Source organism: Lederbergia ruris, assembly GCF_018332955.1.
Classification (GTDB): domain Bacteria; phylum Bacillota; class Bacilli; order Bacillales; family Bacillaceae_C; genus Lederbergia; species Lederbergia ruris.
In genome coordinates, this window is sequence record NZ_BORB01000035.1 from 1 (window position 1) to 48,501 (window position 48,501).

At 37.2% G+C, this 48,501-nt stretch carries 33 protein-coding genes and 2 pseudogenes; 29 read left to right on the forward strand and 6 right to left on the reverse strand.

From position 1 onward, the window contains the following. Positions 1-260 precede the first annotated feature (260 nt). Both KI363_RS16675 and KI363_RS16680 read left to right on the forward strand, forming a co-directional pair. Positions 261-1,431 (forward strand): annotated as a pseudogene (locus tag KI363_RS16675) (MFS transporter). A gap of 78 nt (positions 1,432-1,509) precedes the next feature. Continuing rightward, positions 1,510-1,749 carry a YkuS family protein gene (locus KI363_RS16680; protein WP_057987072.1) on the forward strand — a complete coding sequence of 80 codons (240 nt, stop codon included), beginning with the start codon at positions 1,510-1,512 and terminating at the stop codon, positions 1,747-1,749. A 41-nt stretch (positions 1,750-1,790) separates the two neighbouring features. Here KI363_RS16680 and KI363_RS16685 read toward each other — a convergent pair whose 3' ends face one another. After that, entirely contained in the window at positions 1,791-3,281 is a 1,491-nt protein-coding gene (locus KI363_RS16685) for an FAD-dependent oxidoreductase (RefSeq protein ID WP_209974616.1), read from the reverse strand. Positions 3,282-3,716: 435 nt separating this feature from the next. Here KI363_RS16685 and KI363_RS16690 point away from each other — a divergent pair, with 435 nt between their 5' ends. The 24 genes from KI363_RS16690 to cysC all read left to right on the forward strand — a co-directional run bounded on the left by KI363_RS16690 (position 3,717) and on the right by cysC (position 37,601). After that, a complete protein-coding gene (locus KI363_RS16690) occupies positions 3,717-4,658 on the forward strand; it encodes an ABC transporter permease (protein WP_057987347.1) in 942 nt (313 codons plus the stop codon). Between the two features lie 15 nt (positions 4,659-4,673). Next, complete coding sequence (locus tag KI363_RS16695; protein WP_057987076.1) at positions 4,674-5,570, forward strand: carbohydrate ABC transporter permease; 897 nt, start codon at positions 4,674-4,676, stop codon at positions 5,568-5,570. A gap of 87 nt (positions 5,571-5,657) precedes the next feature. Continuing rightward, the gene (locus tag KI363_RS16700; RefSeq protein WP_057987078.1) at positions 5,658-7,235 is read left to right on the forward strand and encodes an extracellular solute-binding protein; all 1,578 of its coding nucleotides are present in this window, start codon (positions 5,658-5,660) and stop codon (positions 7,233-7,235) included. A gap of 119 nt (positions 7,236-7,354) precedes the next feature. After that, on the forward strand, positions 7,355-10,492 hold the full coding sequence (locus KI363_RS16705) for a glycosyl hydrolase (protein ID WP_057987080.1): 3,138 nt from the start codon (positions 7,355-7,357) through the stop codon (positions 10,490-10,492). Positions 10,493-10,740: 248 nt separating this feature from the next. Then, positions 10,741-11,871, forward strand: a complete 1,131-nt coding sequence (locus tag KI363_RS16710; protein ID WP_057987350.1) for a GntR family transcriptional regulator — start codon at positions 10,741-10,743, stop codon at positions 11,869-11,871. A 231-nt stretch (positions 11,872-12,102) separates the two neighbouring features. Continuing rightward, positions 12,103-14,229, forward strand: coding sequence for an alpha-L-rhamnosidase C-terminal domain-containing protein (locus KI363_RS16715; RefSeq protein WP_082881260.1), 2,127 nt, complete (start codon positions 12,103-12,105; stop codon positions 14,227-14,229). A gap of 78 nt (positions 14,230-14,307) precedes the next feature. Then, positions 14,308-15,909, forward strand: coding sequence for an extracellular solute-binding protein (locus tag KI363_RS16720; RefSeq protein WP_057987084.1), 1,602 nt, complete (start codon positions 14,308-14,310; stop codon positions 15,907-15,909). Between the two features lie 34 nt (positions 15,910-15,943). Then, the gene (locus tag KI363_RS16725; RefSeq protein ID WP_212967029.1) at positions 15,944-19,588 is read left to right on the forward strand and encodes a DUF5722 domain-containing protein; all 3,645 of its coding nucleotides are present in this window, start codon (positions 15,944-15,946) and stop codon (positions 19,586-19,588) included. A 554-nt stretch (positions 19,589-20,142) separates the two neighbouring features. Continuing rightward, positions 20,143-21,522: a sulfatase family protein gene (locus KI363_RS16730; protein WP_212967030.1), complete on the forward strand. Its 1,380-nt coding sequence runs from the start codon at positions 20,143-20,145 to the stop codon at positions 21,520-21,522. Between the two features lie 154 nt (positions 21,523-21,676). Next, on the forward strand, positions 21,677-23,617 hold the full coding sequence (locus KI363_RS16735; protein ID WP_057987090.1) for an ABC transporter substrate-binding protein: 1,941 nt from the start codon (positions 21,677-21,679) through the stop codon (positions 23,615-23,617). Between the two features lie 147 nt (positions 23,618-23,764). Next, positions 23,765-24,763: an ABC transporter permease gene (locus KI363_RS16740; protein ID WP_057987092.1), complete on the forward strand. Its 999-nt coding sequence runs from the start codon at positions 23,765-23,767 to the stop codon at positions 24,761-24,763. Next, positions 24,760-25,908, forward strand: a complete 1,149-nt coding sequence (locus tag KI363_RS16745; protein WP_238456108.1) for an ABC transporter permease — start codon at positions 24,760-24,762, stop codon at positions 25,906-25,908. Before KI363_RS16740 ends, KI363_RS16745 begins: the two co-directional genes overlap by 4 nt. A gap of 15 nt (positions 25,909-25,923) precedes the next feature. Continuing rightward, positions 25,924-27,015 (forward strand): ABC transporter ATP-binding protein, encoded by a 1,092-nt coding sequence (locus KI363_RS16750; protein WP_082881262.1) that lies wholly within the window; start codon positions 25,924-25,926, stop codon positions 27,013-27,015. After that, on the forward strand, positions 27,005-28,018 hold the full coding sequence (locus tag KI363_RS16755) for an ABC transporter ATP-binding protein (RefSeq protein WP_212967031.1): 1,014 nt from the start codon (positions 27,005-27,007) through the stop codon (positions 28,016-28,018). The genes KI363_RS16750 and KI363_RS16755 overlap by 11 nt, the downstream gene beginning before the upstream one ends. A 71-nt stretch (positions 28,019-28,089) precedes the next feature. Continuing rightward, positions 28,090-28,398 carry a hypothetical protein gene (locus KI363_RS16760; RefSeq protein ID WP_128738502.1) on the forward strand — a complete coding sequence of 103 codons (309 nt, stop codon included), beginning with the start codon at positions 28,090-28,092 and terminating at the stop codon, positions 28,396-28,398. After that, positions 28,388-28,852: a hypothetical protein gene (locus tag KI363_RS16765; RefSeq protein ID WP_057987099.1), complete on the forward strand. Its 465-nt coding sequence runs from the start codon at positions 28,388-28,390 to the stop codon at positions 28,850-28,852. The genes KI363_RS16760 and KI363_RS16765 overlap by 11 nt, the downstream gene beginning before the upstream one ends. Positions 28,853-28,865: 13 nt before the next feature. Further along, positions 28,866-29,699 carry a sugar phosphate isomerase/epimerase family protein gene (locus KI363_RS16770; protein ID WP_057987101.1) on the forward strand — a complete coding sequence of 278 codons (834 nt, stop codon included), beginning with the start codon at positions 28,866-28,868 and terminating at the stop codon, positions 29,697-29,699. A gap of 401 nt (positions 29,700-30,100) precedes the next feature. Then, a complete protein-coding gene (locus KI363_RS16775) occupies positions 30,101-31,126 on the forward strand; it encodes a Gfo/Idh/MocA family protein (protein ID WP_212967032.1) in 1,026 nt (341 codons plus the stop codon). Next, positions 31,123-31,941 (forward strand): sugar phosphate isomerase/epimerase family protein, encoded by an 819-nt coding sequence (locus tag KI363_RS16780; RefSeq protein ID WP_191967571.1) that lies wholly within the window; start codon positions 31,123-31,125, stop codon positions 31,939-31,941. Before KI363_RS16775 ends, KI363_RS16780 begins: the two co-directional genes overlap by 4 nt. Before the next feature lie 30 nt (positions 31,942-31,971). Next, positions 31,972-33,387: a sulfatase family protein gene (locus KI363_RS16785; protein ID WP_212967033.1), complete on the forward strand. Its 1,416-nt coding sequence runs from the start codon at positions 31,972-31,974 to the stop codon at positions 33,385-33,387. A 138-nt stretch (positions 33,388-33,525) separates the two neighbouring features. Continuing rightward, positions 33,526-34,536: a Gfo/Idh/MocA family protein gene (locus tag KI363_RS16790; protein ID WP_212967034.1), complete on the forward strand. Its 1,011-nt coding sequence runs from the start codon at positions 33,526-33,528 to the stop codon at positions 34,534-34,536. Between the two features lie 342 nt (positions 34,537-34,878). After that, a complete protein-coding gene (locus KI363_RS16795) occupies positions 34,879-35,799 on the forward strand; it encodes an AraC family transcriptional regulator (RefSeq protein ID WP_158323940.1) in 921 nt (306 codons plus the stop codon). 12 nt (positions 35,800-35,811) lie between these two features. After that, positions 35,812-36,999, forward strand: coding sequence for a sulfate adenylyltransferase (gene sat, locus KI363_RS16800; RefSeq protein WP_212967035.1), 1,188 nt, complete (start codon positions 35,812-35,814; stop codon positions 36,997-36,999). Next, positions 36,996-37,601 carry an adenylyl-sulfate kinase gene (gene cysC / locus KI363_RS16805; protein WP_212967036.1) on the forward strand — a complete coding sequence of 202 codons (606 nt, stop codon included), beginning with the start codon at positions 36,996-36,998 and terminating at the stop codon, positions 37,599-37,601. The genes sat and cysC overlap by 4 nt, the downstream gene beginning before the upstream one ends. Before the next feature lie 98 nt (positions 37,602-37,699). On the opposite strand, the gene KI363_RS16810 is transcribed toward cysC, so the two are convergent. Both KI363_RS16810 and KI363_RS16815 read right to left on the reverse strand, forming a co-directional pair. After that, on the reverse strand, positions 37,700-38,515 hold the full coding sequence (locus KI363_RS16810; protein WP_212967037.1) for a hypothetical protein: 816 nt from the start codon (positions 38,513-38,515) through the stop codon (positions 37,700-37,702). Between the two features lie 153 nt (positions 38,516-38,668). Further along, the gene (locus KI363_RS16815; protein WP_212967038.1) at positions 38,669-39,790 is read right to left on the reverse strand and encodes a 5-methyltetrahydropteroyltriglutamate--homocysteine S-methyltransferase; all 1,122 of its coding nucleotides are present in this window, start codon (positions 39,788-39,790) and stop codon (positions 38,669-38,671) included. Between the two features lie 541 nt (positions 39,791-40,331). On the opposite strand from KI363_RS16815, the gene KI363_RS16820 reads away from it, so the two are divergent. The 3 genes from KI363_RS16820 to KI363_RS16830 all read left to right on the forward strand — a co-directional run bounded on the left by KI363_RS16820 (position 40,332) and on the right by KI363_RS16830 (position 43,367). Beyond that, entirely contained in the window at positions 40,332-41,831 is a 1,500-nt protein-coding gene (locus tag KI363_RS16820; protein ID WP_246516920.1) for an extracellular solute-binding protein, read from the forward strand. 199 nt (positions 41,832-42,030) lie between these two features. Next, complete coding sequence (locus KI363_RS16825) at positions 42,031-42,627, forward strand: DeoR family transcriptional regulator (RefSeq protein ID WP_212967039.1); 597 nt, start codon at positions 42,031-42,033, stop codon at positions 42,625-42,627. After that, positions 42,624-43,367 carry a FixH family protein gene (locus KI363_RS16830; RefSeq protein WP_212967040.1) on the forward strand — a complete coding sequence of 248 codons (744 nt, stop codon included), beginning with the start codon at positions 42,624-42,626 and terminating at the stop codon, positions 43,365-43,367. The genes KI363_RS16825 and KI363_RS16830 overlap by 4 nt, the downstream gene beginning before the upstream one ends. A 249-nt stretch (positions 43,368-43,616) precedes the next feature. Here the strand turns inward: KI363_RS16830 and KI363_RS16835 are convergent, their stop codons facing one another. The 3 genes and pseudogenes from KI363_RS16835 to KI363_RS22105 form a co-directional block, all read right to left on the reverse strand. After that, positions 43,617-45,248 carry an extracellular solute-binding protein gene (locus KI363_RS16835; protein WP_212967041.1) on the reverse strand — a complete coding sequence of 544 codons (1,632 nt, stop codon included), beginning with the start codon at positions 45,246-45,248 and terminating at the stop codon, positions 43,617-43,619. Between the two features lie 420 nt (positions 45,249-45,668). Beyond that, positions 45,669-47,960: a helix-turn-helix domain-containing protein gene (locus tag KI363_RS16840; protein WP_212967042.1), complete on the reverse strand. Its 2,292-nt coding sequence runs from the start codon at positions 47,958-47,960 to the stop codon at positions 45,669-45,671. 413 nt (positions 47,961-48,373) lie between these two features. Further along, positions 48,374-48,501 (reverse strand): annotated as a pseudogene (locus KI363_RS22105) (carbohydrate ABC transporter permease); the annotation flags it as partial.

Sequence of the window (48,501 nt, forward strand, 5' to 3'; positions counted from 1 at the left end):
CAATCATTTTTCGGAAATCATCGTTATACCGTTTCCCATTATTTTTCTTACTCATCGGACACATCCTCCTTAAAAGTCATTGTATAAATTTAACTTAGATGTGTCCATGAAACTATACTAGCATCAACGTTGTTGTAATGAAGTTAGTTCAACTAAAGAGAATTTTCTTTAAAAACAAGGAAAATCTAAACTTAAAAATTGACTCTATTTGCGCTTCGAGGTAGTATTTTTAGGAAGTTAATCATGAGGGAGAAAGAACGATGAAAAAGAGAAAATTTACATTACCACTTTTGTTAATAAATTTATTTATTGCTTTTTTGGGAATTGGACTAGTAATCCCTGTAATGCCAACACTTATGAATGAACTTGGGATTTCTGGGTCTGTTGTCGGATATATGGTAGCCGCTTTTGCCATTTCACAGCTGATAATGTCTCCGTTTGCAGGACGATGGGTGGATCAATTCGGTCGGAAGAAAATGATCGTGATCGGATTACTATTTTTTAGTATTTCTGAATTATTATTCGGACTTGGACAGGACCTGTTGTTATTATTCACTTCGCGAATTTTAGGTGGAGTTAGTGCCGCTTTTATTATGCCTGCTGTAACAGCATTTATAGCGGATATTACGACACTAGAAACTAGATCAAAGGCGCTCGGTTATATGTCTGCGGCTATTTCTACCGGCTTTATTGTCGGACCAGGGATTGGTGGTTTTTCTTGCCGAAATTGGTACTCGAGTTCCATTCTTTTCGGCCGCTGTACTCGCATTTATAGCTGCAGTTTTTTCCGTATTAATGCTTAGGGAACCTGTGCGTAATCAAACTGAATTAAAGCAGGAATACAAGCCAGGGTTTAAACGTGTTTTTGCCCCAATCTATTTTATCCCTTTTATGATCATTATGATTTTTTCTTTTGGTTTAGCTTCGTTTGAATCGATTTTTAGTTTATTTGTCGATCATAAATTTAGCTTTACTCCTAAAGATATAGCCATCGTCATTACAGGAGGAGCGATCTTAGGGGCAGTAGCCCAAGTGATCTTATTTGATCGCCTAACGAAATATATTGGAGAAATACGTCTCATTTTGTTTAGTTTAATTTTTTCCGCTTTCCTAGTTTTTATGATCACAGTGGTGGAAACATATATGAGCATTTTGTTCGTCACCATTATTCTCTTCGTTGGTTTTGATTTAATGCGTCCAGCTGTTACCTCTTATCTATCAAAAGTTGCTGGTGAAGAACAAGGATTTGCCGGGGGAATGAATTCAATGTTTACAAGTATTGGCAATATTTTTGGACCAATTATCGGTGGTATGCTCTTTGATATTAATTTAGATTATCCTTTCTACTTTTCAACGATCATTTTAGTAATCGGTGTGGCTTTAGCATTGGCTTGGAAAAAACCAGCTAGCATTAACGAACCACAGTTTTAAATTATATGAGTGATTTTCTTTTATATGGGCAAGCTATACCTCCCGACAATTTTTTAATAAAAAGGGAGGATAATTAATTTGGCAAAAATTGCTGTAGAAACGCCATTAGAAGATGTGAAGCAAGCTTTGGAAGAAAAAGGACATGATGTCTTTATGTTTACAAATGAGGAAGAGGCAAAAGGTGCTAACCTTGCCGTTGTTCGAACTCTAAATGAGATTGATGCAGATGCAGAACAATTTGATTTTCCGTTCGTAAGTATGGAAGGTGCGTCTGTTGATGAAATTGTTGCAGATGTTGAACAAAGATTAACCCGCTAAGTAGATGAATCCGACCTCTTTTTAGAGGTCGGATCTATTCATTAGAGATCTTGCGGATTTACTGAATCTAAGTCTTTTAGTGCTGGACCAGCTACAACCTTGCCTGTGGGACTGAAGATGGAGCCATGACAAGGACAATCCCATGTTTGATCACCATCGTTCCAGTGTACTCCACATCCCAAATGGGTACAAGTAAGGTCTAAATAATGGATATCTCCCTTTTGATCCTTAAATAGACCGATTTGTTGGTCACCAATTTCAATCGTTGTGGCCTGATTATTTTTTAAATGTACTGCTTTGGATTGTAAAGAGGAAGCTTGTTTCTGCCTTTCCTTATCAGCCTTTTTTTGCACTCGGTTTGGCGCAAAGACATCTTCGTAACGATTTTCCTGTTTCGTAATTAAGTCACAAATTAAATTTGCCCCAACTGCTGCATTCGTCAATCCCCATTTATTTAATCCTGTAATCGTGTAAATATTTTCTTCCTCTGAAGTGAGAACTCCTATTAAAGGAATGCGATCCTCAGTAACCAAATCATGTTCTGACCAATAAGCGCAGACTTCTGAAGCATTAAATTTTTGCGCTGCAAACTCGGCTAATTGTTGATAGCGATCAAAAGTCGAGTGTTGATCCCCGGTTTTATGTGTTTCCCCACCAATTAGTAGATACTCTTCATTACTTTCTTTCGTATGGCGAATGCTTCGAACTGCAGGATCTACACTAATATACATACCACCTGGAAATTCTTGAGGATAACGTAATGCTAGTAAATGTGATGTAACAGGCTGTAAATGATCTGCATAAAAGGAATCAGGATCATAGGTGGGAAATAAAGTTGCAAATACAGTATGTTTACATGTCACTGTATAGCCTGAGTTCGTAGTTAATTGGATACAATCTCCCTCTTTTTTTAGCTCTGTTACCACGGTGTTTTGATAAATTCTGCCACCTAATTGTTTGATTTCCTTTAACATTGCTAGTGAAAATTTAACTGGATGGAATTGGGCTTGATCTTTCATGACCAAGGCGGAGTCTATATCCCAATCAAAGGGACAATCTTTCTTTAGCTCGCCGTTAATAGAGAGCTTTATATAAGCCTCCGCTTCTTTTTCTAATTGGTTTGATTCATCCTTCGTTTGTGCATAGACATAGGCATCCATTTTTTCGAAATCACAATCTATATCATATTTCTTGACTAAACTTTCAATAAAATGAAGTCCCTCCTTATTGGCTTGATAATAGAGCTTTGCTAATTCGATTCCATACTTATTTAATAAATCTCCATAAATAAGGTGATGCTGTGCCGTTAATTTTGCGGAAGTTCCTCCTGTTGTTCCACTGACGAGATCACGAGCTTCTAATAAAATTACAGATAACCCCGCTTTTGCCGCTAAAAAGGCAGTTAGAATACCTGAGATCCCACCTCCAACAATGGTTACATCTGTTTCACGACTCTCAGATAAGGTAGGATAGGATGGAACCTCAACAGTAGATGTCCAGAAAGAGTGACTCTGTTTTGTCGAAAAATCCATCAGAACACGCCTCCTTAAAAAGTTTACTGTCATTTCTATTACCTTAATAAAAAGTAAATAAACTAGAAAAATACAATTGTTTATCTACCCAAGCAATAACTCATTTTTTTAGAGGTGTAAAAAGTATACTTTAACAGGGGGAGGAAAAAAGAAATATTGAGAAACAGTGAAACAGATGCAGGGGAAATAATTTTTTAATTACGATAACATCAATGCATATAGAGATATCTTTAAGGGAGTTTAATAAAAAAGTATTGCAATAGGGAATTGAGTATAGTATTTTTAAAAGTATACTAAATAAAAGCGGAAATCAATAATCAAATCGTATATTGTTTATTTTGTATACAATTTGGTTATTTGGTAATCGCTTACAAATGTGAGCGCTACAAGAAGGGAGAGTGGATAAATTTGAAAGAAATTGAATCTGGCCAATTGATGGCAGAAAAACAGCAATATGTTTCACAAATTAATAACAGACCACCAATCGGAAAAAAGTTAAAAAAACATTGGCGTCTATATGTATTAATCGCACCTGCTATTATTTTTTTCGCTATCTTTAATTACTTTCCGATGTATGGAGTGATTATTTCATTTAAGGATTACGTCGCTACTAAGGGAATTTGGGGGAGTTCCTGGGTTGGATTTAAACATTTTGAACGCTTCTTTCATGCTTATAATTTTTGGGAGCTAATAAGAAATACATTTTTTATTAATATTTATCAATTGGCTATGTTTCCAGTGTCTATTATTGTCGCTTTATCTATCAATGAAGTTAGAAATAGCTTTTTTAAAAAGAGTGTTCAAACGATTACTTATGCTCCACATTTTATATCGGTTGTTGTAATGACAGGGATGATTGTCGCTTTCCTAAGCCCATCTACAGGAATTATCAATAAGGGGATTAGCCTCTTAGGCTTTGAACCAATCGCTTTTTTAGCTGAACCAGGCTGGTTTAAAACAATCTTTGTACAATCTGGAGTATGGCAGGGACTTGGTTGGAGCGCTATTATTTATTTGGCTGCATTAGCGGGGGTTAATCCGGAGCTTCATGAGGCGGCTAGAGTTGATGGAGCATCTAGATTTCAACGGATTATACATATTAATATCCCTGCTATTATCCCCGTAATGGTTATTTTATTAATTTTAGATGTTGGCAATCTATTATCTGTTGGTTTTGAAAAAATTTATTTATTACAGAATCCATTAAATATGGAAGCCTCCGATGTCATTCAAACATACGTGTATCGTGCTGGTTTATTGGAAGGACAATATAGTTTTTCCGCAGCAGTGGGATTATTCAATTCCATTGTTACATTGATTCTATTAATTATTGTCAATTATATTGCACGAAGAACAACTAATAATAGTCTTTGGTAAGGAGGTGGGATAAATATGAAAAGAGAAAGCTACGCTGATAAAGTATTTATTGTTTTTAATAGTATATTCCTTTGTGCACTCGTGTTTATCGTGCTTTATCCATTGGTATATGTTGTAAGTGCTTCAATTAGTAACCCAGTACTCGTCAACACAGGGCAAATGTGGCTATGGCCGAAAGAAATTACATTTGAGGGCTATAAAAGAGTTTTTGAGAACTCGGATATTTGGATGGGATATAAAAATACAATTATTTATACCCTCTTAGGTGTGGCGATTCACTTATTTATTTTACTCCCCTGTGCTTATGCTGTCTCGAGAAGAGGATTAATGGGGAAAAAGGCAATCATGTGGTACTTCTTATTTACGATGTTTTTTAATGGAGGGTTAATTCCTACTTATTTGCTAGTGAAAGATTTGGGAATGGTGAATACATTATGGGCAATGGTTTTACCTAATGCCCTTGGAGTTTGGTCCATCATTGTCGCTAGAACCTTTTTCCAACAAAATGTTCCGAATGAATTGGTCGAGGCTGCTGAAATTGATGGAGCAAATGATTTTTATATCTTTTTTAAAATTGTAATCCCAATTTCTGCACCTATCATTGCTGTTATGGGGCTTTTCCATGGAGTAGGGCTCTGGAACCAATATTTTAATGGATTAATATATTTAAATGATCATAGTAAATATCCTTTACAGTTGATACTGCGAGAGATCCTTATTCTTAATCAGATGGATACCGATATGCTGATGGACTCAGCGCAAAATCTCGAATCCTTGGCAGAACAAGCAAGAATTGCAGATATTATTAAATACGCAGTTATGATTGTATCGGCACTACCATTATTAATCATATATCCATTTCTACAAAAATATTTTGTGAAAGGGGTTTTGATCGGTTCTATTAAAGAGTGAATTCCAAAGAAGACGATAAGAGTCTTCCATAATTAACAAAATTATAGAAAACACATTCATAACAATTTTAAAGGGAGGAAAATGAAAATGAAAAAAACCCTTCAAATAATGCTCATTATTTTTGCTGTTCTCACACTACTTGTTGCGTGTTCAGACAAAAAATCAAGTAATCAACAAACTATGGCAGTGAATAAAACTGGTTTTCCAATTGTGGATGAAGAGATCACGATAAAAATGGTAGGGCAAAAGTCTCCAACCCAAACAAATTGGGACAAGATGAAAGTATTAAACAGTTACGAAGAAAAAACAAATATTAAGATTCAGTGGGATACACCTGCAGGGGATGGTTATAGGGAAAAACTCAATCTTATGTTTGCGAGTGGTGAATATCCTGAAGCGTTCTTTGGTGGCGGATTATCTCGTGATGATGAAATAAAATACGGATCACAGGAAATATTAGTCCCTTTAGAGGATTTAATTGATGAATATGCCCCGAATTTCAAAAAAATTCTCGATGATAATCCGGATATTCGTCGAAGTATTACTACACCAGATGGACATATTTATGCTTTGCCTACAGTGATTGATGTTCCCCGTGATTTATCGGGTCCAAAGCTATGGGTGAACAAAAAGTGGATTGATGATCTTGGGTTGGAAATGCCAAAATCTGTGGATGATCTTTATACTATCTTAAAGTCATTTAAGGAAAATGATCCAAATGGTAATGGAGAAGCAGATGAAATACCGATCGGTTCCTCCAAACTGGAGGACATAAAATACGGTTTAATGGGAGCGTTCGGATACCTAGGGAGTAATAATTTTAATGCCGTTGATGACAAAGTTGTTTACGTTCCGAGTACTGAGGAATATAAGGAATTTCTAATGTATATGAATAAATTATATGAGGAAGGTTTACTTGATAAGGAAACTTTCACACAGGACGCACAAGCTGTAACAGCGAAAGGCCAAGAAATGCGACTTGGATTATTTATGGATGCAGGAGCATTTCTAAAAGTTCCAGTTGAACAAAGTGATCAATATGTTGCCTTACCACCCCTTACTAGTTCGGTTAATCAGGAATTAATGTGGCCGAGAACATCTGGCATTTCATCAGGGTCCTTCGCGATCACAGATAAAAATCCACATCCAGAAGCAACAATGCGTTGGGTAGATTATTTTTATTCTGAAGAGGGGAGCACTTTTATTGGAGTTGCAGGAGGAGTAGAGGGTGAAGATTGGGAGTGGATTGATGAAGAGAAAACAAAATGGGAACAGATTGTGCCTGAAGGAAGAACAATGGCTGAGATGGGAGCAGAGAGAACTCCAGCAGCAGGTACATTTGTACCTCACGTAATGAGGAAGGAATGGGTACTAAAAGAACATTCCCCCCTTAATAATGAGATTGATAAAGAGGTTAGTGAAAAATATGAAGAATACTTCAAAATTCCTTTCCCTGATACGTATTATACAAATGAAGAGATCGAAGAAGTGAATGCCATTCAAAGTGATATTAGTGATTATGTAGAAAGGATGACAGCTAAGTTCACTGTTGGAGAAGTATCTTTTGATGAATGGGATCAATATACGAAACAATTAAATAAGCTAAAACTGGAGCGATTAATTGAAATTCAGCAAGAGGCATATGATCGTTGGAAAGATAGTTAATCAAAAATAGAAGATTAGAATAGTAGATGAACTTGTAAAGGGACATGTAGAGTCAATTTATTGATGAATGTCCCTTATAATTTTACGGTTGGTAATTAAGAGGAGTGAGTTGAAAACCAATGGATATTAAGATGATAGAGCAATTTCAAAATCCAGGAATGGAGTTTCGTGGGAAACCTTTTTGGGCTTGGAATGGGAAATTGGAAGAAAAAGAATTATTACGACAAATAGATATTTTAAAAGAGATGGGATTTGGTGGATTTTTCATGCATTCTCGAACTGGATTAGTAACGGAATATTTAAGTGATGAGTGGTTCCATCTCATCAATACATGTGCAGATCGAGCGAAAGAATTAGGAATGGAAGCTTGGCTTTATGATGAAGATCGCTGGCCAAGTGGAACAGCCGGAGGCGAGGTAACGAAAAATCCTGAATACCGTTTGAAGTTCATTCGTTTAAAAGTGCTTTCTATCGAGGATTTTCAATGGGATAAGAGAGTATTTGCTGCTTTCATTTGTCGATTAGAAGACGGCATAAATTATTATGATTGCATTCAATTAAAAAAGGGAGATTTACCTCCTCCAGAAGAAGGAAAAAGTATTCTAGCCTTTTCAATTGAAGAAATGGAAAAGGAAAGTTTTTACAATGGGTATACATACGTAGATACAATGAATAGAGAGGCTACGGAATATTACTTACAATTAACACATGAAAAATACAAGCAGTTTAGTGGCGACCGATTCGGTTCATCAATCAAAGGAATTTTTACAGATGAACCACATCGGGGGGCGGTAATGAATGGATTTGGTATCCAAAATGAGGATCCTGGCTATTTAACACCATGGACACCAAAATTATTTGCAGAATACCAAAGGAAGTTTGGCATCGATCTTGTTGAAAATTTACCAGAGTTGTTTTTACGGAAGAATGGTGAAAAGGTATCTTATGTGAAATGGTGTTATGTTGAACTTCTTCAAGAATTATTTCTGCAAAATTATGCCAAGCCATATTTGGAATGGTGCCAAGAAAATGGATTGCAAGTGACTGGACATGTATTACATGAAGATAATTTGACTTCACAGGTAGCATTGAGTGGTTCGGTTATGCGCTATTATGAGTATATGGATTTGCCGGGAATTGATTTGCTTTCAGAGCATAATGTAAGTTTCTGGGTTGTGAAACAACTTTCCTCAGTCGCAAGACAATTAGGTAAACCGTGGATGTTATCAGAATTATATGGGTGCACAGGCTGGCAAATGGGATTTCAAGGACATAAGGAAGTCGGAGATTGGCAAAGTCTATTTGGGATTAATGTACGCTGCCATCACTTATCTTGGTATACGATGGAAGGAGAAGCGAAGCGGGATTTCCCAGCTAGTATTCACTTTCAATCTGGTTGGTGGAAGGAATATAAAGCTGTGGAAGATTATTTTTCCCGTTTAGGTTTCATGCTACAGCTAGGAAAACCGGAATGTGATGTTCTCGTGATCCATCCAGTTGAAAGTGTCTGGTGTCAAGTATATCCTAACTGGTCTAAAACATTAATGACTCAATCAGAAGATGTGATAGAATTAGAGAAAACTTTCTCGGAGTTATTTTTCTCATTAGCCGGCCATCAGATTGATTTTGATTACGGTGATGAGGAAATGATTTCTCGTTTATATAGTATTGACCATGATGAGAGTGGGTTTCCACTATTAACGATTGGCCAAGCTGCCTATAAAACGATTGTAGTTGGAAAAATGACAACGATAAGGAAAACGACATTAAGTATCCTCAAAGAATTTATGAATGCTGGTGGACACGTTATATTTGCGGGAGAAACACCGGCATTTGTGGATGCAAAACCATCTGATGAAGTAATAAAACTGGCAAATCAAGCTATTCAAATTGCTTTTGATGGAGAGCAAATTGCAAAAAGCTGTCTATCGGTAATTTCCCCATCCTTGCAGATCAAGGATCCAGAGTCAAATGCAGTCATTTCCGATATATTTTGCCAAGTTCGAAAAACAGCTGAACAGACGATTTTTGTTTTATTAAATAAAAATCGAGATGTCAGCTACGAGAATGTTAGTGTACGTTTATTTGGAAATGGCAGTGTAGAAGAATGGGATTGTTTAAGCGGAAAGAGGTGGAAAATCAAAGGGAGAAAATCAGATGGTGATATAGAATTTAAATTGGACTTTTGTCCATCTGATCTCCATGTCCTTGTATTTCAGCATAAGCACGAAGAGAATGCACTTCCAATCAAGGATTCTTATAAAGTGATCGCCACTGAGAGGATTGAAAATTCCCTTTCTTATCAGTTGAACGAACCAAATGTTTGTGTGCTTGACCGAGCACGATTTCAATTTCAATCATTAAAGCAGCAAGAGGAAAAAGATATTCTAAAAATTGATCAGACGATTAGAAGGCATCTCGGCTTAAAATTAAGAAGTGGAGAAATGATTCAGCCTTGGTATATCAACAAACAATCCAAAAATAAAGACCATCTTTATGGTCCCTTATTTCTTCATTATGATTTTGAAATTGACTGGATACCAGCAATGGGAATAGAGCTTGTACTTGAACAACCGGAATGTTTTAAAATTAAATTAAATAACGAGGAAATAAACAATCCAGAACTAAATGGCTGGTGGATTGATCCCTGTTTTAAGCGAGTGAAACTCTCAAGCGAGCAACTACGGATAGGGAAAAATACGATTACTTTAACAACAATGTTTCGACAAGGTTGTAATTTAGAAGCTATTTATCTGATTGGAAACTTTGGCGTGAAAATTGACAATGTAAAAAAGACAGTGACAAAATTACCGGAAAAGTTGAAGATTGGCGATATCACGAAACAAGGCCTTCCTTTTTATTCTGGAAGCATTTCTTATGAACTAGATATTGTCAAACCAGAAGCGGACGAGGAAAGAATACTCTTATGCCTAGAAGATTTTGCTGCGGCTTGTGTAAAATTAAGTAATCATAAAGAAAGCATTTTATTACCATGGCAGCCCTATGAATATGATATTACCAAGATGATTTCAAAGAATAGTAAGATCAATTTGGAGTTAATTTTAACTAGAAGGAATACATTTGGTCCATTACATCAAATTCCAATACACACTCCTTCGTATGGTCCTTTAAATTTTATAACCGAAGGAGATCAATTTTCAGAAGAATATAAGCTTATTCCATCTGGGTTGCTAACCAGTCCTCAAATAAGGAGGGCATACAGTTATCAATCTCAAGTGAAAACTAATATGGAATGAATAATCATAAGCAGTCGGAGATGAACTCTGGCTGCTTTTTTCTGTGGAGAAGGGGCGGAGCTACGCTAAAGGAGTTCTATTTAGCATATAATGAGTACACTTCATTCATGAAACCGAAGCGGCTACGCCCATACCACCTTATATACAAGGGTACCTGCTTTATACTTTACCCCCTCATGAATGTTTTTGAGAAGGTTGCATTTGTTGGAATTAAAAAGTATACTTTACTTGACTGGAGTGTGAACGTTTTGGGAAGTATAAAAAAACCGTTATACCAACAGATTATAGATGATTTAAAGGATAAAATAATGAAGGGAAAGTTTTCTCCTAATGATCCCTTTCCTACGCAAATAGAATTGGCAAAATTATATGGAACGAGTGAAATAACATCCCGGCGTGCTTTAACAGAGCTTGCAAATGAAGGGTTAATTTATCGGATTAGGGGAAAAGGGACTTTTATTCATGATAAAAAAACACACTTACCTAAAGAAGAAACTCCTCCTCAGTTAAAAAGATTATTTTTTATTTATAAAAATGTAGAAGTACAATCATTTAATCATCGGTTTTATAGTGATATGTTTAAAGGGATTCAAGAGGTATGCCAGCAAAACAATGTAGAATTTCATCTAATCAATATAGGGGAAACATTTGACTTACCTAGATACGATGATGCCGGCTATATCTTTTTGTCAGTTGAATCTGATGAGAATTATAGCAAAGCTTTGACACAATGGAAAAAGGAAAATAAAAAGATCATGACCGTCCATACTTTTTATCCCCACCTTCAAATCCCCTATGTAGTTGTTGATAACTATTCAGGTGGTTTTTTAGCAACACAGCATTTATTATCGTTCGGTCATCAACGAATTGGGATTGTGGTAACTGGCAATTCCCTTTTAGAAATGAGCAAAGAATTTACACTTCGTTTGCAGGGATATAGACAGGCACTTTTGCAAAACCAAATTCAATTTGATCCCGAACTAGTGTATGTAACAGAAGGAGAGTTTGAATCAGAGGAAATGGGGTATAAAGGGCTTAATCATTTAATGAAGCTAACAAACCCACCTACAGCTATTTTCTTTACTAGTGATTGTAAGGCTGTTGGTGCGATGAGAGCAGCAAGCGAAATGGGATTATCAATCCCTGATGATATTAGTATTGTTGGATATGATGATCTTGTCACAAGTGAGTATCTCATGCCGGGATTAACGACTATTAACCAAAATACGTATAAAGTCGGGAAGAGGGCAGCAGAGATTTTACTCTTTGAATGGGATCATACCCTTTCCAACGGCTACCTAAAAGATGAAATTATGCCAAAGCTTGTTGTTAGAGGAAGTACAGCAGAAGAAGCAAAGTTTAAAATGGCAAGTAAATAATTTGAATGTTAATGACCTTACCAGAGATGAGATGGTAAGGTCATTTTTAATGCAAAAAATAAAGTATTCTATTGATATGCAAAAGTATACTTAGTATAATGAATAACAAGTATTGAAAGCGCTATCTATACTGTGGAATAAAAATATATTAGGGGGGACGGTAAATTAACAGAAAAATAGTAGATTTGCAGGTTAGTTCGGATTATTAATTGATGAAGGTAGGTTTTTAGTTTGACAGGAACGACTAACTATATGGGAAAGATTCCTTCTTGGGTATGGCATGAAGATGGAATGAAACAAAAAGAGATTATTATTAAAAAAACATTTCACCTTTTAAATAAAGTTGGAAATGTTTCATTTAAGATGGCGTTAACGGGAACAGCAAGTGTTTTTCTTGATGGGATTCTTATTGAGACGCTAAAAGAACATCCCCGTTTAGTCACTCGTTTTGAAGAAATCACAAATTTTCCTAACCATTTAAAAGCTGGTCAGCATGAGCTCAAGATTGAAATTAAATGTGAGACACCTATGCCTGTGGCACCTATTAGTATTCATTTGTCAAACCGTTTATTAGGAATGATTGGCTATTTAGAGGGGGATGATCTCTGGATACCTACTGATACAACATGGATGACAGAGAATAGGCAAGTGACTGAAATCTGTGTATATGGAGAAGAACCTTTTGGTGATTTAGAGAATAGTCCACCTTCGTTTATTAGAGGCGGTTTTGAGGATATTGTGACTAAATCAATTAAAGAGATTACTATTTTAAAGGAAAATTTACTAGAATCTAAGTGGCAAGATCAATTGGAAATTTATGGGGATTTGGGAGAAACATTTCCTCTAAGTGAATTTGAAGAGAAGGACAGATTTATTTTTTATCATGTTCGAAAACAGACAGAATGGCGAGAAAAAAGAAAATGGCAAAGAAGCCTGGACCTTAGGGGAATTCCTAGTATAAGAATTGACCTACAAAAAGAATATAATGCCAGATTTATCGTTAAAAATAAAGGCGCGATCCCCCTCACTATTCTTTGGAATGGATCTGAATCTATTGATGAATTAGAACATTATGATGGATGTATGACTGATTGGTTAGAAATAGAGCCAAATTGTCAAGCAAGCATTTTACCTCAAGGAATGCGTTACTTGGATTTCTTCATCTATGGACAACCAAACTGTAAATTTCATGCGGAAATAGGCTTTGAAGAGGCCTATGCTGAGTTAGAACAAGTTGGTCGTTTCACAAGTGATCTGCCGTTATTAAACAATATTTATGATGTGGCAGTTCATACTAATCGGATTTGTCATCAACTTGGATTATGGGATGGTATTAAACGAGACCGCTTGAATTGGGTTTATGATTACTACATGGCAGCCAAAGCGGATTATGTTTTATGGGACGATTTTAAGGTTTTGAAACGATCAATTGTTGAACTTGGCCATGGAACTCCATACGGTTATTGGATGAATAGTATACCATCGTATACACTATGGTGGTTTAATAATGTTTGGGAATATTATTTACACACGGAGGATAAGGAGTTTATCCTTGCGATGAAAGAAGATATTCAGAAGCATCTCCAATGGGTAACGGATAATATAGAATCTGATACAGGATTTTTTAAGGAAAAGCATGCTCCTTTTTTAGAATGGGTGCCAATGGAAGAGGAGGAATATTGGAACGCCTTTCATGCTCTCCTTATGATCACGAAGAAAAACTTGAATCAATTGATCGCATATGTTCCCGAGCTAGGTAGTCCAGTAAAATGGCAAGAACCCAATTTAAAGGAAGAAGACTTTTTAGTAAATAGCCAAGCTTTAATTATTCCTTTAATGGGGATTTTAAGTGGTGTTGTTTCCGATACAAAGGCGATTGAGTTTCTGAAGACATATAAACCTACTAATCCAATTTCGCCTCTATCCGCCTTTTGGCTGGCAGAGTGTTGTTCAAAATTTGGATTACAAGAACATGCATGGAATGTGCTCCAAATTGTTTGGGGATATATGCTTGAAAAAGATAGTACAACTTTTTGGGAAAGTTCAATATTAACAGGGAAGCGTGATTTTCATCATAATCAAACTACTTATACGGCTTATGATTCTTATCGGATGAGCTTATGCCATAGTTGGTCAAGTACCCCGGTTCAATGGATCAGTCGTTATATCTTAGGGATCAAACCGATGAAGCCAGGATTTAGGGAGGTTGTTTTCAAGCCTCTGCCGTTAGCTGAATTAAGATATTGTTCTGGTTCAATAAGCACGCCTTTTGGAGCTATTTATGTGCAGGTAAATAAAGAGAAAAATGGGGAGCTTGCGACAAAGGTAATTGCCCCACCTGAAGTTAGAATAATTTGACATTATTTAGTTTTAAATCCTTAATAATTATATTTTTAATAGAGTGCGTGAAATTTACTAAAAATGGGGGCGTATTTAATGAAGAAAAGGTACTATGTAGCATTATTAGTAATATTTATTTGCATCCTAGCCGGATGTACAAACGCTAAAACGGAAGGACAAACGGATAAAGGTAATCAATCCGGAGAATCCTCAGAAAACTTTAACTCTGAAGGTTTCCCATTGGTCGATGAAAAGATAACTTTGAACATGATGGGAGCATCAAGCGCAACGCAATCTCAAACATGGGATGAACTTGACGTATTTAAAATATATGAGGAGAAAACCAATATTGCATTTGAATTTAATACGCCAGATTCCGCGAATATCAGAGAAAAACTGAATTTAGCTTTTGCCAGTGGAGATCTACCGGATGTATTATTCGGTGCGGGATTAACACAGGAGGAAGAGGCGAAATTCGGTTCCCAAGGACAGCTAATTCCGTTAGAAGGTTTAATTGAAAAATATGCTCCCAACCTTCAAAAGCTATTAGAAGAAAATAAAGAAGTAGCTCGTTCCATTACTACAGCAGATGGTCATATATATTCATTACCATTTGTAGATACAGAAATAGGTTTTGGTCCATACCCGAAAATCTGGATCAATCAAGTATGGTTGGAAAATCTTGGGCTTGAAATGCCTGAAACAACAGATGATCTATATAATGTTTTGAAGGCTTTTAAAGAAAAGGATCCAAATGGTAATGGAGAAGCAGATGAAATACCCATGATTGCTTCACAGGACGTCAATATAGCTGGTGCTATGTTAAACCATTTTGGATTTACTGGACATCTGGACGTTACTTCCGGTGAAGTAAGATATGCCCCTATAGAAGAGGAATATAAAGCGTTTTTATCTTACATGAATACGTTGTATAAGGAAAAACTGTTGGATCCTGAAGCATATTCACAAAATAAACAGCAGGTAAATGGAAAAGGGGAGAATGGACAACTTGGTGTATTTCATGATGCAGGTCCTTTTCTGACTGTTGGTGTAGAGAGAAATGAAGAATATGTTGCTTTACCGCCATTAACTTCGGAAGTGAATAATGAAAAGTTAGCAACAAGACACTCTTTAGTAGCAACAGGAGTCTTTGCGATCACTAGTGCTAATGAGTATCCAGAAGCTACTATCCGTTGGGTTGATCATTTCTACAGTGATGAAGGGGCAATCTTTTTAAATTATGGTGAAGAGGGGGAGCACTTTGAATATGTTGACAATAAAGAAGGATTAAAAATATTAATCCCTGAGGGAATGACTAGAGATGAATATAGAAATACCTATACACCTGTCACTACACACCCAAGAATTCATGCTCCTATACAAACTCTTGAACTGTATAAACAAGATGAGTTTGAACCATTAAACTATCATATTATGCAAGAGACTAATAAAAGTGTAAGACCTTATGCCAAATCAACTTTTCCGATTGTACATTTTACCCAAGAGGAAAGGGATGAATTAATTCAAATTAGAACAGATATCGAGGATTATGTGGAGCGGATGGAGGCTCAATTTATTACAGGGGTGCAATCTTTAGATGGTTGGGATAAGTATATCAAGAAGTTAGAAAATATGAAGGTAGATAGATATGTTCAAATTCATCAAGATGCTTACGACCGTTGGCAAGCTGTAGAGTAATCTGTGTCGGAATGAATAAGGAAGGAGTATTGATATGAAGCGCATGAAAAATTATTTGGTAGGAATCGTTTTAGTCATGATCATCCAACTCGCCTTTGGACAAACGGTTTTGGCAGGACCTTATCATCCCGACATCGTAGAATCAGACAATTACAGGACAGGGAGCGCCATTTATGCAGAAAAAGTCATTAATGACTTTAATACACCAGAACAAGCCACACAATGGAAGCCGGGAGAAAATACGAAAGAGATCAACTATGCTACAAGTATGGCGCAAGGGCCTGTCTACGAAGGGGCCGGTGTTTTAGAGCAAGTACCAGAAGATGTAAAAGTATATGAATGGAGGACGATTTATCGAGAGTTGGACAAACCATTAGATTTGTCGGAGTATAACTATTTCGCCTTAGCCGCAAACTCTTGGGCTTGGCAGTCTGTTGATTATTTTCTTAAGATCCGGTTGTACAGTGGAGACGATGTGTTTGAATCAATAACGAAAATGAATCCGAATACTTGGAACCCATTATTTTTAAATATTAAAGACTGGGAAAATAGAGACTCTATTACCAAAATAGACATTTCATTTTTGCAAAACTTTGATTTAGAAGGAGTCGCCCCCGGGGATCCGGGTTATGACAGTTGGAATGGACGTTTCCAAATTGATTATATTGTAGCAACCAATATTTTAGATTTAGAATTTTCCGTCGATGGAGAAACAGAAGGGTTTATGGCTCAAAATGGTCGTTTACATGTTCAAGATGGAGCGCTCCATTATGAAATATCTGATCAAAATACGTATTTAGAGTCACCACGATTGTTACAAAATCTGTCTGTTGCGGATACATTAGTCGTTCCAATGCAAAACACGACAGATGCTCAGCAAGTGAGAATTTCTTGGATTACTGACGAAGATCCAAAATGGGATGAGGAAAAATCAAAAGTTTTTGAGATTGAATCATCGACAGAATTTATTAACTATCAATTTAGTTTTGCGAGTAATCCAAAATGGAAAGGGACTTTGGAGCAATTTCGGATTGAACCCATCATGACCACACCAAGTGGATCTTTAATTATAGACAAATTTAAACTGGATATATCGTTAAATATTGATGATGATTACCAAGGGCGAATTGATGTAAGCGAACTTACGAATAGAGACTCAATTCAAATTGGCGGAATGGTGGACCAGCAATATTTAGAAGCTAATCCTCAGGCTGAATTAAGATTGTATGAATTACAAACGTATGAAAAGCTAGACGATATTGCTGACTTAACGCCTATTGCCAAAAAGGAAGCTGAAGCTACCTTTACATTTGATTTTCCTTTAAATGAAAATGGCCATAGCCGCTTATATTCGAAATTTGTTGTCACCTTAAACAATCAAGCAGGGGAAATATCATTTGTTGATAGCCCACATTATATAACAAATCCCGAGAAATTAGCGGAAAATGACTATCCGTTCCCACAAGGGAAAAGTAAGAAGGGCTTACAAGTGCAAATGACAGATGATGCCGAGGAATTAGGTGTAAGCCACGCTGCGATTAACGTTTCGTATAATTCAATGTTATATAAGGAACATAATCATCCAGATGATACAATCGTCTATGATTTCGAAGGGGAGACATTTTATTTTAAAGAAAACTACGTGAGAAGTTTGGATAGTAGCATAAAAAGTCTATCAGACAATAATAATGTCGTTTCATTAATATTAATTCTTTATAATGAAATGGATCCTGACTCACCAAATGAACATTTAATTCATCCAGATGCAGAATCGGGAGGTACTGTATATGCGATGAATACGGCGAATTCAATGGGTGTCAAATATTATAAAGCAATTACAAACTTCTTAGCTGAGCGTTATACCCGTACAGATGAAAAATATGGACGTGCTGTAAATTTTATTGTCGGTAATGAGGTCGATGAAAATCAGATATGGAATAATATGGGGCCGAAACTTGTTACAGAGTATATAAAAGAATATGCTCAAACCTTAAGATTGACTAATACAATTGTCAAAAGTAATTATGAAAATGGCCGAGTTTATGTTTCCTTAACACATAGTTGGGATCGGGATATACCGGCAGGGGCGATGTGGAGTTATGATGGCAGAGATATCGTTGATATGTTACTCCAGTTTATTCGTTCCGAAGGAGATATTGCTTGGAATATAGCTTATCATCCTTATCCAGAAAATCTCATGGATCCCGTTTTTTGGAAAGACCCAAATGCTGGGGACAATTTTGATACTGATGTCATCACCTTCAAAAACCTAGAAGTGTTAGTCGATTATATGAAACAGAACGACCATTTATTTGATGGTGACATGCGAAGAATAATATTGTCTGAGCAAGGGTTTCATAGTCTTGATAATTCACTAGAATCACAAAAAATACAAGCGGCAGCCTATGCGCTCGCCTATTATAAATCTAAATTTTTAGATGGTATTGATTCCTTTATTCTGCACAGGCATGTTGACCACAAGGAAGAATATGGACTCCATCTAGGATTATGGACGTATGCGGATGTAGGAAATAGTACTCCACAAGATAAGAAATTTATTTATGATGTAATGAAATATATTGATACAGAACGTTCTTTAGAGGTAACGGAATTCGCAAAGCCAATTATTGGTATTGATAGTTGGGAAGAGATGATACCAAACTTTGACCCTGAACTATTAGCGGAGAGACAACTCCCAGTTGCTGTTGAAACAGGGGTCGTGAAAAAACAGTGGCATAAGAAGAAAATAGCGGATTTTGACGATGGGATTGGTCTATGGGAGCCTGCAGATAATACGCGGTCAATAGATTGGAATATCAAAGATTCATTGGCTGGAAAAGGTTCTTTACAAGTGAATTTTAATACATTTGCTAAATATTGGCGGGGAGCTGATATAAAACTAGATAAGCCAATAGATGCTGAGGCTAACCCCTATTTAAGCCTTGGATTAAAAATCCCCAACGCACCTAAGGATCAACTGTATACAGCCAAAGTGAAAGTTTATAATGGAGAAAATTATGCGGAAGGCATTTATTCATTCAAGGATGAAAATGAGTGGAAGCAAATTGCTTTAAATCTAGAAAAATGGCAAGGGAAAGAAGCGATTGATCGTATAAAAGTTTGGATTCAATCAACTACAATAGATAATTGGGATGGTTCATTTTTAATTGATGAAGTAAGCTTAGCAACTGCTGTAGAGATGCAACCTGAACTAGATGATTCTAAACTTGTGGAGCTACTCGATGAAGCTAAATCAATTAAGAATGAAGGAAAGTATACGGAAAACACATATACCGCCTTGCAAAGAGCTATTTTGGCTGCAGAGAAATCTCTTAAAGAAGTAACAACAGAAGAGGAACTGAACATGGAGATTACAGCTTTACAGTCAGCTATAGATGGACTTTTAGCTTTAGATGATCTTGATAGTTCTTATATGCAGTCCATCCTTGAAAAGCATAAGGGAGAGTTATCTGAGAAAGACTATCGTTCCTTAAGTACTCATTTGATAGCAGTAGGTCAATTTGAGAAAAAAGGTATGGCTGCAAAGGTGATAAAACATATGAAAAGCTTCAAGCAATTGATTGATTTCCAGTTGACAAACAATTCGATTCCTAAAGAACTCCATGAGGTGCTAGAGAAAGATGCTGATTCCCTCATTCTGAAGTGGCAAGAAAAGTAAATAAAGATCTAATTGACGAATAAAGAGGGCTAAAAGTCGAGAATCCCTAAAAAGCCTCCTATGCCAATGGCATCACTTCAGACTCCGGTCAATAAGAAGCAATACAAAAACGTTGTGCGGTACAGGAATTATAAGTGGAAAAGAAGTAAGGACGCTGCAGATTGAGTTTGTCGTCAAGATGCGCGAATATTTGTCTTTGATTCACTGTCATTCATTTCAGAGTCTTAGTTGATGATCTTCCCATCGGTGTTGTCGTTTTAGGGACCTTTGACAACTAGGAGCTACGGAACGTTTCTACCCTAGTTTCCTAGACAGCCTCTTTTCACTTTAGAATCCAAATAGAAGTTTCCGCTTTGTTTGGTAGCCTTCGGCTAATTAGCTGTATCTAAAAAAATAAAGAAAAAAACAGATATTCGGAAATATAACCAGCTTTTGGCTGGATAAGCCAAAAGAATTGTCCTAATTGACCACGACTTATTGCTAATCCATTAGTAAAATGATAACTAACATTTTTGAATAGAGATGGATTACGTTTTGAAATGAGGGAGACCTAGATGAAAATGATTTTTATTTCTTTGGACACTTTAAGGGCGGATCGATTAGGGTGTTATGGATACACTTCACCGACTAGTCCCTATATAGATAAAATTGCTAGTGAAGGTGCCTTATTTAAAAACGCTTTCGCGTCGGACATACCGACAGAAGTAGCCCATACGAGCATTTTTACTGGAAAAGTAGGATTAACAACTGGGGTTGTCTCCCATGGGGCTGCTTCTACCTATTTATCAAAAGACCAACAATGGTTACCGGCTACATTACTGCAAAGTGGCTTTACAACTGCAGCAGTCGACAATTTATATAATTTAAAAGAATGGTTTGCAAGAGGGTATCGTTATTATATCAATTCAAAACAACCGACAAGATGGATTGACGGTAAGAATATCAATGCATTGGCAAAACCGTGGATCAAAGAACATAAGCATGAGGATTTTTTCCTTTTCTTACATTATTGGGATCCACATACTCCCTATTTGCCACCTAAGAGCTATATTCCTTCCTTTTATGATCAAAGAAAAGATCCTTATGACCCCGCGAATAATAGCATGGAACCTGCCTTTAACCATGCAGCTTATCCGTTTTTTAAATATCATCACTATGACTTGCTAGATGGGATTACAGATACAAATTATATGAATGCTTTATATGATGCGGAGATTCGTTACTTAGATGATTTATTAAAAGAATTAGATTTGTTTTTGGAGGAAGAGGGACTAAAAGAAGATACACTATTAATCTTATTTGGTGATCATGGTGAAAGTCTGACAGAGCATGATATTTATTGGGATCATTGTGGATTATATGATCAAACTGTTCATATTCCGATGATTATGCGGTGGCCAAATAAAATTCCAAGCAACAACAGAGTTCAGTCCCTTGTTCAGCATGCAGATATTATGCCGACAATATTAGAATGGCTGCAACTAGATATGCCTAACGATTTGGACGGAAGGAGCCTAGTTCCACTAATTGAGGGACTAAAAGAAAAACAACATAAAGAAATATATCTATCTGAATGTGCTTGGCAAGCCGCTAGGGGCATTCGAACCGAAAGATTTAAATATATTGAAACCTATGATGCCGGTCCATTTACCCGCCCGCCTGCTGAGTTATATGATCTACTAATTGATCCTAACGAAACGACAAATCTCGTAGAATCTCTTCCAGAACAGGCACATATCTTTCAGACTCGCTTGCATAACTGGCTAAAGGGGAAGATTGGAGAAAAGGAAGATCCGATGAAATACATTTTAAGAACAGAAGGTCTACCCTTTAAGAGAAGGATACAAAAAGTTTTAGAGGAATATGGATTGACTTGGGATGAGTGGAAGCGGAATCCAAGTCGAATGAGGATTGATGGGATAGTGAAAAAATAGATTTAGGTAAGGGCTAATTGATAGAACAATTTCCTAACAGACTTGTTGGGAAATTGTCTATTATAGACAATTATATAAAAAAAGGGGGAATTTGCAGTTAAATGACGGAGTATTGCGTCAACATTAGTCGAAAAAGTTGTAGAGGAGGAAGAAAATGAAGGGCTCGATCAAACTATTTTTCATCTTTTTACTCGTATTATCAATGGCCATAGGGGGATGTACACCCAAAAATGAACCATCCAGCACTGCAAAAGATTCTGAGAAAGAAGACACGGTGAAAGAGGAAGAAAAAGTGGTAGATGTAACAGATATTACGGAGTTTGAGCAGGCACCGATGCTGGATGAAAGGGACCTTCCACCAGTTAAAGAGCGGCTACCAAAGGAACCAAAGATTCCAAATGAATTACCATCAGATCAACTTACTGTTGAAATCGGGAAATATGGTGGAACATTAAACACTGTTGCACAAAGTGTCGACTGGGATCCTGATTTATTTGTTATGAATAATGAACCACTCCTAAATACGCCAGGAATTTTGGGAGAAGAGGTTACAGGAAATGTTCTGAAAGACTATGAGGTCTCTGATGATGAAAAAGAATTCACATTTTATATGAGAGAGGGATTACGCTGGTCAGATGGTGAACCAGTTACAACAGAGGATGTAAGATTTGCTATTGAAGATGTGCAATTTAATGAGGAGATAACACCAATTCTACCCGCATGGCTTCATTCGGGAGGCAATGTAGATGGCGCGCCAATGAAATTAGAGATTGTCGATGAAAATACTTTTAAAATTTCTTTTGATGAACCGAATGGAGGATTTCCAATTAGCTTGGCCATTCAAAGTTGGCGAGGATATGCCGATTTGTTAAAACCAGCTCATTATTTAAAGAAATTTCACAAAGATTATGCAGATCCACAAGAATTACAAGAGAGTATTAAAGAAAATGATTTTGCCGAAGGAGAAGATACGGATTGGGTAAATAATTTTAACTATCTTGACATTACAGAAAGAGAATTAAATCATTCCAACGCAGTAGATTTTCCTGTTTTATATCCGTGGTTACCAAAGGAAAAGACAAAAACACATGTTACATTTGAACGAAATCCTTATTATTTCAAAGTCGATGCAGAAGGGAATCAGCTTCCCTATATTGATACTTTGAAGAGTGCAATTGTACAAGATACAGAAGTGACTGCTTTGAAAGTTATTGCTGGAGAAGTCGACTTCAATCGTGAAGCTACAGCATTAACCAAAATGCCTGTTTACCGTGAGAATGAAGAGCAAGGCGGGTATAAGGCGATTTTGGCTGATTTGCATAACACTCCAAGCGATGTTTTCTTGAATTTGACGTACGAGGACCCAGTCTGGCGTGAAGTTGTACAAGATTTACGTTTTAGACAAGCCCTAAATTATGCGATTGATCGTGAAGAAATTATTGAAACGCTCTATTTTGGATTTGCTGAGCCATCGACGATTATTGATAGTACTTTTAACATTGATAAAGCTAATGAGCTGTTGGATGAAATGGGAATGGAGAAAGATTCAGACGGTTATCGAATGGGACCAGATGGTAAACGCTTTACTATTCCATTTGAAGTTCAAGCAGCTGCACCTGATATTGTACCTCTTGCAGAACTATTGACAGAAATGTGGAAAGAAATCGGTATCCATGTAACAGTTAAAACGATCGATGAAAGCCTTTGGGGGAATAAAAACGAAGCAAATGATCTACAAGCATCAATTATGTGGACACATACACCACTTTATTATATGCAAGATTTAGGAACGGGATTTTGGGGACGGCAATGGGAAAGTTGGAGAAACTCAGGCGGGAAGAAAGGGGAAGAACCACCAGAAAATGTAAAGAAATTTTATGATTTAATGGCAGAAATGAATGTGAGTAATCCAGAAAGAGCTGTTGAAATTATGGATGAATTACGACAAGAAATGCATGAAAATGTTTACTATTTTGTGCATATTGAACATGTTAAGCAGCCTTTAATTGTGAATGCTAATTTGGGAAATGTAACGGACGGTGGCTTAGCGATTGCCATTAATTTCGCGGGTGAGCAAATGTTTTTTAAAGAATAATGTAAAGGAACTTAGGGAGTCGATTAATATTACAAGACTACCTAAGTTTTCCTCCTGTTTTTCTTGAAAAAGAGGAAGTATAACTTTCGATTAATGTTGAATTTAGCTTTAGCTGTCTTGCGCTTTTCATAGAAAGGAGAGGATAGGATGTTACATTATATCGGACATCGCGTTTTGCAATTGATTCCACTAATCATCGCCATTAGTATAATATCTTTTGCTTTAATTCAACTACCTCCCGGTGATTATCTCACAACGTATATTAATCAACTTGAGTTGTCAGGAACGGAAGTGTCGGAAGGAACGATTATGAGTTTGCAAAGACAGTATGGACTTGACAAACCAATGTATGCGCAATATTTTATCTGGATAAAAAATATTGTTTTACATGGTGATTTTGGACGATCCTTTACATGGAATGAACCAGTAAGTGATGTGATTGGCGAACGGCTTGGATTAACGATTGTCATCTCTATACTAACGTTAATTCTCACTTGGATTATTGCCATTCCAATCGGGATTTATTCTGCTATCCGTCAATATTCTATTTTTGATTATATTTTTACATTTATTGGTTTTATTGGACTGGCTATACCTAATTTCTTGATTGCTTTATTTGTCATTTATACGGTGTTTGTTCATACAGGGGTGGCAATCACAGGGTTATTTTCTCCTGAATATGTGTCAGCACCATGGAGTATCGATAAAATCCTAGATATGTTGCAAAGGATTTGGGTACCTGTTCTTATTATTGCTGTGTCAGGGACAGCAGGCTTAATTAGAGTCATGCGCGGAATGCTTCTAGACGAATTACAAAAACAATATGTGATTACAGCACGGGCAAAGGGAGTGAAGGAGAAAAAATTATTATTTAAATATCCTGTCCGCATGGCGATCAATCCGATTATCAGTACAATTGGTTGGACACTTCCGGCCATCATATCGGGGGAAGCGATTGTGTCGATTGTTTTAAACTTACCGACAACAGGACCTATGTTATTGGAAGCCTTAATGAATCAAGATATGTATTTAGCTGGAAGCTTTATCTTACTCTTAAGTATTCTCACCATCATTGGCACATTAATATCTGATATTTTATTAGCTTGGTTAGATCCGAGAATAAGATTTGGAGGGGTGGAAGAGTGAATCCCGAGATTACTACGAATAATCAACAAGTTCCCGTTCAGCCGAATCAAAATACAGATGAACATTATGAAGTTGCTTCACAATGGAAATTAATGTGGATGAAATTTAAAAAGCATAAATTAGCGATTATATCCGCACCAGTTTTACTGGTTTTGTTGATTTTAGCTGCTTTTGCTGAATTTTTGAGTCCGCATATTCCATTAGAACGATTCTCTGATTATAAATATGCACCTCCACAAACTTTGCATTTTGTTCATCCTGAAAATGGCTTTAGTTTACGTCCTTTTGTTTATGATCTCAAAGAAGAAATGGATCAAAAAACATTTCGAAAGACTTTTACAGAAGACCCTTCCAAAGCTTATTATCTACATTTTTTTACTAAGGGGACTGAATATAAATTTTGGGGGCTGTTTAAAACAAATCGCCATATTATTGGTCTAGAAAATGCGGATGCTCCCTTCTTCTTAATGGGAACAGATTCGCTTGGGCGTGATTTATTTAGCAGAATTTTACATGGCTCAAGGATTTCGCTTTCTTTTGCTTTTTTAGGAATTATTTTAGTTGTGATTCTTGGAGTCGTTCTAGGAGGTATTTCTGGTTATTTTGGTGGGATTGTAGATACGATTATTCAACGTTTAATTGATTTATTAATGTGTATTCCAACGATCCCCTTATGGATGGCATTAGCCGCAGCATTACCATCAAGTTGGTCACCAAGCAAAATATATTTAGGGATGGTAATGATTTTATCGATTATTGGTTGGACTGGACTAGCGAGAGTTGTTCGCGGAAAAATTCTCTCTCTTCGTGAAGAGGATTTTACAATGGCAGCAAGGCTCGCTGGAGCAAGTAACTTTCGGATCATTATGAAACATCTTGTTCCTTCATTTGCTAGCTATATCATTATTAATGTGACAATTTCGATCCCAACGACCATCTTGGGGGAAACTTCATTAAGTTTCTTAGGACTGGGTTTACAGGCCCCTGTAGTCAGTTGGGGAGTGTTATTAGGGGAATCTCAGAAATTGGAAAATTTAGCTCACCACCCGTGGTTGTTGTGGCCAGCTGCATTTATCATTGTTGCTGTGTTAGTGTTTAACTTCCTTGGAGATGGTTTGCGTGATGCAGCAGATCCTTATAAATAAAGGAGTGAGTAGGGAATGAGAAAAAAGTCAGTTGTGCTTGAAAAGAAAGCTACAATTGCCTCTACTATCCATGAGGATGATGAGGTTCTTTTAGAAGTCTCTAATTTAAATGTCCATTTTCCATTAGAGGAAGGAATATTGGAAGCCGTAAGTGGAGTAGATTTTAAATTAAAGAGAAAGAAAACGCTCGGTATTGTTGGGGAAAGTGGTAGTGGGAAAAGCGTTGCCACAAAGGCGATTCTCCAAATTGTTGAGAGCCCAGGGAAAATAGCCGATGGAGATATACTATTTCGTAGAGATGATCAACAAAAACAAATTGTGAATATTGCGGAACTTAATCCGAGAGGAAAAGAAATAAGGGCAATACGTGGTGGAGAAATTGCCGTTATTTTTCAAGAGCCGATGAAGGCGTTCTCTCCTATTTACACAATTGGAAACCAATTGGTTGAAGCTATTCTCTTGCATATTACAGGAGATGAGAAGGAAGCTAAAAAAATTGCAATTGATACATTGAAGAAAGTAGGAATGTCAAATCCCGAACAAAGAATGGAACAATATCCTCATGAATTATCTGGGGGAATGAGACAAAGGGCTATGATCGCGATGTCTCTATGTTGCAATCCGTCTATCTTGATTGCGGATGAACCAACAACTGCTTTAGATGTCACTGTGCAAGCGCAAGTCTTAGATTTGATTAATCAGCTAAAAGATAATTTTAATTCAGCTGTTATTTTTATTACTCACGACTTAGGAGTAATCGCTGAAATGTCTGATGAAGTTGCCGTTATGTACCTTGGAAAGGTAGTGGAATACACAGATGTCGATACTTTATTTTTCGGTGCATTACACCCCTATACTCAAGGATTGCTGCGATCTATCCCAACTGTGGGAAAAAGAGATGAACCATTAGATTCCATTGAAGGAGTAGTTCCGATTCCAATTAATTTACCAAAGGGTTGTGGTTTTTATTCCCGATGTCAACTTGCTGAAGATGGTTTATGTAATGTTGTTGAAATTCCTCTTGTGGAAGTTAAGGATGGCCATTATGTAAGATGTGTCAAAGTGAATCAGAATCAAAAGAAAGGAGGTCAAAATAATGGAGAATAAAATACTGGAAGTCGAATCTCTGAACAAATACTTTCCTATTAAAAAAGGTTTCTTTAGAAGACATGTTGGTGAAGTAAAGGCTGTGGATGATATATCCTTCTATGTGAATCAAGGGGAGACATTTGGGCTTGTTGGGGAATCTGGATGTGGAAAGTCGACACTGGGAAAAGGATTATTACGGGCAATTGAACCATCTAGTGGGGAGGTCAAATTTAAAAATCGCCATGGTCAAATAGTCGATGTAACAACATTGGATTATAAAGAATTACGAGATATTAGAAGGGATATGCAAATGATTTTTCAGGATCCTTATTCATCCTTAAATCCAAGAATGACAGTATTAAATATAATTGGCGAACCGTTAATCTGTAATGGAATGGCTAAAGGGGAGGGATTAAAAACAAGGGTAAAAGAATTGATGGAGATTGTTGGATTAAATAGTCGTCATCTGGAAAGGTATCCCCATGCCTTTAGTGGAGGACAGAGACAACGTATAGGAATTGCTCGGGCGCTTGCAACTAATCCGAAATTTATAGTTTGTGATGAGGCCGTCTCTGCCTTGGATGTTTCAATTCAGGCACAAATTATTAATCTATTAGAAGATTTACAAAAGGAATTTCAGTTAAGTTATTTATTTATCTCACATGATTTAGGTGTTATTGAGCATATTTCTGATCGGGTAGGTGTCATGTATGTCGGGAAGATGGTCGAAATGGCAAAGACGGAGACATTATTTTCTACTCCGAAGCATCCATACACAGAGGCCCTTTTATCTGCAAAACCTGTTCCAAATCCAAGAATAAAGAAGGAAAGAATTATTCTGAAAGGTGAAGTAGCTAATCCAGCTAATCCTCCAACAGGGTGTTATTTTCATCCGCGTTGTCCATATGTTAAAGAGATTTGCCAGGTGGAAAGCCCAGTCCTCCAAGAAGTTAGTGAAGGTCATCATGTGGCTTGCCATTTTGCCAAAGACTTGGATTTGAAAGGCTCTGTTGCCATATGATTCTTCTGCTAGTGATTATGTATGCAATTTCACTACTCCTAATTATGTTAGGCTCTATTTGGTGTATGAATGTGTTTGCGAAAAAATATATTGGAGAAAAACATCTTGTATTAGAAGAGGTAACAAATGGTGAGGTTCCGGAAAAGTGGTCAAGACAATATCAAATGAAAATAAAGAATTTAGAAGCAAAAGGTAATACTAAGAAGGCCTCACGCATAGAGAAGACAGCTCAAAAATCATATTCAAAAAAATTGCAACGCTTAGTCCGTTATATCCAAAAAACGAATTTAGTTGAAAGTGAAGAGACCCGTTCCATATTGCTTTCAGATCTTGAAAAAACACGTCGACAATGGAGGAATCAACTTCCAAATGAAGAATGACTCCAAGGGCCAAGCAACGATACTGAAGCTAACAGTATTGGGATTAGCCACCATATCAGCCGGAATAGCATTGGGTCTTTGGTTTGTAATAAGAGATACATTGATGACTTATCTTTTGTACCTTTCTTTTGATAAATGGAAAATACCGGCAGTCGATAATTTTTCTTTTGTGTTATTAGGGATTGGTTGGCTCATTTATGTGTTTCTTATCCATTATAAATTAACTAAAAGCTTGGAAAGTCGTAAATTATTTAGTACTTTTTTGATCGTTTGCGGCTACCAAATTCTGTTGTTATTTCTTTGTAATGTTTCAAGATTATTATTTATTGGTCATTCAGAATGGAGTAGTGTATTTCTGCGTGGAGGAGAACTAGCTATAAGTTTGGCATGTTTGCTTATAGCATATAGCTGGAGAGCGAAGAAAAGGTTTAGAGACGTAAAGCAATCAAAATGATGGAGGGATATAAATGGATGTAGGCGTGGTATCAAGAAGCTTTCCCGAAATGAGTAATAAGGAAACAGCAGAATTTTTGGCAAAAGAGGGTTTTAAGTGGACGGAATTATGTTTCTCACAAACCGATTCTAATTATTGGGTGTACAATGGTAGATCTGATTTAACAACACTTACAAATAAGAAAAGTAAGGAAATTATTGATGTATATCAAGCATATGGGATTGAGGTAACAGCAATTGGTGTATTTACGAATCTATTAGAGCTAGACGAAGGGGAGGCACAACAAAACTTAGCTTATTTTGAGCGATTGATGGAGATTGCTGCTATCAATAATATTCCTTATGTTGCGACAGAATGTGGCTTTATTCCAGGAAAAAGGGGAATCAATGCTGATACCTATGAATCTGCTTTTGAGCTATTTAAAGATCGCCTAGGTCAGCTTGTGCAAAAGGCGCAGAGTTATAATATATCGATTGCCCTAGAACCATGTGTGTTAGATATTATCCCAAGTGCGAAACGAACAGTAGATTTGATCAAACAAATTGGTTCAAATCATCTTAAAGTCCTTTTAGATCCAGCCAATTTGATTGCCAATCAATCTGAAGAAGATATGTTTAGATATTTGGCTCCTTATATTGCTTATTTCCATGGGAAAGATCGTAAAGTTAATGATGCATATGGACGTGCCATTGGAGATGGAGATATTAATTGGCCATTATTTTTCCAACTATATCATCAGTATACGGAAGGTATTCCCTTTATTATGGAGTATGTGAATTTAAATAATTGCTGTGATATACGTGATCGTGTTTTACGGTTTGAGAAACAATCATTGACACTTAAATAATCGGACTAGGGATGTCCTCTCGAAAGTGACATCCCTAGATTGAAACTTATTGAGGGATTACGCTCTCCTTTCTATAAACAACCGGAAAATCATCGCCTTTTAACTCCAACTCAATATAAACGACAATGTTTAGAATTGTGAATTCTAAAAAATTGTCCGAATTGACCATGAACTTGGCAGAATCCACAATGTAGCATCTATTAAATCTCTGTAGTATATAGATAAAACAACAGAGAGAAATACCTAATTTAGAAAACGCTTACCATCATATTAATTAGAAAAGCCTTGATTAAGACTGATCGTAATTTGTCAACATGAGCAAAGTCGCTTTGCGCCAAGTAATCGTGTGTACAACAACGGGTTACTCCGTTGAATAAAATAAATTAAAAGAGGATGATTTCATGACATTAAAAGTAGCGATTGTCGGTGTAGGGAATATTGGGAATACGCATGCCCCAGTTTACATGGAAAATACGGATACGAAGATTGTGGCGGTTTGCGACATTATCAAAGAGAAAGCAGACAAAGCCGCCCAACAATATGATGCAAGAGCTTTTTACAGTGTCAAAGAAATGCTTGCAAGTGGGATTGAATTAGATTTAGTAAGTGTCTGCACTAAGGGGGAGGAAAATGGTGGTGAACATTATGCGCCAACAATGGAACTACTTAGGGCTGGTATTCCGGTATTAGGGGAAAAGCCAATTTCCAATAAACTTGAGGAAGCTCAAGAAATGGTTGATCTTGCGCGGGATAAACAAATTCCTTACGCGGTCAATCTGAATCATCGCTTTACGCCAGCTGCGGAGCGGGCGAAGTCATGGATTGAAGCTGGACGCTTAGGGAAAATCCATATGATTAATATGCGAATGTGGATTAATAATCCTGTGGAAAGTTCACCATGGTTTCATCTCCGTGCCCTGCATCCCCATTCCTTTGATGTGATTCGTTATTTTTGTGGAGATGTCAAACGAGTAGCGGCGTTCATGATGAAAGGGGAAGGTCGGGCGATTTGGTCGAATGCGCAAATCATTTTGGAATTTGAGAATGGAGCGATTGGGAATCTAGTCGGAAGTTATGATGCAGGCGCAAGTTATGGATTAGAACTATGTGAGGTGGTTGGATCGAAGGGACGTTTTATTTTGGAAGATGCCTGTGAGCATTTAACTTATTATCCACGCCATAGTATTGAAACGGAAAAATATAGTTATTTGGGTGGCATGCGGGCTTTTCCGGAGACATTCAAAAGTCGCATTAATTCCTTTGTGGATCAAATCAATTCAGGTGTAACATACGATCGGGTAAACGGTTCTGGGGAAGATGCATTGAAAGCGCAGACAATTATTGAAGCAGCGATCCGCTCATGGGAGACGGGAACGATTGTTGATGTAAAAGATTTAGAAAAAATTCCGGGAGGCGTCCAATCATGAAACTAGGTGTCAATTCTGTGCTATTTAAAGACTTTGATTTTGCTACGGCTGCGAAACAAATTGCCAAGTGTGGCTATGATGGTGTAGAAATTGCTGCGATTAAAGGGATGTGTGAACATCTTGAACTAGATCGTTGGCGTGAACAGGCGGAAGAGTTAAAAGAGATTGTAAAAGAAAACGGGTTAGATTTTTTATCGATGGAAGTGGCTACATTAGATGAGGAGCGCCTAACGAAAGCATTTGAAGCAGGGGCCGCATTAGGAATTCCCGTTATTAATGTAGGTCCAGGTGGCAAATCGGGTGATGAAGACAGTTTGCTCCATTCAATTGAAACGCTTCGTTCTTTATCGAAAAAGGCCGAAGAGTACGGAGTGACATTATGCGTGAAGGCCCATGTGGGGAATGCCATCTATAATACGCCAACAACATTACAAGCCATGAATGAGATTGATTCACCAGCTTTCGGAATTGATATGGACCCGAGTCATATTTATCGTGGGAATGAAAATCCCGAGAAAGAATTGCCAAAAGTGTTAAGTCGAATGAAACATGTGCATATTCGTGATTGTAAAGGCCGAACGACTGGTCCGGGTGAAATTCAAAACCAAGCATGTGGCCGCGGAGATATTGATTTATTCGCATACTGCAAGGCATTGGTAGACGGAAATTATGAAGGGCCCGTTTGTCTTGAAGTAATTGGGGCAAACCAACACTCCTTGGCAGATGTTTCCATTGTCGCAGCAGAAAGCTACGGTTATTTAAATGCCTGTCTACAAAAATTAGGTGTCCGGAAACCGAACTTAGTAAAAAAGTAAAATCGTTGTTTCAAAAGGAGATGAGAAAGAATGAAAAAACCGAATATTATTATGTTTGGCATTGATAGTCTGCGCAGAGATCATATGAGTTCCTATGGATATGGACGTTTGACGACCCCGCATATCGATAAATTTGCCAAAGAGGGAGTGTTGTTTGAAAACTATTTCAGTCCAAGCATTCCAACCACACCAGGCTATGCTTCCATGCTAACAGGGATGGACTGTTTTGGAACAGATGTGGTGGCACTCCGTCATCAAGGTCCATTAGGGGAGCATGTACAAACTCTTCCAGAAATACTTGGCGATCATGGATACCAAACAACTTGTATTGGATTTACAGGTAATCCATCTTCACGAGGTTTCCAGAAATATATGGATTATGCAGGATGGGGTCCAGATGAAACAGGGAAAAGCCCTAAAGCTGAAAATCTCAATAAAGTGGCGATACCTGAATTAAAAAGATTAGTAGAAGACGATCAGCCATTCTTCTTATTCATGCGCCATATGGATCCTCATTCTCCATATTTACCACCCGCACCCTTTGACCGGATATTTTACGATGGTAATGAATGCGACCCGACGAATACATCTTTAGAGAAATTAAAGGAATTTAAACCATTTGCGGACTATATTACTTCCTGGTTACCAGAAGGTTGTACAGATGCCGATTATGTGGATGCGCAATATGATGGGGCAATCGCTTATATGGATGCCTGTATCCAAAAGATATTAACAAGCGTACAAACTTTAGGCATTGAGGAAGAAACTTTGATTATTATTACATCAGATCATGGAGAAACACTAAATGAACATGATTGTTGGTATGATCATCATGGACTTTATGAACATAATCTCGTTGTTCCACTCATTCTTAAATTCCCAGGGAAATTGCCTGCTGGAAAAAGAGTGGAAGAATATACATTGATCAAGGATTTAACTCCAACCATCTTAGAGTTATTAGATATTCAAACAGATATATCGTTCGATGGGCAAAGTTTATTACCACTCGTACACAAGGATAATCGTCGTTTTGAAAAAACTTCTGAATTTTATATTACAGAATGTACCTGGATGCGTAAGCATGGCTGGAGGACACCAGAGTGGAAGCTTATTCGTGCTTTGGAACCTGACCTTCATTTTAAACCGGAAGTAGAATTATATAATGTTTTTACAGATCCGCTTGAATTAAATAATGTGGCAGATCGGGAGCCGGAGATCGTTAAGGCATTGACGGCAAGAATGGAAGCGTATATTGCGAAAAGAGAACATGCGACAGGACGAACAAATCCAATGTACACAAATCTAAAATGGCATGGTCTAGATCAAGGTCCTTTCAAATCTTCTCAAGAAGCCTATGATTCTATGTATATCGGTTCGATTGAAACGGCACAGGATCTACAAGCAAAGAAAAAGGAAGAGGGAAAAGCGAACGAATCGAAAGTATAATGACCAACGCGGTTCATCGCGAACAAATCGAAAATAACGCGAAGAACCCTGGCCCGCATCGCTAACAACTCAAGAAAATCATGGAGATGCCTGATTCCTATCAGTCATCTCCACTTAGTACAGAAGGGAATGGTGTTTTTGCTTAAAGTTGCTGTTGTCGGATTGCGCAATATTGGAAAACTGCATTGTCGTTATTATCAAGAAATACCTGATGTCAAATTGGTCGCGGTTTGTGATCTGGATGAAAAGCTGGCTGAAGCAGCCGCCCTACTATTTGGTGTGACATCTTATACCGATTTTAATGATTTATTAGAAAATGAAGATGTTGATGTGGTTAGTATTGCAACAGGCGGAATAGAAAACGGATCCCATCACTTTGCACCAGCGATGATGGCCATTGAAAAGGGAAAAGATGTATTAGTGGAGAAGCCTCTATCCAACCAATTATCCGAAGCACACGAAATGATTGCATTTGCAAAGGAGAAGGGAGTAAGACTTGCTTGTAACTTGAATCATCGCTTTGCGCCAACAGCCAATAAAGCAAAAAATTGGATTGAAGAAGGGACTCTCGGTTCATTATTATATGTAAATATGAAATTAACGATTGGCAATCCAAATGAGTCTACGCCTTGGATTCATCTTCGTGCTTTACATCCTCACTCGATTGATGTGATGCGGTATTTTGGTGGAGACATCCGTCGAGTGCAAGCCTTTATGACGAAGGCACCTGGAAGGAATGTGTGGTCAACGGCCTCTATTAATATGGAATTTTCCTCTGGAGCTGTAGGCCATTTAACTGGAAGTTATGATATGGATAATCGACATCCGATTGAGCAATGTGAAGTGGCGGGGACTAAGGGGCGATTTGTGATTGATGATGTGTATAATGAAGTCACGCTTTATCCGCATCAACAATCAGAATTAACGGTTATTCGCAATTCGGTTTTAACAGGAATGGAAGGATTTAATGCCACCTTCAAAAATAGACTGCAAACATTTATCAACGAAATTAAGCTGAATGTTGCACCAGATGAAATCAGTGGTTCAGGCATGGAGGCACTTGCTGCACAAACAGTCATTGAGGCAGCTATTCGTTCCCAGCAAAATAACGGGGAAGTGATTGAAGTACGTGTTCAAAAAGGAGGATAAAAAGGACCCGTCGGCTAAGGGCGCTGACGTCCTGTCAGCAACACCGACACTAGCACGTCCTGTGCGTCGGAAGTTCGAGGCGGCGCAGAAACAAGCCAACGAGCTACCACAGGATGTGGTGATTTCGACGTTCGACACAGGACGTGTCGGTACTTAGTCGAAGATCATTGTATCGCAGTGTCATTTTTACCGGAGGCCTGCAGGACGCAGGTCACAAAGGCGTTGCGACAGGATGTCGCGAATTTAGCCTTTGATCCTTACTTTTTGAATATCCTCTTGAAGTACAAACAGTGGAACAAGGGGTTGAAAAATAAACCATAAATTGGATAGGGAGGTTTAGAGATGAGTACAGCTCGGTATCGCAGTCAAGAGTACATGAAAAATAATGAATTTCCTTTTTGGATTCAACAATATCGTCATGATGCGATGAATGTTCCACCTGCTCACTCCCATGAATTTATTGAGTTAGTGTATGTTGTCAAAGGTGAAGCGAAACATGTTTTTGAAGGACAGTCCTATCAAATTCAAACCAATGATGTGTTTATTATTAACCCGGGAGAAGTTCACACCTTTCAAATAGAAAAGGGAAAAAAGATCGATATTATTAACTGTCTATTCCTGCCCAATTTAATTCAGGATTCTTGGTTAAAGGAGCTTGGAGTTTCGCAATCGATGGATTATTTTTATATTCACCCGTTTTTAGATAGTCGGGAGAGGTTCCATCATCTCTTAAATTTAAAGGGGGATTACACTGAGCGATTGCATTCCTTATTGGAAGGAATGATGTATGAGTATACGAGGGAAGGTTCTTGTTTTTCAACGTTGATTCGTTTGCAATTAGTGGAATTATTAATTTTATTATCGCGAATTTATAATGAACAGCGGATCCAACAACCGCATTCCTCTGTCAATGATTCTAACCGTCTTTTAGTACGGCGGGTTTGTGGATATCTGTCTAGAAATTATGATCAAAAGATCTCGATCCCATCCCTCTGTAAATTATTTACAATCAGTCCGCGCCATTTGAATCGTTTATTTAAAGAGGAAACAAATCAGACAGTCGTTGAAATGTTACAGAATATTCGAATTGAAAAAGCGAAGAAATTTTTAATGGAAACAAATGATAAAGTGATCGATATCGCCATTAGAGTTGGTTATGATGATCCTGCATTTTTTAGTCGACTCTTTCGCAGAGAAGTAAATTGTTCTCCAGGACAATTTAGGGAACAATATCAGCGGGTGCTTGTAACGAATCATCACTGAAAGGATGATTGTATGAAAACAGAAGAGATCCAAACATTTAGCATTGCCCCACATGGAGGAACATTAATTAATAGGGAAGTTTCGGATTTAGAGAAAAGCCAGGCTTTAAAAAAAGCGGAGACTTTACCGAGTTTGACCATTTCGGAATGGAGCATTTCCGATTTAGAATTGATTGCAAACGGAGGATTTAGTCCATTAACAGGCTTCATGAATCAACAAGAATATCGAAATGTACTGGATCACATGCATTTATCAAATGGTCTGCTTTGGAGCATCCCGATCACATTACCTGTCAACCGTGAGAAGGCAATACATTTTTCAACTGGAGAGGAAATTGCTTTAAAAGGAGAAGATGGCAAGATATATGGAACACTGCTTTTGGAAGAAAAATATTACTATGACAAATTAGAGGAAGCAAAAAAAGTATATGGAACCATTGATCAAACACACCCGGGAGTGCAAAAGATTCTCGAGAAAGAGGATATCTATTTCGCCGGTCCCATCACAATGATTGAACGGCCTTGCCATGATCCCTTCACTGCCTTTCATAAAACACCACAAGAAACTAGAGAAATGTTTCAACAACTAGGATGGAAAACCATCGTTGGGTTTCAAACAAGAAATCCAGTCCATCGTGCTCATGAATATATTCAAAAAATTGCCATGGAGAATGTTGATGGTTTACTTCTAAACCCATTAGTGGGAGAAACAAAAGCAGATGATGTGCCAGCTCATGTACGGATGAAAAGCTATCAAATCTTGTTGGAAAATTATTATCCAGCGGATCGGGTAAAACTAGTGATTTATCCGGCAGCGATGCGCTATGCAGGGCCTAAAGAAGCAATCCTGCATGCACTTGTCCGAAAAAATTACGGATGTACTCATTTTATCATTGGGCGTGATCATGCGGGAGTGGGGAATTTTTATGGAACCTATGAAGCGCAAGAACTTGTCGGAAAGTTTGAAGAGGAGATAGGCATGACCATCTTGAAATTTGAGCATGCGTTTTATTGTAAGCGCTGTGAAAGTATGGCGACCTCTAAAACCTGCCCTCATCATCAGGAGTCTCATATTCATTTAAGTGGAACAAAAGTAAGAGCATTACTAAGAAAAGGGGAAAAGCCACCGCGTGAATTTTCTCGTCCGGAAGTGGCACAGATCTTAATAGATGGACTAAAAGAGAGAGGGGGGATTGAGTGAAATCGCAACATATCACCTGGCAAGATCAACAGGTGACAAAGTGGGAAAGACAACAATTGCACGGCCATAAAAGTGCGATTGTTTGGTTCACAGGACTCTCCGCTTCAGGTAAATCGACATTATGTGCATCCATAGCGCAAAAATTACATGAACAAGGAATCAGTACCTATGTATTAGATGGGGATAATATTCGTCATGGCCTAAATAAAAACCTTGGATTTAGTCCGGAAGATCGGTCTGAGAATATTCGCCGAATTGGAGAAGTGGGCAAGTTATTTGTCGATGCTGGTATTCTCACATTCACAGCTTTTATTTCTCCTTATCAAGAAGATCGAAAGCTTGTGAGAGAAATGGTGGAACCTGGTGAATTCATCGAGGTGTTTGTAAGATGTAGTTTAGAAGAATGTGAACGACGAGACCCGAAAGGATTGTATGAAAAAGCGCGAGCAGGAGAAATAAAGGATTTTACTGGAATTGATGCTCCTTATGAAGAGCCAGTTAATCCGGAGCTTGTAATTGAAAACGATCAACAAGATATCGGAACATCTGTGAATCAAGTAATTGACTTTTTACGGGAGCGCGGGATATTTACGACCTATTAAAAAATGGAATGATTATCGTTCAGAGAACCCCAATGAACAAAATGTGCTCATTGGGCTTTGATTTTTTATATGAAAACTATGGACTTTTGTACCGGTTTTCATTGCGGCCATTCCTGTTTCCTAACAGTTTCATAGATGGATGTATGATTCTTATCAGAAGGCATCGAAACGGAGTAGTCCCCTAGAGGGAGATCATGGCTTTCTTCTATATACTGAATAATTTTCTGCACTTTTTCCTCGGAGTCTATTTTCGCATTTTCTGGGCGTTTTACTTGGATTGAAACCTCTGGTAGGTAAATCCCATCTATAGAAAGGTCTTCCTTTAAGCGATGTTTATCAATTAAAGTGATAAATTGATCAGGCTTTGTAAAATTTCCTGCATTATAATCTTCTGCAAGGGCTTTTCGATATTGCTCAAGCTCATCTTCATCATCATAGTGAATAGCGGTGAGGGAATCAATTCGGATCGTATAAATCGATAAATCGGGATCCACTTTTTCAAGCTGTTTAAGTGGTTTCTTAAATTTCTTTGCATAAAGATCTTCAAGCAAAAAGTTCCCTAATTGATCTAGGTTTCTCATTTCCACTTCCCCTACTTGTAATGTTCCATCTTGCTGTTTCCTAATATGAATTGTAACATCAAAAGAATATACCGGTTTTCCTGTAGTTTCCACGGGAACTATTAATGTTTTATCATCGACGAGCGGTATCCCATTTTGTCGACCGAATTTCATTTTCTTTGCATTGGGATCTAAATCCAAGGCAAATTCATCTTTCCCTATTGCTTTAATCGTTTCTTCAATTTCGTCTTGCACTTCTTTGTTATTTTTAAATTGTTTTGCTTCTTTAGAGGCACATCCGATTAATAATAGAGAAAGGAGGAAAAGTAAAGTTCCGAAAAAGTATTTTTTCATTTTACATCTCCTCATCCATGTAAAATTATTTATATTTATTAGCTTATCATATTATGTATGGGTCTGAATTCTCAATGTGGAGAGTGGGAGAGTGCTTAAGAAAACCATAAAAATTCCCCCTTTATTGGAGTATAAAGGGGGAGCGTTTGACTTCTATTCTTCCCAAATTTCATGAGCGATTTGGACAACATGGCGTACTTTCGCCCATTGCTCTTCCTCTGTGATGAGGTTTCCTTCTTCAGTAGAAGCGAAGCCACATTGAGGGCTCAGACACAAGTGATCAAGATTAACATACTCAGCAGCTTCTGCTACTCTTTTCTTGATTTCTTCTGAATCCTCTAACTCTGCTGTTTTAGTGGTGATCAAACCTAATGCTACGTTTTGATTATGAATGTAACGCAGTGGTTCGAAATCTCCTGAACGTTCATTATCAAATTCTAAAAAGAAAGTATCAACATTAACTCTAGAAAATAATTGCTGCGCAACTGCTTCGTAATCTCCTTCATATAACCAAGCAGATTTGAAGTTCCCCCGACAAACATGGAGAGAAATTAGCATATCCTCTGGTTTATGGGCGATCGACTCAATCGTTATTTCGGCAAATCTCTCCATGAGTTCATTTACATCCCAGCCTTTAGCCTCCATCTTCTCCCGTGATGCTTGACTAAAGAAGGCTCCCCAGCTTGTGTCATCCAGTTGTAAATAACGACAACCTGCATCATAAAATGCTTGAATTGCATCTTGGTACACCTTTGCAATATCTTTTGCGACAGCATCCAGGGATGGATAAGAAGGATTCTCGGCATATATTTCACTATTCAACACGCCAGAATGAAAAATCATATTTGGACCAGGGATCGTGATTTTAGCCGTATGATCACCTGCTAATCCATTCAAATAGCGAAAGTCAGCTAAAAATGGATGATCTTCAGGGAATTTTAAAGGAGAAGCAACTGTATAAGAAGTAAGCTTTTTCATTTCCCCTTGGAAAAAGCCGGCCACTTCCACTTCCACAGTCTGAACCCCTTCAATGGCACAAATAAAATCAGCATGCCAATATTTTCTACGGAACTCTCCATCTGTTACGACTTGTAGACCAGACTCTTTTTGCTTCTCTACAAGTTTAGCAATCTCTAAATCTTCAATTGAACGTAAATCTTCTTTGGTTATTTCTCCTGCTTGAAATTGCTTCCGCGCCTCTTTCAATGACTGCGGTCGTAAGAAACTCCCTACAATATCTGCACGAAACGGTGCTTTTGCCAGTGTTTTTGCCATTTCCCCCACTCCTTTACTAAGCATAACCCCTTCTAAATAACGGAAGAGGTTGGTAAGTCCATTTTAGAGAATGTTCAAAAAGTCCGGTAAAAATGACACCGCGAATTTCTTCGTTGGCTTGTTTCTGCGCTGCTCATGTATCTAAATGCATACATTCTGCTGCTCGAAACTGCGCCGCCTCGAACTTCTTGGTCCTTTTTATCCTCCTTTTTGAACTCGTACTTTTACTACTCTTCTTACCTTGAAGACAATTATTTCAGGAACTTGTTATAGTGAAGAAAGTAATTGTTGGTGAAATCCCTCCATCTATTGATAAGAATGTGTCTAGTATTTGTCATTTAATCCTATAGTGATTCGCGATATGTGTCAAGGAGAATTTGGACTGTTTGATCTATTCTTAATAAGTGAGAGGTTAATAGCGATGTTTACAACATAATCTTAATTTTCTTACATATTATTGTTAACAACGTTGTTATCCTGTTGTAAAATAGTAGCAACCTTACTTAAGGGGAATAAAGGATAGGAGAAATGAGGGATATGGATGAGCAAAAGAATGTGTAAGCAATGGGCCATGTTTATGATCGTTTTGGTGCTTTTAATGGGGTGTAGTCAAAGTGGAAGTGGCAGTTCTAAAGAAACGAAGGAAGACCAGCCATTTGAATTTTCTATTATGTTGAATTTACATGTTGCAGAAACACCTGATGCCAAACTGCAAAACTTACTCGAAGAGGCGACTAATACTAAGATGAAGATTCAATGGGTGCCGGATAATACGTATGAAGAAAGATTTAACACAGCGCTTGCTACCGGAACCTTGCCAGAAGTTTTCCTAATTAAACCTATCAATTTTATTCAGCAAAAGGATGCGATTCGTGATGGACAATATTGGGAGATCGGTCCATATCTTGATGAATTCCCTAATTTAGGTAAACTGAAATCAGAAATTTTGGATAATACGCTCGTTGATGGGAAACTTTACTCATTATACGCTGGAAGGCCCCTTTCTCGCCAAGGACTTATTTATCGAAAAGATTGGGCAGAACGTCTAGGGTTAGAGGCACCTAACAATCTTGATGAATTATACAAAATGATGGAGACGTTTACATTGGATGACCCAGATGGAAATGGGAAGAACGATACAATCGGGTTAACGGATCGGGGAATACTGGGAACCTTTCAAAACTTTGCTACATGGCATGGAGCGCCTAATAATTGGGGAGAGAAGGATGGTCAGTTATTACCAGAGTTTATGTTTCCTGAATATCGAGAGGCGATGAAATATTTTAAAGATTTATTTGATCATGGATATATCAATAAGGACGCACCCGTTACAAGTAAAACAGACCAACAAAACTTATTAAAAAATGGTACAGCTGGCGTTTATATTGGAACAATGGGCGATGTCATTACATTGTATGAGGATGCGAAAAAACTGAATCCTGAACTTGAATTTGATGTTCATAATTATATTGAAGGACCAGACGGTGAATATCGTACAAGGGCAATCCCAGGATATGGAAGTTTGCTTATGTTTCCAAAATCGGCGGTCAAAACAGAGGAACAATTAAGGAAAATATTAAGCTTTTTTGATTATTTAATGACACCGGAAGGCTCTAATCTTCTCTATTGGGGAGTGGAAGGTGAGCATTATGAAGTAATAGACGGAAAGGCCTCCATTATTCAGAGTAATTTAGCTGCCTATGATCGGGAAATTAGGCCGTACACACCGTTCGAAATTGGAGAGCCAGAAACAAATGGGAGATATGAAGGATATTTTGAATACGAACCAAGGGCAAAAGCAGATGAATTGTACTATGATAATAATAATTATCTAGTACATGATCCAACGGTTACCCTAGAGTCGGAGACATTTATAAAAAATTCGGAAACTCTAGCGCAAATTATGGAAGACGCTGCTTATAAATATTTTCTAGGGCAAATCGATGATCAAGGATTTGACGCAGCGATTGAGGAGTGGAAAAAAGCTGGTGGTGAACAAGTGATAGAAGAATTTAATGCTTCCTATCAAGCTTCTAAATGATTATGGGTTCTTAATAAATAATAATGACCAATGATGCATTCTTATCTTTTGAGTTACTCGAAAGATAGGAATGCTTTTGTATTTATATAAATGTGTTCGTTTTGTTAAACTTCAACAAATATTCACATCTTTTATCATCGATATACTTGCTAGGATGAATTTAGATTCTGCATAATGGAGGAAGGAAGGGGAGGATGACTTGCTACCAATTGAAAGGCAGCAACAAATATTAATCTGGTTAGAAGAGGAAGGAAACTTACGTATATCCGATATTAGTAAGCGATTCAATGTCTCTGAAATGACAGTTTATCGCGATATTAAGCCGTTATTGGATCAGAAAAAAGTGCTAAAGACTTCTAAAGGGATTTCTATCCCACCAAAACAATCTATACCTCCAGATGTCTGTACATATTGTTTGAAACCAGCAAAATCAAGATTCTCGGTCCAATTAATTAAGATAGACCAAGAAATTGAAACAACTTGCTGCGCTCATTGTGGACTACTCCGCTATAAAGATATTAAAAAAGATGTATCGCAAGTAATTTGTCGTGATTTTTTAAAGGATACGACCATCAGTGCAAAAATGGCGACCTTTATGTTGGGAACGAATTTAAATCTAAATTGTTGTGAACCACAAGTACTTGTATTTGAATCTTTCCAACAGGCGATACAATTCCAAACAGGTTTTGGAGGGGAACTTTACTCATTTGAAGAGGCAGTTGTGGCGATTGATGAAAAAATGAATGGATCCACCTGCCAACATTCTACATTAAAAGGACGAGGAGAATCGATATGAAAAGAACAATTGGAAGTATCTTGCTAGGGATCGCACTTATATCGTTAGCTGCATGCGGGAATGATGCGAAGTCCCAGGATGATGAGGTACCAGCCATTCTTGAAGTTCAGTTAGACGTAGCCGAACATGTTGAAGTTGATGAGAAGACGAATTTAAAAGCTGTAGTGACACAAGGTGATGAAGAGGTCGCCGATGCGGATGAAGTCCAATTTGAAATTTGGGAAGAAGGGAAGAAAGAGGAGAGCCGCATGATTGATGCTGTGAATAATCAGGATGGGACGTATGAGGCGGAAACAACTTTCGATCATGATGGGAATTTCACTGTCCAAGTGCATGTGACGGCAAGGGGAATGCATAATATGCCGAAACAAACTGTCACGGTTGGGGAAGGAGCAGCGGAAGAAAGCCATGACCATGGAGAGCAGGAACATGGAGAACACGCAGAGGGCTTTAGCATGCATTTCATGGAACCTGAAAATGTAAAAAAAGGAGACGAAACAGAATTAATCGTCCATATTCAGAATAAGGAAGAGCCACTGAAAGATGCTCGAGTTCGTTATGAAATTTGGAAAGAAGACGCAGAAAATCACGAGTGGCTGGATGCTGAAGAGGGAGCGGCAGGGGAATACTCATCGCTATTTACTTTTGAGGAAACAGGTGATTATCATATAATCATTCATGTTCAGGATGATAAGGATTTACATGAACATGAAGAACATCAATTAGAGGTAATTGATTAGTTCAATTTTGCTATTCCGAGTGGGTTATATCACTCGGAATTTTCAATGAAAGGAAGAAAAAAGGATATTCGGAAAACAGTGTGGGAGGGGTATAGCTCTACATGGCCCTTACCTCTTAAAATATCAAAGTTTTCCCTTTAGTAAAATATGTGTAAAAAAATTTTCTTCTTTTTAGAAGCTGTAAAAAAGAGAACAAGAATATGAAAATTTCTTGTTCTCTCATTCATACCATCGAACTTCTATTCTTTATTAATTTTTGCCCGAGCTCTCTTTATATCTTTCATAAGCCTTATGCTGGACGTCCATATATTCTTCTAGCCCCATTTTCTGTATGGTTTCAACATATTTATCCCATTCAGAGAAAGGAGTTTCACCTACAATGAATTTATCTTTCATTTCATTCACATACTTTTCAATATCTGCCCCTGAGGTGTCCATTATTTTTTGTTCCTCGTCTGTAAAAATGAAGGCCGGCCATACTTCTTCAATTAGGTGAGGTTTTAATCTTTCTGTTGCATCTAAAGACATATCCGTCCCTTGTGATCCCTGAAAAAACTCCTGTGTAACGAGAGCTGGATAAGTACCACCAGGATATGTAAGGTACTTAGAAACAGCTTGCTCTACAGTTAATCCATCCGGATTATTTTTAATTTCGTCTACATATTCATATTCACCATCTTCAGTCTCTTCGTAAGTGACACCTTCAACACCCATAAAAAATAATTTTGCTCCTTCATCACCATAAAAATAATCGATCCATCTTACTGTCGCAGCGGGGTGCTCATTTGCACTAGTGATCACAAACGCTCCTGGTGTAGGTACTGGCGGCAATATGCTCGTATATAATCTGCTTCCATTAGGACCCGCCAAAGCCTCTGCTCCTATATAGTTTTCTCCCTCCTTTCCGAATAACACATCAGGACTAAAATAATGAGTGACACCATAAAGCCCCTCGGAGCCTTTTGCTAGATATTGATCTGTTGAAATAGAAAAAATATTTTGGTCAATCAGCTCTTCATTGAATAATTTATGAACATATTGCAGCATTTCTTTATACTCTTCAGCGGTCGGAAAAAACCGTAACTCCTCTTCCTTTGGATCCATATCCACAAACTTATGTTTAAGACCTCGATTACCAAGTCCATATGCTCCTTGAACCCATTCTACTAACGTATTAATTGAGTTTGCCCCGAAGGGAATTTCATCTGCTTGCCCATTCCCATTAGGATCTTGCTCCTTAACAGCTTTCAAAAATTGATACAATTCTTCTGTCGTTGTCGGCATATCCATATCTAGAGTTTTCATCCAATCTTCTCTAATCCATGGTCGAGAACTTAGGAGCATGGAAACGAAATCCGGTGAAAAAGCATAAGGAAAGGAATAGATATTCCCATCCGGCATCGTAATTCCATCTTTTATCTCTGGATACTCTTCAAGTATTTTTTTAAAATTAGGAGCATACTCATCAATCAAATCGTTCAGTTTTATGAATGTTCCTTGTGCACCATATTTTTGTAAATCAGTCACAGGCATACTTGTTGTATGAAATGCATCTGGTAAATTTTCACTAGCCAAGACTAAATTTCTTTTTTCCGTTAAGCCTGCAGCAGGCACCATTTCCCATTCAATATTGATATTTGTCATTTTTTCATATTCATTATATAGTAATACATCATTCCAATTTTCAGCGGTTGTATCAGCCCTCTTTGCAAAAAAATGCAGTGTAATCGGCTCTTCTACAATTGGCATACCTGAAGCTTTTACATTCTCATCCTTTTCTTGGCCCTCTTTATCCCCACTAGCGTCTTGTTGATTGTTACAAGCTGAAAGTAATATGAGAGTTAGGACTATAACCAATAAAAATATTTTTTTACTTTTCAATTCTGATCCCTCTCCATTCTGTACAATTGCTTTGTCTTTATGCCAGTGATATGATCTTTCATTCCCTATAGCTTTTATGTGAAATAAAGTAAAAGCTCCTCCTTTCAAGTCAAGTTCTCCACTAATTTTTCAACAAACCTTACTTCTTAACGCATAGTTTATCATTGAGGAAAAATGAATGATACAGGCGATTTCTTAACCTACTATGTAGGTTTTGTGAGGGTCACTTTTGTCCTGAGATATTTATTATTCTGGACAAATATTCTTTTTTTGTAGACATTGACATATTCAGTATAAGATCCACATAGTTCTGTGAAATCTGGACTACTCTATAAGCATCCGATGGTATTTTGGAGCATGTATTTAAAAAACAACAAAAAAATCTTTTCTGAACAACTATACGTTATTCAGAAAAGATATTTATAAAGCTTTTTGATCATCTCTATTTTGCTGGTGATATTTCCGATATTGACTAGGGGTAATGCCCTCCTCTTTTCTGAATTTCCTTGTGAAATTAGAGACATCAAAATAACCAATATCCAAAACAATCTCTTTTATCGTTCGATTCGTGTTTACTAATTGCTGTTTAAATTCATCCATTCTTAATTTCCAAACCAATTGAGTAAATGTAATCCCGGTCTGCTCTCTAATAAACCTACTAACATACGAGCTTGATATTTGAAAATGATCAGAGATCATTTCAAGGCTAAGGGTGTGATGTTTGTACTGTTTTTGAATATACTCCATAATGTTGTCACGTAATTGATCATTATGGCTTTCTTTCCTTTTTTCCACTTCTAAACATATTTGATCAATGAAAATAGTTGCACTTTCTTTTAGTTGATCCAATGTTTGGAAATCCGACAGTCTTTTAACCTCTTCGGGATTATGTTCAATGCCTAATTCAGCAATCGTTTTTAAAACGGTATTGATCAGATCAAAACAAGTACACTTTAACATGTAGCTAGGGAATTTTTTTTGCGCAAGACTATCTAAAATTTCAGCTAATGTTTCCTTCGCTACAACACGATCTCCTTGTTTTAGGCTTTGAATAAATTTTAACCGACTTTCTTCCGGAAACCAAATCGTTTCGTCGTTGTCAATAGAAAGATCCTCAAAAAAAATGGCATGAGTTTCATGATGTAAGATGTCATTTTCTATGGATGCAGTCGCTTCAATAAAAGAACGATTAATTTTATTGGCCTCTTTATAAATCTGACCAATGCCCACAAAAGGCAAAATTGAACAATGCTTTTTTAACAGCTCTATAAGGTGATGGGAAAATAATTGTCGACTTTCATTCCAATTACTTGAGTCATCCTTAATATTCACAATAATAGCGGCTGTATAATCATGAACCAATTCAACTCCATATCCGCAGCACTCCTCATGAGAGATCTCATGAATTGTTTCTACTATTTTTTTCCAATATGTAAATGTCTCTTGCTTTTTTATTTTTCCTTTATATGAAACAGCAATAACAAAAAAGGAGTCTCCTCTCAGAGAAATTTTTAAATCATTGGCTAAAGCTATAATATCTTGATGTTCCTTCCCTTCACCTTTTAGTAAATTCGTTAAAAACTGCGCTCTGACAAATGGTTTATGGGCAATTATTTTTCTTTTTAAAAATTCGCTATCCTCATAAATAGATTCAATTTTTGTTCTAATTAATTCAATTTCATTACTTTGCTTTTTACTGTGGTTCATTTGTTCTTTATTTCCGAGATACTGGGCCAAATTTTGTATCGGTTTATACTGTTTGAATGATAAATAGCAAACGACCGTGATCCCCACTACCGCAAGCCCCAGTAAAACCATAAAAATAAAATATTTCAACGACGTCATTTTGCCATAAAATTGTTGGGTGGGCATAACGGACACAAACGTCCAGCCACTCAGTTGAGAACGAGCAATGGAAAATGAGTAATCCTCATTTTTAAAATCCTTATGAGTGTTTCCATCATTGTTAGCTGAAATATTTTTCACAAAATCCAAATCTATTTGAACGCCATTTTCATTTGAAGCAAACAAATTGTAATCAGCATCAAAAATAAATGAATTTCCTTCAAAATCACCTAGAGCGTTTTTCATTAATTTTGATAATGTTTCTTCCTTAATAAAAAATGTGACGGTACCGTATGGTGATGAACTTTGAATTGGAATAGGATAGGAGTACGCGATAACCCGCTTACCATTGGAATTTTTGGAAGCGATATCAATAATTTGTGACAAAGGATTAGATTGAATCTGCATCCCTTTATTTAAGGCTTCAATATCTTTATTTTTTACAGGATAGGTACTTTGGACAAAGGTATGGAAGGTACTTGTTCCCTTGGAGGAATAAACTAGATCTTTAGATTCATTGAAATTTAAAAATATCTCATCGATAAAGGAATTACTCATCTTATACCGAATTAATTCTTCAATAGCCTGTTGATCATAATATGGCTCAGTGAGCATATATGGAGTTAAGCGGTGGTCGTATGAGATCTTGGTTGCTAAACTATTTAGTTCGCTTAATCGTGTGTCAGTCATATCTTTAATCTGATCTATTTTGTCCATATTTGATCGGATAATTTCTTTTTCCAACTTCCCTACCGATATATGATAAAGAATCGTACTGATCGTAATAAAAGGAAGCATGAACACAAGTAAATAAGAAAATAGATATTTATACAGTAATTTCGATTTCTTTTTAGACCAGTTGAACATTTTCCTCTTCTCCATATATTCTTTTTTGGTATACCCTTTTTCACAAATATATACGATATATCTTGAACTTTCAATATATTTTAATTCAATTTTCGATGACAAAGTCTTCTTATACAATCATTTATGCAACACTTCACTATTTAGTATTGAACAAACACATTGCTAATGCAAAGTTGGGTTCTATCAACCTTGCTTTTTTCAGTTATTTTAGCATTATAGGTTTTTGACAGCCTATAAAGTGTGGAAGGGAATATCGGTAAATAAACACAGGAACTAATATACCATAGCAATAAATAGGATCCCGCATGTACGGGATCCAGAACTTTTCCTTTTGCATCTGGAGTTGACGGCGGTAAGTCATTTGATTATTCGTTTTAAATCATCTCATGATACCGTTTTTATTTTAGTTCTATCTACTCTTTCACAGATCCAATCAATACCCCCTTCACAAAGAATCTTTGTAAGAAAGGATAAATAATTAACAGCGGTAAGGAAGAGACCATGATAACGGCATATTTAACGAGGCTGGCTGTTTTAACTT

Excerpts from the sequence above, each read along its gene's own strand:
- KI363_RS16685 (WP_209974616.1), bottom strand. The coding sequence starts at position 3,281 with ATGGATTTTTCGACAAAACAGAGTCACTCTTTCTGGACATCTACTGTT.
- KI363_RS16690 (WP_057987347.1), top strand. The coding sequence starts at position 3,717 with ATGGCAGAAAAACAGCAATATGTTTCACAAATTAATAACAGACCACCA.
- KI363_RS16695 (WP_057987076.1), top strand. The coding sequence starts at position 4,674 with ATGAAAAGAGAAAGCTACGCTGATAAAGTATTTATTGTTTTTAATAGT.
- KI363_RS16700 (WP_057987078.1), top strand. The coding sequence starts at position 5,658 with ATGAAAAAAACCCTTCAAATAATGCTCATTATTTTTGCTGTTCTCACA.
- KI363_RS16705 (WP_057987080.1), top strand. The coding sequence starts at position 7,355 with ATGGATATTAAGATGATAGAGCAATTTCAAAATCCAGGAATGGAGTTT.
- KI363_RS16720 (WP_057987084.1), top strand. The coding sequence starts at position 14,308 with ATGAAGAAAAGGTACTATGTAGCATTATTAGTAATATTTATTTGCATC.
- KI363_RS16725 (WP_212967029.1), top strand. The coding sequence starts at position 15,944 with ATGAAGCGCATGAAAAATTATTTGGTAGGAATCGTTTTAGTCATGATC.
- KI363_RS16730 (WP_212967030.1), top strand. The coding sequence starts at position 20,143 with ATGAAAATGATTTTTATTTCTTTGGACACTTTAAGGGCGGATCGATTA.
- KI363_RS16735 (WP_057987090.1), top strand. The coding sequence starts at position 21,677 with ATGAAGGGCTCGATCAAACTATTTTTCATCTTTTTACTCGTATTATCA.
- KI363_RS16740 (WP_057987092.1), top strand. The coding sequence starts at position 23,765 with ATGTTACATTATATCGGACATCGCGTTTTGCAATTGATTCCACTAATC.
- KI363_RS16750 (WP_082881262.1), top strand. The coding sequence starts at position 25,924 with ATGAGAAAAAAGTCAGTTGTGCTTGAAAAGAAAGCTACAATTGCCTCT.
- KI363_RS16755 (WP_212967031.1), top strand. The coding sequence starts at position 27,005 with ATGGAGAATAAAATACTGGAAGTCGAATCTCTGAACAAATACTTTCCT.
- KI363_RS16765 (WP_057987099.1), top strand. The coding sequence starts at position 28,388 with ATGAAGAATGACTCCAAGGGCCAAGCAACGATACTGAAGCTAACAGTA.
- KI363_RS16770 (WP_057987101.1), top strand. The coding sequence starts at position 28,866 with ATGGATGTAGGCGTGGTATCAAGAAGCTTTCCCGAAATGAGTAATAAG.
- KI363_RS16775 (WP_212967032.1), top strand. The coding sequence starts at position 30,101 with ATGACATTAAAAGTAGCGATTGTCGGTGTAGGGAATATTGGGAATACG.
- KI363_RS16780 (WP_191967571.1), top strand. The coding sequence starts at position 31,123 with ATGAAACTAGGTGTCAATTCTGTGCTATTTAAAGACTTTGATTTTGCT.
- KI363_RS16785 (WP_212967033.1), top strand. The coding sequence starts at position 31,972 with ATGAAAAAACCGAATATTATTATGTTTGGCATTGATAGTCTGCGCAGA.
- KI363_RS16795 (WP_158323940.1), top strand. The coding sequence starts at position 34,879 with ATGAGTACAGCTCGGTATCGCAGTCAAGAGTACATGAAAAATAATGAA.
- sat (WP_212967035.1), top strand. The coding sequence starts at position 35,812 with ATGAAAACAGAAGAGATCCAAACATTTAGCATTGCCCCACATGGAGGA.
- KI363_RS16810 (WP_212967037.1), bottom strand. The coding sequence starts at position 38,515 with ATGAAAAAATACTTTTTCGGAACTTTACTTTTCCTCCTTTCTCTATTA.
- KI363_RS16815 (WP_212967038.1), bottom strand. The coding sequence starts at position 39,790 with ATGGCAAAAACACTGGCAAAAGCACCGTTTCGTGCAGATATTGTAGGG.
- KI363_RS16820 (WP_246516920.1), top strand. The coding sequence starts at position 40,332 with ATGAGCAAAAGAATGTGTAAGCAATGGGCCATGTTTATGATCGTTTTG.
- KI363_RS16830 (WP_212967040.1), top strand. The coding sequence starts at position 42,624 with ATGAAAAGAACAATTGGAAGTATCTTGCTAGGGATCGCACTTATATCG.
- KI363_RS16840 (WP_212967042.1), bottom strand. The coding sequence starts at position 47,960 with ATGTTCAACTGGTCTAAAAAGAAATCGAAATTACTGTATAAATATCTA.